This is a genomic window from Streptomyces sp. CB00316 (assembly GCF_001905595.1).
GTDB lineage: Bacteria > Actinomycetota > Actinomycetes > Streptomycetales > Streptomycetaceae > Streptomyces.
Genome location: NZ_LIXI01000006.1, coordinates 1 through 56,391 on the forward strand (window position 1 = coordinate 1; position 56,391 = coordinate 56,391).

General features: G+C 71.2%; 47 protein-coding genes and 1 pseudogene (1 of these 48 only partly in view). 18 read left to right on the forward strand and 30 right to left on the reverse strand.

Annotated features, from left to right (window positions below; all coding sequences use genetic code 11):
• Positions 1-629: 629 nt before the first annotated feature.
• Positions 630-1,637 carry a stage II sporulation protein M gene (locus tag AMK21_RS18260; protein ID WP_073879217.1) on the reverse strand — a complete coding sequence of 336 codons (1,008 nt, stop codon included), beginning with the start codon at positions 1,635-1,637 and terminating at the stop codon, positions 630-632.
• Between the two features lie 120 nt (positions 1,638-1,757).
• Here AMK21_RS18260 and AMK21_RS18265 point away from each other — a divergent pair, with 120 nt between their 5' ends.
• Positions 1,758-2,681 carry an RDD family protein gene (locus AMK21_RS18265; protein ID WP_073879865.1) on the forward strand — a complete coding sequence of 308 codons (924 nt, stop codon included), beginning with the start codon at positions 1,758-1,760 and terminating at the stop codon, positions 2,679-2,681.
• Here the strand turns inward: AMK21_RS18265 and AMK21_RS18270 are convergent.
• The 8 genes from AMK21_RS18270 to AMK21_RS18305 form a co-directional block, all read right to left on the reverse strand.
• Positions 2,678-3,307 (reverse strand): hypothetical protein, encoded by a 630-nt coding sequence (locus AMK21_RS18270; RefSeq protein ID WP_073879219.1) that lies wholly within the window; start codon positions 3,305-3,307, stop codon positions 2,678-2,680. The genes AMK21_RS18265 and AMK21_RS18270 overlap by 4 nt on opposite strands.
• A gap of 214 nt (positions 3,308-3,521) precedes the next feature.
• Positions 3,522-4,979, reverse strand: coding sequence for an adenosylhomocysteinase (gene ahcY, locus AMK21_RS18275; RefSeq protein WP_073879222.1), 1,458 nt, complete (start codon positions 4,977-4,979; stop codon positions 3,522-3,524).
• A 274-nt stretch (positions 4,980-5,253) separates the two neighbouring features.
• Positions 5,254-6,252, reverse strand: coding sequence for a cation diffusion facilitator family transporter (locus AMK21_RS18280; RefSeq protein ID WP_073879224.1), 999 nt, complete (start codon positions 6,250-6,252; stop codon positions 5,254-5,256).
• Between the two features lie 97 nt (positions 6,253-6,349).
• Positions 6,350-7,546, reverse strand: a complete 1,197-nt coding sequence (gene manA / locus AMK21_RS18285) for a mannose-6-phosphate isomerase, class I (RefSeq protein WP_073879226.1) — start codon at positions 7,544-7,546, stop codon at positions 6,350-6,352.
• Between the two features lie 141 nt (positions 7,547-7,687).
• Positions 7,688-8,821, reverse strand: coding sequence for an SIS domain-containing protein (locus tag AMK21_RS18290; protein WP_073879228.1), 1,134 nt, complete (start codon positions 8,819-8,821; stop codon positions 7,688-7,690).
• A 142-nt stretch (positions 8,822-8,963) separates the two neighbouring features.
• Entirely contained in the window at positions 8,964-9,146 is a 183-nt protein-coding gene (locus tag AMK21_RS18295; protein WP_015608932.1) for a Trm112 family protein, read from the reverse strand.
• 310 nt (positions 9,147-9,456) lie between these two features.
• Positions 9,457-10,824 (reverse strand): phosphomannomutase/phosphoglucomutase, encoded by a 1,368-nt coding sequence (locus AMK21_RS18300; RefSeq protein WP_073879231.1) that lies wholly within the window; start codon positions 10,822-10,824, stop codon positions 9,457-9,459.
• 67 nt (positions 10,825-10,891) lie between these two features.
• On the reverse strand, positions 10,892-11,269 hold the full coding sequence (locus AMK21_RS18305) for a DUF3499 domain-containing protein (RefSeq protein ID WP_032753657.1): 378 nt from the start codon (positions 11,267-11,269) through the stop codon (positions 10,892-10,894).
• A 451-nt stretch (positions 11,270-11,720) separates the two neighbouring features.
• Here AMK21_RS18305 and AMK21_RS18310 point away from each other — a divergent pair, with 451 nt between their 5' ends.
• The gene (locus AMK21_RS18310) at positions 11,721-12,080 is read left to right on the forward strand and encodes a metallopeptidase family protein (RefSeq protein WP_026242119.1); all 360 of its coding nucleotides are present in this window, start codon (positions 11,721-11,723) and stop codon (positions 12,078-12,080) included.
• A gap of 47 nt (positions 12,081-12,127) precedes the next feature.
• On the opposite strand, the gene AMK21_RS18315 is transcribed toward AMK21_RS18310, so the two are convergent.
• From AMK21_RS18315 to AMK21_RS18325, 3 genes are all read right to left on the reverse strand, one after another.
• A complete protein-coding gene (locus AMK21_RS18315) occupies positions 12,128-13,675 on the reverse strand; it encodes a DUF5719 family protein (RefSeq protein ID WP_073879233.1) in 1,548 nt (515 codons plus the stop codon).
• Entirely contained in the window at positions 13,672-17,577 is a 3,906-nt protein-coding gene (locus AMK21_RS18320; protein ID WP_073879241.1) for a glycosyltransferase family 2 protein, read from the reverse strand. The genes AMK21_RS18315 and AMK21_RS18320 overlap by 4 nt, the downstream gene beginning before the upstream one ends.
• Positions 17,578-17,934: 357 nt before the next feature.
• On the reverse strand, positions 17,935-18,198 hold the full coding sequence (locus AMK21_RS18325; RefSeq protein ID WP_014046372.1) for a WhiB family transcriptional regulator: 264 nt from the start codon (positions 18,196-18,198) through the stop codon (positions 17,935-17,937).
• 685 nt (positions 18,199-18,883) lie between these two features.
• On the opposite strand from AMK21_RS18325, the gene AMK21_RS18330 reads away from it, so the two are divergent.
• Genes AMK21_RS18330 through AMK21_RS18340 form a run of 3 tightly spaced genes read left to right on the forward strand, consistent with a single transcriptional unit; the run spans position 18,884 to position 21,685 of the window.
• Positions 18,884-19,384, forward strand: coding sequence for a cysteine dioxygenase (locus AMK21_RS18330; RefSeq protein WP_073879243.1), 501 nt, complete (start codon positions 18,884-18,886; stop codon positions 19,382-19,384).
• A 13-nt stretch (positions 19,385-19,397) separates the two neighbouring features.
• Positions 19,398-20,354: a 2-phospho-L-lactate transferase gene (gene cofD / locus AMK21_RS18335; protein WP_073879245.1), complete on the forward strand. Its 957-nt coding sequence runs from the start codon at positions 19,398-19,400 to the stop codon at positions 20,352-20,354.
• Entirely contained in the window at positions 20,351-21,685 is a 1,335-nt protein-coding gene (locus AMK21_RS18340; protein ID WP_107429944.1) for a coenzyme F420-0:L-glutamate ligase, read from the forward strand. The genes cofD and AMK21_RS18340 overlap by 4 nt, the downstream gene beginning before the upstream one ends.
• 128 nt (positions 21,686-21,813) lie before the next feature.
• Here AMK21_RS18340 and AMK21_RS18345 read toward each other — a convergent pair whose 3' ends face one another.
• From AMK21_RS18345 to AMK21_RS18355, 3 genes are all read right to left on the reverse strand, one after another.
• Entirely contained in the window at positions 21,814-22,803 is a 990-nt protein-coding gene (locus AMK21_RS18345) for a DNA-3-methyladenine glycosylase family protein (protein ID WP_073879249.1), read from the reverse strand.
• Positions 22,804-22,867: 64 nt separating this feature from the next.
• Positions 22,868-23,959 carry a nucleotidyltransferase family protein gene (locus tag AMK21_RS18350; protein ID WP_073879251.1) on the reverse strand — a complete coding sequence of 364 codons (1,092 nt, stop codon included), beginning with the start codon at positions 23,957-23,959 and terminating at the stop codon, positions 22,868-22,870.
• An 81-nt stretch (positions 23,960-24,040) separates the two neighbouring features.
• Entirely contained in the window at positions 24,041-25,591 is a 1,551-nt protein-coding gene (locus AMK21_RS18355; protein WP_199863229.1) for a peptidoglycan recognition protein, read from the reverse strand.
• 137 nt (positions 25,592-25,728) lie between these two features.
• Between AMK21_RS18355 and AMK21_RS18360 the strand changes: the two genes are divergently transcribed.
• From AMK21_RS18360 to AMK21_RS18375, 4 genes are all read left to right on the forward strand, one after another.
• Complete coding sequence (locus AMK21_RS18360; RefSeq protein ID WP_073879255.1) at positions 25,729-26,481, forward strand: TIGR03089 family protein; 753 nt, start codon at positions 25,729-25,731, stop codon at positions 26,479-26,481.
• A gap of 176 nt (positions 26,482-26,657) precedes the next feature.
• Positions 26,658-28,085, forward strand: a complete 1,428-nt coding sequence (locus AMK21_RS18365) for an LCP family protein (protein ID WP_073879257.1) — start codon at positions 26,658-26,660, stop codon at positions 28,083-28,085.
• Positions 28,086-28,309: 224 nt separating this feature from the next.
• Positions 28,310-30,070 (forward strand): LCP family protein, encoded by a 1,761-nt coding sequence (locus AMK21_RS18370; RefSeq protein ID WP_383853716.1) that lies wholly within the window; start codon positions 28,310-28,312, stop codon positions 30,068-30,070.
• A gap of 37 nt (positions 30,071-30,107) precedes the next feature.
• Complete coding sequence (locus tag AMK21_RS18375) at positions 30,108-31,844, forward strand: LCP family protein (RefSeq protein ID WP_199863230.1); 1,737 nt, start codon at positions 30,108-30,110, stop codon at positions 31,842-31,844.
• A 98-nt stretch (positions 31,845-31,942) separates the two neighbouring features.
• Here the strand turns inward: AMK21_RS18375 and AMK21_RS18380 are convergent, their stop codons facing one another.
• Positions 31,943-32,974 carry a glycosyltransferase family 2 protein gene (locus tag AMK21_RS18380; protein WP_073879261.1) on the reverse strand — a complete coding sequence of 344 codons (1,032 nt, stop codon included), beginning with the start codon at positions 32,972-32,974 and terminating at the stop codon, positions 31,943-31,945.
• 322 nt (positions 32,975-33,296) lie between these two features.
• Here AMK21_RS18380 and AMK21_RS18385 point away from each other — a divergent pair, with 322 nt between their 5' ends.
• Complete coding sequence (locus AMK21_RS18385; protein ID WP_073879263.1) at positions 33,297-34,682, forward strand: LCP family protein; 1,386 nt, start codon at positions 33,297-33,299, stop codon at positions 34,680-34,682.
• Between the two features lie 15 nt (positions 34,683-34,697).
• Here AMK21_RS18385 and AMK21_RS18390 read toward each other — a convergent pair whose 3' ends face one another.
• A complete protein-coding gene (locus AMK21_RS18390; RefSeq protein WP_073879265.1) occupies positions 34,698-35,255 on the reverse strand; it encodes an acyl-CoA thioesterase in 558 nt (185 codons plus the stop codon).
• A gap of 117 nt (positions 35,256-35,372) precedes the next feature.
• Between AMK21_RS18390 and AMK21_RS18395 the strand changes: the two genes are divergently transcribed.
• On the forward strand, positions 35,373-36,659 hold the full coding sequence (locus AMK21_RS18395) for an LCP family protein (protein WP_079181197.1): 1,287 nt from the start codon (positions 35,373-35,375) through the stop codon (positions 36,657-36,659).
• 47 nt (positions 36,660-36,706) lie between these two features.
• Here the strand turns inward: AMK21_RS18395 and AMK21_RS33755 are convergent.
• The 3 genes and pseudogenes from AMK21_RS33755 to AMK21_RS18405 form a co-directional block, all read right to left on the reverse strand.
• Positions 36,707-37,181: pseudogene (locus AMK21_RS33755) on the reverse strand (DUF5954 family protein).
• Between the two features lie 136 nt (positions 37,182-37,317).
• On the reverse strand, positions 37,318-37,524 hold the full coding sequence (locus AMK21_RS18400; protein ID WP_073879269.1) for a DUF397 domain-containing protein: 207 nt from the start codon (positions 37,522-37,524) through the stop codon (positions 37,318-37,320).
• Positions 37,521-38,375, reverse strand: coding sequence for a helix-turn-helix domain-containing protein (locus AMK21_RS18405; RefSeq protein WP_073879871.1), 855 nt, complete (start codon positions 38,373-38,375; stop codon positions 37,521-37,523). The genes AMK21_RS18400 and AMK21_RS18405 overlap by 4 nt, the downstream gene beginning before the upstream one ends.
• A gap of 380 nt (positions 38,376-38,755) precedes the next feature.
• Between AMK21_RS18405 and AMK21_RS18410 the strand changes: the two genes are divergently transcribed.
• Positions 38,756-39,679 (forward strand): hypothetical protein, encoded by a 924-nt coding sequence (locus tag AMK21_RS18410; RefSeq protein WP_073879271.1) that lies wholly within the window; start codon positions 38,756-38,758, stop codon positions 39,677-39,679.
• Between the two features lie 167 nt (positions 39,680-39,846).
• Here AMK21_RS18410 and AMK21_RS18415 read toward each other — a convergent pair whose 3' ends face one another.
• Complete coding sequence (locus AMK21_RS18415; protein WP_073879273.1) at positions 39,847-40,317, reverse strand: hypothetical protein; 471 nt, start codon at positions 40,315-40,317, stop codon at positions 39,847-39,849.
• Positions 40,318-40,476: 159 nt separating this feature from the next.
• On the opposite strand from AMK21_RS18415, the gene AMK21_RS18420 reads away from it, so the two are divergent.
• Complete coding sequence (locus AMK21_RS18420; RefSeq protein ID WP_073879275.1) at positions 40,477-41,049, forward strand: dihydrofolate reductase family protein; 573 nt, start codon at positions 40,477-40,479, stop codon at positions 41,047-41,049.
• Between the two features lie 67 nt (positions 41,050-41,116).
• Here the strand turns inward: AMK21_RS18420 and AMK21_RS18425 are convergent, their stop codons facing one another.
• Complete coding sequence (locus AMK21_RS18425) at positions 41,117-42,274, reverse strand: acyl-CoA dehydrogenase (RefSeq protein WP_073879277.1); 1,158 nt, start codon at positions 42,272-42,274, stop codon at positions 41,117-41,119.
• Between the two features lie 206 nt (positions 42,275-42,480).
• On the opposite strand from AMK21_RS18425, the gene AMK21_RS18430 reads away from it, so the two are divergent.
• The 3 genes from AMK21_RS18430 (at position 42,481) to AMK21_RS18440 (ending at position 45,568) form a co-directional block, all read left to right on the forward strand.
• Positions 42,481-43,824, forward strand: coding sequence for a UDP-glucose dehydrogenase family protein (locus tag AMK21_RS18430; RefSeq protein WP_073879278.1), 1,344 nt, complete (start codon positions 42,481-42,483; stop codon positions 43,822-43,824).
• Between the two features lie 115 nt (positions 43,825-43,939).
• Positions 43,940-44,302: a VOC family protein gene (locus tag AMK21_RS18435; RefSeq protein ID WP_073879280.1), complete on the forward strand. Its 363-nt coding sequence runs from the start codon at positions 43,940-43,942 to the stop codon at positions 44,300-44,302.
• 63 nt (positions 44,303-44,365) lie between these two features.
• Complete coding sequence (locus AMK21_RS18440; protein WP_073879282.1) at positions 44,366-45,568, forward strand: GDSL-type esterase/lipase family protein; 1,203 nt, start codon at positions 44,366-44,368, stop codon at positions 45,566-45,568.
• Here the strand turns inward: AMK21_RS18440 and AMK21_RS18445 are convergent.
• The 3 genes from AMK21_RS18445 to AMK21_RS18455 are packed head-to-tail and all read right to left on the reverse strand — an operon-like array spanning position 45,537 to position 48,436.
• Entirely contained in the window at positions 45,537-46,733 is a 1,197-nt protein-coding gene (locus tag AMK21_RS18445; protein ID WP_073879284.1) for a dipeptidase, read from the reverse strand. The genes AMK21_RS18440 and AMK21_RS18445 overlap by 32 nt on opposite strands.
• Positions 46,734-46,739: 6 nt before the next feature.
• Complete coding sequence (gene purE, locus AMK21_RS18450; RefSeq protein WP_073879286.1) at positions 46,740-47,288, reverse strand: 5-(carboxyamino)imidazole ribonucleotide mutase; 549 nt, start codon at positions 47,286-47,288, stop codon at positions 46,740-46,742.
• Positions 47,285-48,436, reverse strand: coding sequence for a 5-(carboxyamino)imidazole ribonucleotide synthase (locus tag AMK21_RS18455; protein ID WP_073879288.1), 1,152 nt, complete (start codon positions 48,434-48,436; stop codon positions 47,285-47,287). The genes purE and AMK21_RS18455 overlap by 4 nt, the downstream gene beginning before the upstream one ends.
• 162 nt (positions 48,437-48,598) lie before the next feature.
• On the opposite strand from AMK21_RS18455, the gene AMK21_RS18460 reads away from it, so the two are divergent.
• On the forward strand, positions 48,599-49,147 hold the full coding sequence (locus AMK21_RS18460; RefSeq protein WP_073879290.1) for a GtrA family protein: 549 nt from the start codon (positions 48,599-48,601) through the stop codon (positions 49,145-49,147).
• A 20-nt stretch (positions 49,148-49,167) separates the two neighbouring features.
• Here AMK21_RS18460 and AMK21_RS18465 read toward each other — a convergent pair whose 3' ends face one another.
• Both AMK21_RS18465 and AMK21_RS18470 read right to left on the reverse strand, forming a co-directional pair.
• A complete protein-coding gene (locus tag AMK21_RS18465) occupies positions 49,168-50,433 on the reverse strand; it encodes an ATP-binding protein (RefSeq protein WP_073879292.1) in 1,266 nt (421 codons plus the stop codon).
• A gap of 49 nt (positions 50,434-50,482) precedes the next feature.
• Positions 50,483-51,160: a response regulator transcription factor gene (locus AMK21_RS18470; RefSeq protein ID WP_073879294.1), complete on the reverse strand. Its 678-nt coding sequence runs from the start codon at positions 51,158-51,160 to the stop codon at positions 50,483-50,485.
• Positions 51,161-51,650: 490 nt separating this feature from the next.
• On the opposite strand from AMK21_RS18470, the gene AMK21_RS18475 reads away from it, so the two are divergent.
• A complete protein-coding gene (locus AMK21_RS18475) occupies positions 51,651-53,135 on the forward strand; it encodes an oligopeptide:H+ symporter (RefSeq protein WP_073879296.1) in 1,485 nt (494 codons plus the stop codon).
• A gap of 96 nt (positions 53,136-53,231) precedes the next feature.
• Here the strand turns inward: AMK21_RS18475 and AMK21_RS18480 are convergent, their stop codons facing one another.
• The 3 genes in view from AMK21_RS18480 to AMK21_RS18490 are tightly spaced (each overlapping or abutting the next) and all read right to left on the reverse strand, a layout consistent with a single transcriptional unit that may run on beyond the window.
• Entirely contained in the window at positions 53,232-54,650 is a 1,419-nt protein-coding gene (locus AMK21_RS18480) for a hypothetical protein (RefSeq protein WP_073879298.1), read from the reverse strand.
• Positions 54,647-55,738: a hypothetical protein gene (locus AMK21_RS18485; RefSeq protein ID WP_073879300.1), complete on the reverse strand. Its 1,092-nt coding sequence runs from the start codon at positions 55,736-55,738 to the stop codon at positions 54,647-54,649. Before AMK21_RS18485 ends, AMK21_RS18480 begins: the two co-directional genes overlap by 4 nt.
• A protein-coding gene (locus AMK21_RS18490; protein WP_073879302.1) for a hypothetical protein crosses the window boundary here: on the reverse strand, positions 55,735-56,391 show its 3' portion. It continues 297 nt past the right edge of the window; 657 of the gene's 954 nt are visible here — the last part of the coding sequence; its start codon lies off the right edge, out of view — the gene reads right to left on this strand; its stop codon occupies positions 55,735-55,737. The genes AMK21_RS18485 and AMK21_RS18490 overlap by 4 nt, the downstream gene beginning before the upstream one ends.

Genomic DNA, 56,391 nt, shown 5'->3' on the forward strand with positions numbered 1-56,391 from the left:
TCCTCGCTGTGTAATTGCCTGCCCGAATACCGCCGAAGCGGTCCGGAGCAGGACTTTTCAAAGGAACCACCAACCTGCCGAAGCAGGCCGGGGTATCAACATATCTGGCGTTGACTTTTGGCACGCTGTTGAGTTCTCAAGGAACGGACGCTTCCTTCGGTCCCGTTTCACCGGGGCCCTCCGGGCGCTTCCCTTCGTTCTTGCGTTTCCGACTCTATCAGACTCTTATGTGTCCGATTCCCGGTCGAAGCGGGGTGCTTTCGAGGTTCTTCGCTTTCGCGCTTTCCCTTTCCGGCGGTTCCGACTTTACCAGACTTTTTTTCGTTCCGTTTCCGGTCCGAATTCTATTTCTGGTTGGCCTGCGGAGTGGCCTTGCCTTTCGGCGGATCCGACTTTATCAGAAGCGCGTCGGCTGAATGAACAGCCCGTGATTCGAAATAAAGGGAATCGGTGACTCTGCGGGACACTGTGAACTTCCCGGCACGAGCGAGATAGACAATATGCGCTTCACTCGAACTTGTCCAGTCCGAGGCAACCGTTTAAATCTACCTCCCCACATCTCCCGTGTCAACGGTTTTGTGAGCGAAGAGGAGACTAGCAGCTCAGCGGGGGCGAACGCACACCGGTGGTCAGGCGGCCGAGGGAAGCTCGGCGCTGCGTTCGACCGCTGTGAGGTCGCCGGTGTCGCCGGCTCGCACCGCACGGCGGCCCAGGATGTAGACGTACCCGAGAAAGGCCAGCTCAGCGGCGATGCCGATGGTGATCCGGGCCCAAGTCGGAAGGCCTGAGGGGGTCACGAAGCCTTCGATCAGGCCGGAGACGAACAGCACCAGGGCCAGGCCGATGGCCATGCCCAGCGCGGCGCGTCCCTGCTGGGCGAGGGCGGTTCGGCGTGAGAGGGGGCCGGGGTCGATCACCGTCCAGCCGAGGCGGAGCCCCGTACCGGCGGCCACGAACACCGCGGTCAGTTCGAGGAGGCCGTGCGGGAGTACCAGGCCGAGGAAGACGTCCAGACGGCCCGCGGAGGACATCAGGCCGATGCCGACGCCGAGGTTGAGCATGTTGAGGAAGAGGATCCAGACCACCGGTATGCAGAGGAACGCGCCCAGGACCAGGCACATCGCAGCGGCCTGGGCGTTGTTCGTCCATACCTGCGCGGCGAACGAGGCCGCCGGGTGGCTGGAGTAGTAGGTCTCGTACTCCCCTCCGGGGCGGGTCATGGCCCGGAGGTCGTCCGGGGCCGCTATAGCGGCCTGGACCTCGGGGTGCGTACCGATCCACCAGCCCAGGAGGGCCGCCATCAGCGTGGACAGGACGGCGGTGGGGACCCACCAGTGGCGCGAGCGGTAGACCGCCGCCGGGAATCCCGTGGTGAGGAAGCGGGCCGCGTCGCGCCAGGAAGCCTTGCGCGTGCCCGTGACCGTCGCCCGGGCGCGGGACACGAGCTGGGTGAGGCGGGTGGTGAGCAGCGGGTCGGGGGTGGTCGACCGGATCAGGGAGAGATGGGTGGCCGTGCGCTGGTAGAGGACGACGAGCTCGTCCGCCTCCGCGCCCGTCAGACGGCGCCCTCGGCGCAGGAGGTGGTCGAGGCGGTCCCACTCCGTGCGGTGGGCGGTGACGAAGACGTCGAGGTCCATGGGCGGCTGTTGCTCCAGGCATGGGTGCGTACGGGGGCCGTACTACTGCGGCGCGCTGCGGGTCAGCTTGGCAGACTGGGGCCGGCCGGGGCAGCGAAGGTCGGGAAGAGTGGGGGCGCGATGAGCGAGTTGGTGACCGGGGACGCCGTTGTCCTGGAGCTGAGGCCGGCGAGGCTGCCGAGCCGGGCTCTGGCCGCTGCGATCGATCTGGCGGTGGTCTTCTGCGTCTTCATGCTGGTCTCGGTCGTGGTGGGGATCGCCTCCGTCACCTTGGACGAAGCCGCCGTCGCGGCCATCGGGGTCGCCTTGTTCCTGCTGGTGCTGATCGGGGGGCCGATCGCGGTGGAGACGCTGAGCCACGGCCGTTCTCTCGGGAAGCTGGCCTGCGGGCTGCGCGTGGTGCGGGACGACGGCGGGCCGATCCGGTTCCGGCACGCGCTCGTGCGGGGGGCGATGGGGGCCGTGGAGATCCTGATGACGTTCGGGGTCGTGGCCTCGATCGCGTCGCTGGTGTCGGCACGCGGGCGCCGGCTCGGTGATGTCTTCGCCGGGACACTGGTCATCCGGGAGCGTGTGACGGTCAAGCGGTCGGTCGCCGTGCCGCCGCCTCCGCCGTGGCTGGTCGGCCGGTTCTCGCAACTGGATCTGTCAGCCGTGCCGGACGAGCTCTGGCTCGCGATCAGGCAGTACCTCACGCGGATGCACCAGCTGGATCCCGGCGTCGGCCGGTCGATGGCTGGGCGGTTGGCCGACGAGTTGGTGGCGCGGACGGGGATCGCTACGCCGCAGGGGATCCCTGCTGCCGCGTTCCTGGCCGCGGTGGTGCATGAGCGGCAGGCGCGTGATGCCCGGCGGGTCTTCTCGGGGGCGCGGGGTGCGTCCTCCGCCGGACCGGTGCCTGCGGGCGGGGCGGCAGGGCCTGCCGGGCCTGTTGCGCCTGCCGGGTCCGTCGGGTCGGGCACCTCTGCCGGTGCTGCTGGTCCTGGCGCGGAGGAGCAGAAGGGGTCGGCAGGCTCCTCGGCGGGGTTCGCTCCGCCCGGTTAGCCGGCGGGCTGGGTAGGGCCCGGGGACGGGGGTGTCTCCAGGTGTTCCAGCTCGATGCCCGGTGCCGCGAGGACGACGTCCCCGGCCACGTGAAGGGTATGCCGATCACCGGTGTCCAGGGCGCTGACCTGGTATTCGTCCACGATCAGAGGGTCGTTGTCAGTGGCGTGCGCTTCACTGTTCACCAGAGCCCAGGACTGGTCGCTGGTACGCGGCGCGAGGACCGGGTCCGTGAAGGTGACCACGCGGACGCGGGTCTCGGGGGAATCGGAGGTGAGGCGCAGAAGTCGGGTCAGGGCGATGAGGAACGCGGGGGATGTTCCGGAGAAGGCGTGGGCACGGACGTTGCCTTCGGTGGCGTCGGTGCCGGTCGGGTCGGTACGGACCCAGGTGACGCCTTCCAGGGCGGCTCCCCGTACCTGCCAGCTCGCGGAGTGGAGTTCGAGACGGATCGGCCGGCCGAGTTGGTCAAGGGCCAGGTCGACGGAGCCCAGGTGGTCGCCCGAGGGGGACGTGGTCTGGGAGACGTAGCGCCAGCCGGAGGGGCCGGGGGCGCAGTGGAAGTGTTCTTCGCCGAGGGGGGTGTGATCGTGAAGATCGTGGAGCGAATACCTGCCGCGGGGCATGGGTTCCTTCGGGTTCCTCGGGCTGTGCGGGGGCGGTAACCAGGGGGCGTTGACGGGACAAGCCCCCGACACGGGGGTGCGGGGGCCTGTCTCGTCAGCTGCCGGCCACCGGCCGCTGCTGCCTGCTAGGTGGTGCGTGGTGCTGTTGAGGGCCGGTGCCGTGCGGCGGCCGGGAGGGGATGGTCGAGGCCTCCCGGCCGCCGACGGTGTCAGATCAGTAGCGGTAGTGGTCGGGCTTGTACGGGCCGTCGACCTCGACGCCGATGTACGCCGCCTGCTCGGGGCGGAGCGTCGTCAGCTTGACGCCGAGGGCGTCGAGGTGGAGTCGGGCGACCTTCTCGTCCAGGTGCTTGGGCAGCACGTAGACGTCGGTCGGGTACTCCTCGGGCTTCGTGAAGAGCTCGATCTGCGCCAGGGTCTGGTCGGCGAAGGAGTTCGACATCACGAAGGACGGGTGGCCGGTCGCGTTGCCGAGGTTCAGCAGGCGGCCCTCGGAGAGCACGATGAGGACCTTGCCGTCGGGGAACTTCCAGGTGTGCACCTGCGGCTTGACCTCGTCCTTGACGATGCCGTCGATGGCGGCCAGGCCGGCCATGTCGATCTCGTTGTCGAAGTGGCCGATGTTCCCGACGATCGCCTGGTGCTTCATCTTGGCCATGTCCGAGGCCATGATGATGTCCTTGTTGCCCGTCGTGGTGATGAAGATGTCGGCCTGCTCCACCACGTCGTCGAGGGTGGCGACCTGGTAGCCGTCCATCGCCGCCTGCAGCGCGCAGATCGGGTCGATCTCCGTGATGATCACGCGGGCGCCCTGGCCACGGAGGGACTCCGCGCAGCCCTTGCCCACGTCACCGTAGCCGCAGACGACGGCGGTCTTGCCGCCGATCAGGACGTCGGTGGCGCGGTTGATGCCGTCGATCAGGGAGTGGCGGCAGCCGTACTTGTTGTCGAACTTCGACTTGGTGACCGCGTCGTTCACATTGATCGCGGGGAACAGGAGGGTTCCGTCACGGTGCATCTCGTAGAGGCGGTGGACACCGGTGGTGGTCTCCTCCGTCACACCGCGGATCTCGGACGCCAGCTGGGTCCACTTCTGCGGGGCCTCACCGAGGGTGCGGTTCAGCAGGGTGAGGATGTGGGCGTACTCCTCGCTGTCCGCCGTCGACGGGGCCGGGGCCGCGCCGGCCTTCTCGAACTCGACGCCCTTGTGGACGAGGAGGGTGGCGTCGCCACCGTCGTCCAGGATCATGTTGGGGCCGCCGGTGGGGGTGTTCGGCCAGGTCAGCGCCTGCTCCGTGCACCACCAGTACTCCTCCAGCGTCTCGCCCTTCCAGGCGAAGACCGGGACGCCCGCGGGGGCCTCCGGGGTGCCGTTCGGGCCGACGGCGATGGCCGCGGCGGCGTGGTCCTGGGTGGAGAAGATGTTGCAGGAGGCCCAGCGGACGTCGGCGCCCAGGGCGACGAGGGTCTCGATGAGCACTGCGGTCTGCACGGTCATGTGCAGCGAGCCGGTGATCCGGGCGCCGGCCAGCGGCTGGGCGGCGGCGAACTCCTTGCGGATCGACATCAGGCCGGGCATCTCGTGCTCGGCGAGAGTGATCTCCTTGCGGCCGAAGGCGGCGAGAGAAAGGTCGGCGACCTTGAAGTCCTGGCGGTTGGTGACCGTCGTCATAACGGGGCTGCTCCTCGTGATGGGTCGAGGTGGGCTGTCTGGGCTGACTCTGCGGCGACGGACACACGAATGCCCGAGCGCGTTCGCAGTGCAGTCCGTCGGAGGCCCTCTGTCCCTCGCCCGGCTCGCGTCCGCGGACCGGTCGACCGCCATCAGCAGCGACGTCTGTTCCGTATCCGAATCTACACCGATCGGCCCAGTGACCCCCAGCCCGTCCGTGGAGCCGGGCGTGTGTGAGGGGTTACCGGGCCGATCGGGGCCGGTGTGCGGTGGGTCAGTGGCCGAGATCCTTCGGGGCGCCCGGGTCCTGCGGGGCCGGGGCGCCAGGTGTCTTGCCGGGGTTGGTGCCGGCCGCGGCGGCCTCCGCGTTGAAGATGTCCGGCTCCAGGTAGATGACCCGCGCGATCGGGACGGCATCGCGGATCCGGTTCTCGGCGGCGTTGATCGCGTTGGCGATCTCGACCGCGGTGTCGTCGTGCTGGACCGCGACCTTGGCGGCGACCAGCAGTTCCTCGGGGCCGAGGTGCAGGGTGCGCATGTGGATGATGCCGGTGACGGTGTCGCCGTCCACCAGGGCCGCCTTGATCTTCTCGACCTCTTCGAGGCCGGCGGACTCACCGAGCAGGAGGGACTTCGTCTCGACGGCCAGGATGATCGCGATGACGATCAGCAGGATGCCGATGCAGAGGGTGCCGATGCCGTCCCAGACGCCGTTGCCGGTGGCGAGTGCCAGGCCGACGCCTCCGAGAGCGAGGATCAGGCCGACGAGGGCGCCGAGGTCCTCCAGGAGGACCACCGGGAGTTCCGGGGCCTTGGAGTGGCGGACGAACTCGGTCCAGGAGCGGTCGCCGCGCGTCTGGTTGGACTCCTTGATCGCCATACGGAAGGAGAAGATCTCGGCGATGATCGCGAAGATCAGGACCCCGACCGGCCAGTACCAGGCCGTGATCTCGTGCGGGTCCTTGATCTTCTCGTAGCCCTCGTAGATCGCGAACATGCCACCGACCGAGAAGAGGACGATGGAGACGAGGAACGCGTAGATGTAGCGTTCGCGCCCGTAGCCGAACGGGTGCTGCGGAGTGGCCTCGCGTTTGGCCTTCTTGCCGCCGAGCAGCAGAAGGCCCTGGTTGCCCGAGTCGGCGAGCGAGTGGACGCTCTCCGCGAGCATCGACGAGGACCCACTGAAGAGGAACGCTACGAATTTGGCCACGGCGATCGAGAGGTTGGCGACCAGTGCCGCCACGATCGCCTTGGTTCCGCCGGACGCGCTCATGAGTGCGTGGTGTCCCTTCCTCGGTGTGCGGCAGGTGGTGCCGCGCTGCGGCGGCACATTGTTGCAGCCACAGGGGAGGGATGTTGTTCCGGGCCGCTCAGCCCGCCACCGTGGCACGGAAAAGTGTGCCCGGTCCCGTGGCTTCCACCGCTTCGGCGGCCGGAACGTAGACGGACTGCCCGGGGGTCAGGTCGATCTCGCCCACCCGGACGGTGCCCGCCGTGCAGAGCAGGATCTGGGGGGTGGGGGCGGTCAGTTCGGCGGGGGCGGCCCCGGACGCGAGGGTGTAGCGGGACAGGGCGAACTCGTCGACGGGGGTCTCGTACCGCTCCTCACCGGAGGGTGACGCCTCGGGGCGCAGCACGCCGGGTTCAGTGGCCTCGAAGCGGACGATGCGCAGGAGTTCGGGGACGTCGATGTGCTTGGGGGTGAGGCCGCAGCGCAGCACGTTGTCCGAGTTGGCCATGATCTCGACGCCGAGGCCGTCGAGATAGGCGTGCGGGACGCCGGCGCCGAGGAACAGGGCCTCGCCGGGCTGGAGTTGGACGTAGTTCAGCAGCATCGCCGCGAGGACGCCGGGGTCGCCGGGGTAGTTGTGGGCGATGCGGGCGTACGGGGCGTGGGCGCCGCCGAGGCGTTCGCAGGCGGCCGCCGCCTCGGCGACGGTGTCGGCCATCTCCGCCGGGTCGGCGCCGAGGATCGCCGTGAGCACCTCGCGGAGGGCGGCCTCCTCGGGGTGGGCGCGCAGGAGGTCCACGTACGGCTTCAGGGAGTCGACGCCGAGGACCTCCATCGCGTCCGCCGCCTCGGTGGGCCTGCGGAAGCCGCAGAGGCCGTCGAAGGCGGTGAGGGCGCAGATGAGTTCGGGCTTGTGGTTCGCGTCCTTGTACGTGCGGTGGGGGGCGTCGATCGGGACGCCCTGGGCTTCCTCGTCCGCGTATCCCTTGCGGGCCTGGTCCAGGTCGGGGTGGACCTGGAGGGAGAGGGGGGAGGCGGCCGCGAGCAGCTTGAGGAGGAAGGGGAGGCGGGGGCCGAACCTGGCGACGGTGGCCGCGCCCAGTTCCCCTTCGGGGTCGGCGGCGATGACGTCGGTGAGGGGGCGTTCCGCCGGGGTGGTGGCGTCGGCGCTCTCGGTGGCGCTCTTGGGGCGGGCTATCCGGGAAGGGGCCCCTGGGTGGGCGCCCATCCACATCTCTGCCTGCGGTTCGCCGGTGGGGGCGATGCCGAGCAGGGCGGGGATGGCCGTGGTGGAGCCCCAGGCGTAGGGGCGCACGGTGTTGGACAGCCGGTCCATGGAGTCGTCCTCGGGGTCGTGCGGGGCGGGGAGCAGGGGGAGGGCGGTACGCGGTGGTGGGGCGCGGAAGTGGTGTGGTGGTGCAGTGCTGGTGCGGTGGGGCTGTGCGGTGTGGTCTGGTGGGGCTGTGCTGCGCCCTTGTCAGGTGGGCGTTGAGGCCAGCGAGAGGTACACCGCTGCGAAGTCCGTGATCGCGAGCAGTTCGGCCAGGGTCTCCAGTTCGCTGCCCTCGTCCGGTTCCAGTTCGCTGAGCGGTGTGTCGTGGCCGAGCGCCAGTTCCCGGGCCGCCGGGTAGGCGCTGAGGCCGCCCGTGGGGCGGTCCCTCAGCAGGACGACCCTGGCTCTGAGGGTCTCCCCCTCGTCCACCCGGTCCCGGAAGAAGTCGTCCGGGTCCGCGCCGGCCGCGAAGTCCCCCGCGAGCAGGGTGCCGTGCGAGGGCAGCGCCTCGGGGAGTTCCGCGGCGAGGGCGGGGCGGCCCGCGAGCTCGGACAGCACGGCGGCGAAGCGGCGGCCGACCGGGCCCGCCGCCTCGCCCTCCGTCCACAGCAGCGGCAGGCTGTCCGCGAGCTCGGCGGCGAGCGTCTTGGCCGGGTTGCTGTACGTGGCGATGGCCGGGCCGCAGCGTTCCGCGGTGCGGTCCAGGCGGTCGGCGACCTTCTGCAGCTCCTCGGCGGGGGCGGTCACGAGGCCCACCCGGTCGAGGAGGGCCAGCAGCGGGGTGAGCAGCGCCCACAGGGTGCCGGGTCCGGCGGCCGAGACCTCCGCGTCGTACTCGCCGTGCGGGGCGGCCGCCATCGGTACGACCAGGCCGTGCACGCCGTCCACCGCTTCGCGCAGCGGGGAGCGGGTGGGGGCGACGGCGACCACGGTGCAGCCGCGGCGGTACGCCTGTTCGGCGAGGAGGGCGAGGCCCGGCTCCGAGCCGTCGGCGGTCGCGATGAGGAGGAGGTCCACGGAGCCGGCCCAGCCGGGCAGGGCCCAGCGCAGGGCGCCGGGGGCGGGGGCGACGCCTGTGGGGTGGATCCGGGCCACCGGGGCGGCCGCGCCCGCGAGTGCGCCGATCAGATCGGCGACGCCGGATGCGGCGGTGCCGGGGCCGGCGACGAGGACGGCACGGGGGCGGCCTTCGGGGTTCAGGCCGCCGATGCCGGCCTCGGCGGCGTGCCGGGCGGCGGTGCGGACCCGGGCGCCTGCCTCGGCTGCGCCGCGGAGCAGGTCGCGGCGGTCGGCCCTGGCCAGGGCTTCCGGGGCGTCGAGCAAGGACTCGTCGAGCATGGCGGTGGGCCTCCGATCACCGGGTGGGGTGCGGGATGCGGGTGCGGTGGCGGGGTGCGGGGGTGGGGGCCCTGTTCGAGGTGCGTCCCTGTCCGTCCGGGCCGGCGTGCCGCGCGGGTTCCCGTACGCGCTTCGCTCGCTGTCAGGCGGGGCGGCGGGCCTCGTCGACGAGCAGGACCGGGATACCGTCCCGGACCGGGTAGGCCAGGCCGCAGTCGGCGCCGGTGCAGACCAGCTCCGGGCTGTCGGCCGCGGTGCGGTCGTCGAGCGGGGAGTGGCAGGCCGGGCAGGCCAGGATCTCCAGGAGGCCGGCTTCGAGCGGCATGGGGTGGGTCCCTTCGAGCGGTGCGATTTCTGATTCACGTGGATCAGGCGTCGTCAGCCTACCGCCGGGGGGACGGGGGCGCGGCCCGGCCGGGGGTGGGGGCACCGGGGATGGGGCGGTGGGCTGGGGTGGGGGCCGGGAGGTGCGGCTGCGGGGTGGGGCGCCTGCGGCGGGCTGTTCCCCTAACCGCCCCTTCCCGAAAGCGGGGCTGCGCCCCGGGCCCATCTTTTCCTCAAGCGCCGGACAGGCTGAGATGATCGGCCGGGACGGGCTGAGATGGTCGCCCTGGCGGGCTGAAACGGCGAAGCCCTCAGGCGCGGATCAAGGCCAGCACCTCGTCCCGTACCGCCGTCATCGTCGGCTCGTCCCTCGCCTCCACGTTCAGGCGCAGCAGGGGTTCCGTGTTCGAGGCGCGGAGGTTGAACCACCAGTCCGTGGATGTGACCGTCAGGCCGTCCAGGTCGTCGAACGTGATGTCGTCGCGGGTGCTGTAGGCGGACCTGATGGCGGTCAGGCTGGCTGTCTGGTCGGCGACCGTGGAGTTGATCTCGCCGGAGCCTGCGTAGCGGTCGTAGGCGGCGACGAGTTCCGAGAGGGGGCCGGCCTGGCTACCCAGGGCGGCCAGGACGTGGAGGGCCGCCAGCATGCCCGTGTCGGCGTTCCAGAAGTCGCGGAAGTAGTAGTGGGCCGAGTGTTCGCCGCCGAAGATCGCGCCGTGCTCGGCCATCTCCGTCTTGATGAAGGAGTGCCCGACCCGGGTGCGGACCGGGGTGCCGCCGTTCTCGCGGACCACCTCGGGGACGGACCAGGAGGTGATCAGGTTGTGGATGACCGTGCCCTTGCCGCCGTTGCGGGCCAGTTCGCGGGCGGCGACCAGGGCCGTGATCGCGGAGGGAGAGACTCCGGCGCCCCGCTCGTCGACGACGAAGCAGCGGTCCGCGTCGCCGTCGAAGGCGAGGCCGAGGTCGGCGCCCTCGGCGAGGACGCGGGCCTGGAGGTCGACGATGTTCTTCGGGTCAAGGGGGTTGGCCTCGTGGTTGGGGAAGGTGCCGTCGAGGTCGAAGTAGAGGGGGATCAGGTCGAGGGGCAGGCCCTGGAAGACCGTGGGGACCGTGTGGCCTCCCATGCCGTTGCCCGCGTCGACCACGACCTTCAGGGGGCGGATGGACGTGAGGTCGACCAGCCCCAGGAGGTGGGCGGCGTAATCCGTGAGGGTGTCGCGTTCCGTGATCGTGCCGGGGGTGGGGGACGCGGGGGGCTGGGGGGCGCCTTCCGACCACTCCTCCACCAGCGTACGGATCTCCTTCAGGCCCGTGTCCTGGCCGACCGGCGCCGCTCCCGCCCGGCACATCTTGATGCCGTTGTACTGCGCGGGGTTGTGCGAGGCCGTGAACATCGCGCCCGGGAGGTCCAGCGCCCCCGACGCGTAGTACAGCTGGTCCGTCGAGCAGAGGCCGATGAGCGTGACGTCCGCGCCCCGGGCCGCCGCGCCCCTGGCGAAGGCGCCGGACAGGGCCGGGGACGTGGGGCGCATGTCGTGGCCGATCACGATCGCGTCGGCTGCCGTGACCTGGACGAACGCGGCTCCGAACAGCTCGGCCAGCGACTCGTCCCACTGGTCGGGCACCACGCCACGTACGTCGTACGCCTTCACGAGCTGCGACAGATCAGCAACCACGGCCGGTCCTCCTGGTGTTTACGGAGGGTCCAACCTACCCGGCCGGGCGATACCCCAGGAGGTGGCCTCAGGAGTCCGGGGAGCGCAGCACTCTCAGGTGGCCTCGGCGGGCGACTTCCACCGGGTCGGCGGCTCGGGGGCCCCGGCCTCCGCCGTCCGGCCCGCGGTCGTGCGGACGGGCCGCTTCCCGTACCGCGTTGGCCAGGGCTTCGAGGTCGTCACCGCTGGGATGCGCGGGGGCGGAGCCGTCGGAGAGGCGCACCACCTCCCAGCCGCGTGGCGCGGTCAGCCGCTCACTGTGCTCGGCACAGAGGTCGTAGCAGTGGGGCTCGGCGTAGGTGGCGAGCGGGCCGAGGACCGCAGTCGAGTCGGCATAGACGTACGTCAGTGTCGCGACGGCAGGGCGGCCGCACGCGGTGCGCGAACAGCGACGTACAGGGCTCACGATGTTGGACGGTACCGCACTCTTGAGCGGGCTGCGACGACTCTCCCCCGGCTCACCCCGCCGTGTCGTCCTGTGGTCCTCGACACACCCCGACTCCAGCAGCCCTCCTGACCTGCGTCGCGGCGGGGGTGTGGTGCGGGACGGGTGGTGCGGAAGGTGCGCGCCGGTTCGGATGGCAGCGTTCCGCTCACTGTCGATGATCGGATCAGGGGCCTGAAATGGGCTCAACCTTGGCCTGAATGTTCAACCGTGGACAGGAGGCCCACATCGGGGTGGACAGCCGCAATGTTCCGGTCGGCGGGCGGCCGGGGGAAACGGTCGCGGCGCCGCGTCCTCGGCACGATCGGGCCGTCCCGGGGAGCGTTACGCTGCGTCGGTGATGGACAGCTCCGTACCTTCCCCCCACCCGTTCGAGCCGCGGCCCCGGCGCCGCGACCGTCATGGCCGCGGTATGCGGGGTCCGGTCGCACCGCCCCAGGTGCCGCTGTCGGCCAGCCGGGGCGAGGTCTTCCGGGATCTGGTCCAGGACTCGGTGGAGCGTCTGGAGCGGCGCTGGCCCCAGCTGGCCGAGGTCGACTTCGTCGTCCTGGACGTGCCCAGCGATCTGGAGGACAGCGTTCCGCTCGGCAGCGCCGTATCGGCGGCCAAGGGACGGCCCGCGCAGATCGTCGTCTACCGGCGGCCCATCGAGATCCGCACCAAGAGCCGCGACGAACGCTCCCTCCTGGTCCACGAGGTCGTCGTCGAGCAGGTCGCCGAGCTGCTGGGACTGGCCCCGGAGTCGGTCGATCCGCGGTACGGGCAGGACTGAGCCCGGACCCGGGCACGGGCCCCTTTTTCCCGTGCCTGCCGTACCCCTCAGTCGTCCAGGACCGACAGGTCCTGCCGCGCCGACGGCACCACCACCGTGCCGCCGTCGTCCGGCAGCGTCTGCACCGTGAACATCTGGACGCCGTCCTCCGGGAGGACCAGTGCCCGTGACGCGTGGACCGGGCCGCCCGACACCGTCTCGACGGTCAGCGCGTACGCGCCCTTGAACCCGGCCGGGGGCTTCGGGGTGACGGACATCGTCGTACCGGCCTTGACCGTGTAGGTCTCGACGGCCGCTTCGCCGCCCTCGCTCCCCGCCGAGGTGGTCACCTTCACCGTGGCCGTCGCACCGGGTGCGGCCAGGGAGAGCGTGGAGCCCTCGGCCCGGTTGTCGGTGACGCTCGCGCGGGCGCCCACCGGGCCGGTGGCCGGGATGTAGGCGTACTCCTGCTTGGCGCCGGTGCCCCGGACCACCTGGAGGGCGGCGACGATCGGGGTCGCCCGGTTCTTCTCCACGGGGGTGAGGCGCAGGGAGCCCGGTTCGCCCCGGGTGATGTCCTTCAGGTCGACCGTCGCGGTCATCCCGGACTTGATGTGGAGGGTGTCGTTCCCCGCCGGGGCGAACGTCGTGTTCTTCCCCATCAGCTGGACCTTCACATCCGCGTCGTTCTCGCCGGGCGCGAACGCCACCAGCTGTACGGAGGTGGCGTCGGCCGGGATGCCGGGCATCACCAGCGTGCCGGAGGGGTCGGCTGCCGCCGTGAGCCAGTCGGTGCCCGAGCCGTCGTCGGCGGACAGGAGGACCGCTCCGACCCGGCCGGAGCGGGTGGTGACGTGGGCCGTCAGGTCGTTGACGGACTCGTCGGTGAGGGTGGAGAGCAGGAGCGCGACGCTGGAGCGGGCGGGCACGGTGATGCCGTCGCCGACCTCGGAGGTGACCGCGCCCTTGGCGCCGAAGAGCTGGATGTCGGCCACGGCCGCGCCGGCGTCGGGGTTCGTGAGGTGGAGATAGTCCTGGCGGGAGCGCGCGGTGCTCGCGCCGGGGAACCAGAAGTCGGTGTCCGGGGCGGTGCAGCTGACCCCGAGGAGGCCCCGCGCGCCGCCTGCGGTGACCTTGGTGGTCTGCTGGGCGGCCCAGCCGGGGGCGAGCGTGCCGGTGGCCGTGCCGACGAGGGCCGGGGCGTCGGAACCGTTCGCCTCGGCGAGGACCGGCCTTCCGGGCTCCTTCACGGCGAGGACCGGCCTGTCGGCCTTCGCCCGTGCCTTCTTCGCCGCCTCCTCGGCCTTCTCGGGGTCCGTCTCGGCCTCGTCGTCGAGGACCGGCAGGGCCGGCTTCAGCTCGGCGGTGTCCTTCGCGTCCTCGTCCTGGCCCTTGCCCGTCTCCTGTCCGGGCGGGGTGAACGAGGTGTACCTCGTCTCCGCGAGGTCGGAGGTGCTCGGCGCCGGGCAGACCAGGCTGGAGCGTTCGACCGGCAGCGAGGAGGCGGTCGCGGTCTCCTCGGCGGCCGGGCCCTCGGGCACGTTGAGCGAGGCGAAGCCGGTGATGGCGGCCAGGGCGACGGTGCCCGCGATGAGGGACAGGTGGGTGGACTTCACTCGGACTCGCCTCGCGATGCGTTACGGGTCTGCCAGGGGGCCTGGCCCGGGGTGTCGGGTTCCTCGCCGTTCTGGGCGGGGTGCTGGGCGGGATCGGCGTACGGGGGCTGCTCCCCGGTGTACTGCCCGTACTGGTCGTACGGGGCGTACTGGGCGTTCTGGTCGGAGCTGCCGTACTGGTCGGAGTTGCCGTACTGGCCGCCGCCGTCGCCCTGCTCGCCGTCGTACTGCTGCCGCGGCGGCTGTTGCTGCTGTCCGTACGGGTCCTGGTAGCCGGAGCCCGCGGAGTAGCCGGTGTCCTGCTGGGTGTACGGGTCCTGCTGGGTGTACGGGTCCTGCTGGTACGCGGCGTGGTCGCCCTGCTGGTAGGAGGTGGTGGCCTGCTGGTCGGCGCCCTGGTACTGGCCGCCGTCCCACCCCCCGTAACTCTGCTGCGGGAGCGCCGCGTAGCCGGCGGTGGTGTCCTGCTGGTCGTAGCCGCTGCTCTCGGCGTACAGGTCGGCGCTCTGCTGGTCGGGGATGTACTCCCCCGCACCGGCTGTCTCTGCCGGTGCCGACTGCGGGGGCGGCGGGGGCGGGTTCTCGCCCGTGCCGTCCGCCGGATAGCCGTCCCCGGCCGCCCCGGCCGCCTCGGCCGCCGCGCGGAGCCTGCGGGCCCGGCGGCCGTCGCCGTCCGCGTCGGCGGCGGCGACCGCGGGCGCCTCCTCGGGCAGGTCGTCGTCGATCTCCCGGCGGCGGCCCGGCAGGGCCATGACCACCAGGACCACGGCGAGCGCGCCCTGGGCCCAGAGCCAGACGGTGTGGGTGAAGGGGGCGTCGTAGGTGAGGTCGAGGCGGCCGCCGCCCGGGGGCAGTTCGAAGCCCTGGGCCCAGCCGTCGACGGTCACGCGGGTCAGCGCCCGGCCGTCGACCGTGGCCTGCCAGCCGGGCGCGGCCTCGTCGGCGATCCGCAGGATGCGGCCCTCGTCGCCCGCCGGGATCTCGGAGTGCGCCTCAACGGGGCCGGAGCCGACCGGGATGCGCTCGCCCTCACCGCCGGCCGGGACCACCATCACGCGGGCGACCTGGCGGTCCACCCGCCACAGGGCGCTGCCGTCGAGCTGGCTGAGGCGGCTGAGGCCGGGGGTCGTGTCGAGGACGCGGCTCATCTGGCGCGGTGCTCCGTCGCGTACGAGGACGTACCGGATGGCGAAGTTGCCGAGCTGGCCGCCCTGGTCGGCGCCGGAGCCCGCGACCAGGTTGGCGACGACCTTGTCCAGGTGGCTGTTGCTGCCCGCCGCCTCGGTCAGCTCGCCGTCGCCGAGGCGGGCGCCGGAGCCGCGGACCAGGCTGTACGAGACGGACTCGGGCGAGCTCCCGCCGAGGACGAGGGTGCGCGCCTGGTCGCGGGTCGAGCTCTCCTCGGCCACGAACGCGGGCACCTGGACGGGGTCGCGGCGCTCCAGGGGGCCGTCGGCGCCGCCGATCATCCAGCCGAAGGCGGCCAGGGCCGGGGCGAGCCCGGCGGCCAGGGCGATCAGGACCGCGACGGGCTGGCGCCAGCCGAAGCTCTGCTCGGCGACCCGGACCCGGGCGCCGTCCGCGCCGACGAGCGCGGCGGCGATCAGGGCGGCGCCGTAGACGAGCGTGGCGGGTCCGGCCCATGTCGAGCCGTTGGCGAGCGCCGCGAAGAACAGGCCGGTGAGCGCGGTGGCCCAGGCGGCCCGGACGGCGAACTGCCGCTCGCCGCGCAGCAGGGCGGCGAGCGCCGCCAGCACGATGCCGAGCAGCAGGACGCCGCCCGCCGCTTTGGGGCCGCCGGGGCTGATTCCGAGCAGGTCGAGCGCCGAAGCCGTCCCCGTACCGATGTCCAGGCCCGCTTCGCGCAGGAACGCGGACGGGTCGGTGAGGAGCGTGAGCGACCAGGGGGCCAGCGCCAGCATCGGGGTGCCCACGGCGGCCAGGAAGCGGAGCCCGTACGCCGTGATGTCGCGGCGGCGCAGCGCCAGCACGCCGAGGCCGAGGATCACGGCGAGCGGCCAGACGATCGGGGTGAACGCGGTCGTGATCGTGAGGAGCAGGGCGTACGCCCAGGTCGCGCGCCAGCTGCCGCGCGGCGCGTCCGGGTCGGTGCCGTCGCGGAACCCGTGGGCGGCGACGGCCGCGCGGGCGATCAGCGGGAGTAGCACGAGCAGGGCGGCGGTGCCGAGGCGGCCGGTGGCCAGGGCGCCGGTCGCGGCGGGCAGGAAGGCGTACGCGACGCTCGCCCAGGCCCGCAGCAGCCGCGAGGGGAGCAGCGGCCGGGAGGCGAAGTACGCGGTGAGCCCCGCCAGGGGGACCGAGCAGACCAGCAGGACGGCGACGGCGAAGCCGGTGGAGCCGAGGAAGAGGGCCGACAGGGCGGCGAGGAGCGCGAGGTAGGGCGGGGCGGTCTCGGTGGAGCCGGTGGAGATCGTGTGCCAGGCGTCCGCGTACCGGCTCCAGAGCTCGCCGGCCTCCGCGGGGGCGGGCAGCAGGGCGCCGCCGGCGAGGGAGCCGCCGGTGAGCAGGTTGCGGCAGGCGATGAGGGAGACCGCGAGCAGCAGGGCGAAGAGGACCGGGCCGGGCTTGCGGCCGATTCTCTTGAGCCGCGCGAACTGGTCGACCTCCAGGAAGTCGGCGTCGTCGCCGCCGGGGCCGGACTCGACGGCTCCGTGCCGCGAACCGCTCGACTCGGCCTCGCCCTTGGTGCCGAAGTTGCCGGCGACCTGTTCGACGGTGGCGCGGACGGTGGCGCCCGGCGGCGGGAAGAGGGCGCGCAGTTCGGTCGCGTCGACCACGCCCTTTCCGCGGTCGCGGCGGGCGGCGAGGATGCGGCCGGGCCGCAGGAGGGTGCCGAGGAGGCCGGTGACCTCGTCGAGTGCCTGGCCCGGGACCTTGCCGACGAGGTAGGCGAGGGTACGCAGGAGGGTGCCGACGACGAGCCGGAGCAGGACCCAGGGCAGGGCCTTGCCGCGCGCGTTGACGAGCATCGTGTAGGCGGCGCCCGCCTTGTCGACGCGGTGCGGGCCGGCGACCGAGCGGCCGGCGCAGTCGATGGGGCGGCGCTCGCGGGCGGATGCCTCGGCGTGGCGCAGGACGGCGTCCGGGGCGACGAGGACCCGGTGGCCGGCGAGGTGGGCGCGCCAGCACAGGTCCACGTCGTCGCGCATCAGCGGGAGGTTGCGGTCGAAGCCGCCGAGCTCCTCGTAGACGTCGCGGCGGATGAGCATGCCGGCGGAGGAGACGGAGAGGACGGTGCGGACCTGGTCGTGCTGGCCCTGGTCCTGTTCGCGGCGGTCCAGCCCGGTCCAGCGGCGGCCGCTGTTGGCGATGGAGACGCCGACCTCGAGGAGCTGCTTGCGGTCGTACCAGCCGCGGAGCTTCGGCCCGACGATGGTGGCGTGCTTGTCGGTGTCGACGACGCGCAGCATCTCGGCGAGCGCGTCCGGCTCGGGTGCGCAGTCGTCGTGGAGCAGCCAGAGCCACTGGACCGGCTCGCCGTGCGGCAGCTCCGGCAGGTCGTAGTTCTCGTCGACCCAGGCCCGGGTGACCGGGTCCCAGCCGCCGGGGCGCTTGAGGTAGGGCAGGTCGTCGGGGGTCGGCGCCCCGGCGGTGCGGACCGCCTCGTCGACGGCCGTGCCGAAGCTCGTACGGCGGGCGAGGTGCAGGACGCGGTCGCCGCCGAGCGCCTCCGCGACCAGCCGGGCGGAGTCGTCGGCGCTGCCGGTGTCGGCGGCGACGGCGTTCTGTACGGGGCGTTCCTGCCCCAGCAGCCCGGCCAGCACGTCGGGCAGCCAGCGCGCGCCGTCGTGGGAGACGAGCACGGCGGTGACGACGTGCCGGGGGAACTCTGGGGCGGCGGCGGCCGCGTTCGGCGCCGCCGAGTGGCTGTGCACGGACATCGAGGTACGGGCCCTCCGGCCGGGTCCGGGGGCGTCCCCGGGGGCTGCATCGGTGTACACGCGCGCCCCGGCGGGGCGTTGGCGCATCTCGGACGGGGCCCCACACTAACGGTACGGATCCGTGGGGGTGGCCCGGAGCGGGTGAACGCCCCCGGTGCTCGGGGTCTTGTACATGCCGACGGCCCGTCGCCCGCTCCCCGGGGAGGGAGTGGTGGGTGGCGGGCCGTCGGGGCGTGGTCCTCAGGGAGCCCTGCTCGGGAAAGGGCTGCCGGGGCCGGGCGGCGCGGCGTGAGCGATGAGGCGCCTGGATCGCGGTCCCGTGAGAGGTGCCTGGATCGCAGCCTCCTTGAGAGGTGCCTAGATCGCTGCCTTCTTGAGGCGCCGTCGTTCACGTTCGGAAAGCCCGCCCCAGATGCCGAAGCGTTCGTCGTTGGCCAGCGCGTACTCAAGGCACTCCGACCGCACCTCACAGGCGAGACAGACCTTCTTGGCCTCGCGGGTGGATCCGCCCTTTTCGGGAAAGAAGGACTCGGGATCGGTCTGGGCGCACAGTGCGCGCTCCTGCCAGCCGAGTTCCTCGTCCGCGTCCTCGACCAGCAGTTGCTGGAACAGCTCGGTCATGTGCGCCCCTCGTCTGTCTCTTGCGTCCCGTGATGCGGCCGTTACTGATTGCGGCCGAACGACACGAGTGAAATTACAAGTGTGTATCTCCAAGCCAGTCAAGCGAGGATCTGCTAATGGCCCAGGGATTCACTCTGCGGAACCAAGCGTATGCGGAAAGTGTTCAAATCACCAAAAAACTGACATATGCCACTGGTGTCACTCCATCACGTCTTCCCTCGGTCAAGACGATCAGGGGTGTCCTTACGTTGCGATTCGATCACTGTAGCGATCAAGATCACAGTCGGATCACAGCCCCTCGGCCACGTTTAGAGGCACGGGTGATGCGCCATGTCTCCGCCCGTGGCGGCGAACAAACCTTTCTCCTCGCGCGACAACCGGAAGAGGTGAAACATTGCCCCCATATCGGCCATCGGGTTGACAGAGAGCGATTCAGCCGGTCTCCTTGATCTCATGTCAGCGATCGCAGCGATGCACGTCACCCACGTCCGTGGGTTCCGTAGCGCTGTCCAGGCTCGCTGTTGCTGTTCCAGCTGTCACAGCTGTTGATGCCGTAGTGCTCCAGCTCTGATCCAGCCTTCCCCCGCCTTTCCGGCTTCCCCGTGACTCTCTATCTCGCGGCCGCCGACGCCCCACGCGACTCCCCCGCACGCGCACTCCCCATGCCGAGGAACCACCGCACCCCATGAACAGCGACAGCGACCTTCAGATCGCCGGCGACATCCTCGAGGTCCAGCACCTCCTCCAGCCCGCCCGCGAGCATCCCTCCACCGTCTCCGAGTTCGTCGGCCTCGCCCGCTCCATCGCGGCCGACCGCACGCGCTGGGCCGGACTCGTCCGGTACGACACCACCACCCGCTGGTACCACCGCCTCCAGACAGGCCCCGGCTACGAGGTGTGGCTGCTCAGCTGGGTGCCCGGACAGGGCAGCGGGCGCCACGACCACGGCCGCTCCGCCGGTGTACTGACGGTCCTCGAAGGCGAGTTGACCGAGCACACCGAGCGCGGCAGCCGGTCGATCGGCGCCGGGGCGCAGCGCGCCTTCGCCCCCGGATACGTCCACGAAGTGGTCAACGACTCGCTCGGACCGGCCGTCAGCCTGCACATCTACTACCCGGGTCTGACCGAGATGCCGATGCACGCCGCGCAATGCGCCCCGACGGCCGTGGATGTCGTACCCGCCTGACAAACTGCTGTGCATGCGCATTGTTGTTCTGGCCGGCGGTATCGGTGGTGCTCGTTTTCTGCGTGGCCTCAAGCAGGCCGCGCCCGACGCGGACATCACGGTCATCGGCAACACGGGTGATGACATCCATCTGTTCGGGCTGAAGGTCTGCCCCGACCTCGACACCGTGATGTACACCCTCGGCGGTGGCATCAACGAGGAGCAGGGCTGGGGGCGGACCGACGAGACCTTCCAGGTCAAGGAGGAGCTCGCGGCGTACGGGGTCGGGCCCGGGTGGTTCGGTCTCGGTGACCGCGACTTCGCCACCCACATCGTCCGTACGCAGATGCTCGGCGCGGGCTATCCGCTCAGCGCGGTCACCGAGGCGCTCTGCGCCCGCTGGCAGCCGGGGGTGCGGCTGCTGCCCATGTCGGACGACCGGGTCGAGACGCATGTCGCCGTCGAGACGGACGGCGAGAGCAAGGCCATCCACTTCCAGGAGTACTGGGTGAAGCTGCGCGCCTCCGTCGAGGCGCAGGCGATCGTGCCGGTCGGGGCGGAGCAGGCGAAGCCGGCGCCGGGCGTGCTGGAGGCCATCGGCGCCGCCGATGTCATCCTCTTCCCGCCGTCGAACCCCGTGGTCTCCATCGGCACCATCCTCGCCGTGCCCGGGATCCGGGAGGCGATCGCCGAGGCCGGGGTGCCGGTCGTCGGCCTCTCCCCCATCGTCGGCGACGCGCCTGTGCGGGGTATGGCGGACAAGGTGCTCGCGGCCGTGGGCGTCGAGTCGACGGCGGCCGCCGTGGCCCAGCACTACGGGTCGGGGCTGCTGGACGGGTGGCTGGTCGACACGGTGGACGCGGGTGCGGTCGGCGAGGTCGAGGCGGCGGGCATCCGGTGCCGGGCGGTGCCGCTGATGATGACGGACGTGGACGCGACGGCGGAGATGGCCCGGCAGGCGCTGGAGCTGGCCGGGGAGGTGAGGGTGTGAGTGTTTCGACCGAAGATGGTGGGGGCTCCACGCCTTCCTTTCGTGTGTGGGCCGTGAACGGGATTCCCGAGGTGCGTGCCGGTGACGATCTCGCCAAGCTGATCGCCGGGGCCGAGCCGGGGCTCGTCGACGGTGACGTCCTGCTCGTCACCTCGAAGATCGTCTCCAAGGCCGAGGGCCGGATCGTCCAGGCCGCCGACCGTGAGGCCGCCATCGACGCCGAGACCGTACGGGTCGTGGCGCGGCGCGGTCCCCTGCGGATCGTGGAGAACCGGCAGGGTCTCGTCATGGCCGCCGCCGGGGTCGACGCCTCCAACACTCCGGCCGGGACCGTGCTCCTGCTGCCCGAGGACCCCGACGCCTCCGCCCGGGCCATCCGCGACGGGCTGCGGGACACCCTTGGCGTCGAGACCGGTGTCGTCGTCACGGACACCTTCGGACGGCCCTGGCGCAACGGGCTGACCGATGTCGCGATCGGGGCTGCGGGGGTGCGGGTGCTGGACGATCTGCGTGGCGGGACGGACGCGTACGGCAATCCGCTCAGCGCCACGGTCGTGGCGACGGCGGACGAGCTGGCGGCTGCCGGGGACCTGGTCAAGGGCAAGGCTGCGGGGCTGCCGGTGGCGGTGGTGCGGGGGCTGCCGCATGTGGTGGCGCCCGACTCCGTGGACGGCTCCGGTGCGCGGGCGCTGGTGCGGGGTGCGGCCGACGACATGTTCCGGCTCGGGACGTCGGAGGCCGTACGGGAAGCGGTGACCCTGCGGCGTACGGTGCGCGAGTTCAGCGATGATCCGGTGGACCCTGGGGCCGTGCGGCGGGCGGTGGCGGCGGCGGTGACCGCCCCCGCGCCTCATCACACGACGCCGTGGCGGTTCGTGCTGCTGGAGTCCGCCGAGTCGCGGACGCGGCTGCTGGACGCGATGCGGGACGCGTGGATCGCGGATCTGCGGCGCGACGGCAAGAGCGAGGAGTCGATCGCGAAGCGGGTGCGGCGCGGGGATGTGCTGCGCAACGCGCCGTATCTGGCGGTGCCGTGTCTGGTGATGGACGGCTCCCATACGTACGGGGACGAGCGGCGGGACACGGCGGAGCGCGAGATGTTCGTGGTCGCGGCGGGGGCGGGAGTGCAGAACTTCCTGGTGGCGCTGGCCGGTGAGCGGTTGGGGTCGGCGTGGGTGTCCTCGACGATGTTCTGCCGGTCGGTGGTGCGGGAGGTGCTGTCGTTGCCGGCGTCGTGGGATCCGTTGGGGGCGGTGGCTGTGGGTCATGCGGTGGGAGTGGCCCGGGAGCGGGCCGTTCGGGATGCGGAGGACTTTCTCACCGTGCGGTGAGTGGGGTGGGGCGGTCGTTGGCGGGGGCGGTGGGCCGCTGCGCGGGGCTTGTCCCCTACCCGCCCCTTCCCGAGACCCGGGCTCTGCCCCTGGCCCCGCTCCTCAAGCGCCGGAGAGGCTGATCAGGCCTACAGCGCTGCGATGTTTCCCGGGGTCATCCTCGGGCCCCTGCGCTCCGGGATCCGGCCCGACAGCAGTATCAGGCGCGTCGCCCGGTGGCGTTGGCCCTCGTACGGGGTCAGCAGGGTCAGCATCTCCTCGTCGTCCGCGTGGCGGTTGTCCGCCAGGGCGTGGCCCACGATGCCGGGGAGGTGGTAGTCGCCCACCGTCACCGCGTCCGGGGCGCCGTTGGAGCGCTGGAGGGTTTCGGCGGAGGTCCAGGGGCCGATGCCGGGGATCAGTTCCAGGCGGGCCGTGGCCTCGGCCAGGGGCATCGTCGACGCCTCCTCCAGCCTGCGGGCCACCCGTACCGCTCGCATGATCGTGGAGGAGCGCTTGGTGTCGACGCCTGCCTTGTGCCACTCCCAGGACGGGATCATCGCCCAGGTGCGCGCGTCCGGCATGACGTGGAGACCCAGTTCGGCCGTGGGGCCGGGGGCGGGCGTGCCGTAGCGGCGGACCAGGAGGCGCCAGGCGCGGTACGCCTCGTCCGTGGTGACCTTCTGTTCCAGGATCGAGGGGATCAGCGACTCCATCACCAGGCCCGTGCGGAGCAGCCGCAGGCCGGGGCGGCGGTGCCGGGCCACCGCGAGCAGGCGGTGGTGCGGGGTGAAGGCGTCCGGGTCGTCATCGGCGCCCAGGAGCGTGGGGAGACAGGCCAGCAGCCACTCCGCGCCCGGGCCCCAGGCCTGCGCCCCGACCCGGTCCCCGCACGCCGCCACCCGCAGGGTGCCGGGGCCCTCCGGCGTCCGGGTGGCCCGCCAGAACGTGCCGTCCGCCGCCATCCGGAACGTGGGGTCGGCCGGTCCCCTGCGCAGCGGGCTCAGCACCAGACGCAGGTCCAGCGGGCCCGGCGGGGTCCATTCCCGGGTCAGGGACGCCTCATCACCCCGCGCCGTCGGCGCTGCCTGGTGCGGCAGTGCCGGGCGTGCGGTGCGCGGGGCGAATCGTCCTGCCACGGGTGGGGCCTCGGGGGTTCCTGGTGCTGAATGTGTTCTCTTGAGGGTACGGGGCCGAGCCGCCCTACTGGTCCGACGAGAAGCGGATCGCGGCGTCCGGGAGGACCGCCCCGCACCAGATCCTGACCCCGTCGCGCAGTTCGTTGTCCGCGCCCACCCGGGCGCCGTCCCCGATGACCGCGCCGTTGAGGACCGTACGGCTGCCGATCCTCGCGCCCGCCCCGATGAGCGAGTCCGTGACGACCGCGCCCGCTTCGACCACCGCTCCGGCCAGCACCGCCGAGCCGTCGATCCTCGCGCCCGCGCCGATCACGGCGTCGGCGCCGATCACCGTGCCGCCGGTGAGCTTGGCGTCCGGGGCGACGGTGGCCGTCTCCAGGACCAGGCGGTCGCCGCAGCGGCCCGGGACGGCCGGGGACGGGGCGCGGCCCAGGACCAGGTCGGCGGAGCCGCGTACGAAGGCCTGCGGGGTGCCGAGGTCCAGCCAGTAGGTGGAGTCGACCATGCCCTGGAGGTGGGCTCCGGAGGCGAGCAGACCGGGGAAGGTCTCGCGCTCCACGGAGACCGGGCGGCCCGCCGGAATGGTGTCGATGACCGAGCGCCGGAAGATGTACGCGCCGGCGTTGATCTGGTCGGTGACGATCTCCTCGGGCGTCTGCGGCTTCTCCAGGAAGGCCGTGACCCGGCCCGTCGCGTCCGTCGGTACGAGACCGAAGGCGCGCGGGTCCTCCACCCGGGTCAGGTGGAGCGAGACGTCCGCCCCGGCGTCGTTGTGCGAGGAGACCAGGGCCCGGATGTCGAGCCCGGTCAGGATGTCGCCGTTGAAGATCAGGACGGGCTCGTCCGGTCCGGAGGACAGCTTGGCCGCGACGTTGCGTATCGCGCCGCCGGTGCCGAGCGGTTCCTGCTCGGTGACGTACTCGATGTGCAGGCCGAGCGAGGAACCGTCGCCGAAGTACGGCTCGAAGACCTCGGCCAGGTAGGACGTGGCGAGCACGATGTGCTCCACCCCGGCCGCCCTGGCCCGCGCCAGCTGGTGGGTCAGGAAGGGGACCCCCGCCGCCGGGACCATCGGCTTCGGGGTGTGCACCGTGAGCGGGCGCAGCCGGGTGCCTTTGCCACCGACCAGGAGGATCGCTTCTTTTGCCTCTGTCACAGCGCCGTCTCTGCTTCCTGCTGGGGCCTGGCCTGGGTATATGGCTGGCCAGTCTAAGCAGACCGGTCCGACATGAACCGGTCAGCGGCCCTGCAGTTTGGCGGAGCTGGTCCTGGCCGTGCCGAGCTTCTCGTAAAGACGCGCTCCGGGGCATTCGGTTGCGAAACCGTCCCGATGGCCCGAGATGACGTTCATCTTGACCTTCACGCCCGCCTTGTACTTGTTGCTGCCCCCGGAGACGAGCGTCACCTTGCCCTTCGGGTTCCCGCCGAACAGCCCGAGCTTCCAGGCCGTGAGCTTGGAGACGGCGGTCACCGCGGCGGCGGGCGGGTTGGTGGAGGCGTAGGAGCCGAGTACGGCGATGCCCATGGTGTTGGTGTTGAAGCCCAGGGTGTGTGCTCCCAGGACCGCCTTCGTGACGCCTCCGGCCCGGCCCTCGTAGATGGTGCCGCACTTGTCGACGGCGAAGTTGTAGCCGAAGTCGCGCCAGCCACTGCTCTTGACGTGGTAGCGGTAGATGCTGCGCAGCACCGAGGGGGCCTGCTTGCAGGTGTAGTTGTTGCCGGACGCGCTGTGGTGCACGAAGGCCGCCTTGACCGACTTCGTGTACGCGAAGTTCCTCTCGCGGAGCCTCTCGTCGGCGCCCCAGCCCTTGCGCGTGACGATCTTCGGCCGGGGGCCGATGTACGGCTTCGCGCCGGGCGCCAGGTTCACCGACTCCAGCGTCTCCGCCTGGGTGAGGGCGGGGATGACGGTCGCGCCGAGCTCCGCGAGTTCCGCGTTGACCGCCGAGGCCGCGGCGACCTCGGCCGTCAGGACCTCCGGCAGGGCGGCGGCCGGCGGGGTGTCCGCGAAGACTGCGGGGGTGGCCGCCCGGTTGGCAGGGGCGCCGCGGGCGGGCTCCGGAGCGGCGGCCTCACCGGGGTCGTCACCGGGGTCGACGAGCTCCAGGCGCATGCCTTCCGGGAGCGGTACGGGGGTGGCGGACCGGCCCTGCGGGTCCGGGGCTTCCGGACGTACGCGTACCTCTACGCCGTCCGAGTCGCCGACCCAGAGCGGAGCCGTCGCGCCCCGCACCGTACGCCCCTCGCGCTCCGCGCTGCCGAGGTCGGCGGCGTGCTCGGCTCCGTGCCTCTCGACGTCCTGCCAGTCGGACCAGCGCGTGGTGCCGGTGGCCCGGGTGCGGACCCGGACCGTGCCGTGCAGTTCGGCCCCGGCGTCGTCCCAGACCACGCCCACCAGGGAGAAGGGCCGGACGTCGCGCTGGGGCACGCCCCGGACCGCCGGTGCTCCCGCGACCCGGTTCGAGGGGACGGCGAGGGGCGCCAGGGGCAGCGACTGCGTGGAGCCCGCCGGTTCGGCCGCGGACGCGGTTCCGGGGGACTCGGCTACGCGGGGTTCGGGGGTGTTCGTACGGGGGTCGGTTTCGGAGGTGTCAGGCGTGGGGGCTTCGCTCGTCGTCGCTTCGGCCTGTGCCGAAGGCGGTCCCGCACCCGGTGACGCCGGGGACGTGGAGGGAGGCGGGGCCGAAGCGGAGTGGGGAGCGGGGGCGGAGGCCGCGGGAGTGGCGAGCGGCAGAGTGAGGGCCACTGCACAGGTGACGCCGACTGAGGTGACAAGTAGTGCACGCATACGCATGATCCTGGCCATAACCAGACAAGTCCGGCCACCTGGGCGGAGAGTTGCGTCTGACGCCCTGCCTGCCGAACCGGTGTACGTGACACCCGTTCAGCCCGCCCCGCACAGCCTCCCCGCGTACTCTTGCGCGGATGAACTCCAGCGACCGTACCGCCGCCGACCTGCTGCGATCCGCCCTCGCCGCGGACCCGGCCCGCCCCCTGGTCACCTTCTACGACGACGCCACCGGAGAACGCGTCGAACTGTCGGTGGCCACCTTCGCCAATTGGGTGGCCAAGACCGCCAATCTGCTCCAGGGCGACCTCGCCGCCGAGCCCGGAGACCGGCTCACGCTGCTCCTCCCCGCGCACTGGCAGTCCGCGGTCTGGCTGCTCGCCTGCTCCTCGGCCGGGGTCGTCGCCGATGTCCAGGGCGAGCCGGCCGCCGCCGACCTCGTGGTGAGCGGGCCGGACACGCTGGAGCGGGCCCGGGCCTGCCGCGGTGAGCGGGTCGCGCTGGCCCTGCGCCCGCTGGGCGGCCGGTTCCCGCAGCCGCCAGAGGGCTTCGCCGACTACGCGGTGGAGGTGCCGAGCCAGGGCGACCGCTTCGTCCCCTTCGCCCCGGTGGACCCGCAGGCTCCGGCGCTGACCGTGGGCGGGGTCGAGCTGACCGGTGCGCAACTCGTCGCGAAGGCCCGCGAGGACGCCGAGGCCCTCGGGCTCGTACCGGGGTCCCGGCTGCTGACCGGGCACACGTTCGACACCTGGGAGGGGCTGAGCACCGGTCTCTTCGCGCCACTGGCCTCCGGGGGGTCCGTGGTCCTCTGCCGGCACCTCGGGCAGCTCGGCGCGGAGGGCCTGGCGAAGCGGGTCGAGAGCGAGCGGGTCACCAACACGGCGGTATGACAAGCGCGCTGAGGTGCACTCGTCCGGCCCACAGCGGGCCGAGCCCCCGGTAACGATCGTCGGCGGGGGTAGATGATCGGCGGTACAGACCACTCTCTGGGCAGTGCACAACCAAGCGCGAGGTTCAGCCGTCTACTCCTGCGACCGGCGGCCCATCGCGCCGCCGAACGTGAAGGATGGACGCAGACGTGACCGACAGTGCTGGCACGCCGGCCGACCCGGACCTCCCGGCCGGGGACACGCCGCAGGACGGGTCGCAGGAAGAGCCGGAGGCCACGGACTCGAAGGAAGAGCCCGAGCCCGGGCCCGCACCCGGGAACGACACGCCTCAGGGCGCGGCCACGGATACCGACGGCGACCAGCACGGCAGCGACGGCGACGCCGCCCACGCCCCGCAGGACTCCGGTGACGAGGTCCAGACCGCCGCCGGGGTACAGACCTGGGCCGACCACCCCAAGGACGGCGGCACCTCCCGCCGGAAGCGGCCCTGGCTGCGGTGGGCCGCCCTCGGCGCCTCGTTCCTCGTGCTGATCTCCGCGGGGGCGGGCTGGTGGCTGTACAAGAAGCTCGACGGCAACATCACCACCGACACCGGCGCCGCCGCCGAGCTGAAGGTCTACGAGAAGGAGCGGCCCGCCCCGGTCGTCATGGATGCCCAGAACATCCTGCTCATCGGGTCGGACAGCCGGTCCGGCGACAACAGCGAGTACGGCCGTGACGACGGCGGCAGCCAGCGCTCCGACACCACGATCCTGCTGCACCTCGCGGCGGACCGGAAGAGCGCGACCGCCGTGTCACTCCCCCGCGACCTGATGGTGGAGGTCCCCAAGTGCCGCACCGGGGACGCCAAGGAGACGCGGGAGCAGTTCACCCAGTTCAACTCGGCGTTCGAACTCGGCGGCACCGCCTGCACGATCCGTACGGTGGAACGGCTGACCGGCATCCGGATCGACCACCACATGGTCGTCGACTTCAACGGGTTCAAGGACATGGTCGACGCCGTGGACGGGGTCGAGATCTGCCTCAAGGAGCCGATCGACGACAAGGACGCGCGCCTGGAGCTCCCGGCCGGGCGGCAGACGCTGAACGGCGAGGAGGCGCTCGGCTACGTACGGGCACGCAAGACCCTCGGCGACGGCAGCGACACCGAACGGATGGAGCGCCAGCAGAAGTTCCTCGGCGCCCTGGTCAACAAGATGCAGAGCAACGGCGTCCTGCTCAACCCGACGCGGCTCTACCCGGTCCTGGACGCGGCGACCAAGTCGCTGACGACCGACCCGGGCCTGGACTCGCTGCGGGACCTGTACGACCTGGTGCGGAGCATGCGCGACGTGCCGACCGACCAGGTGCAGTTCCTGACCGTGCCCCGGCAGCCGTACCGCCAGAACACGAATCGGGACGAACTCGTCGAACCGGACGCGAGCGAACTCTTCAAGCAGCTGCGCGAGGACAAGCCCGTGGCGGTAGTTCCGGCGGACGAGCTCGAAGAGAAGGAGAAAGCTCAGGACGAGAAGCCGGACGACACCGGCTCCGACTCCGAAAGCCCGACCCCGACACCCACCTATTCGGGTTCGAGTGCCGCGGACGACCTGTGTGAGCAGTAAAGCAATTACCAAGACATAGAAGACGATCGACGCGCAATGGGAAGAATGCCCGGTTGTAAGAAGCGTGGTGTGGGTCACGCACGTCGCTCCTTTACGGGCGGGGCGGATAGTGTGACGCGATCCGGTGCTTCCGGCCATCAGGTCGTGCACTGCCGGAGCGAAGGAACGAGCGCCTCGCCGGGGGAGGGCGCCTCGCGTGGCACCGACGGAGGACTCAGGCAACCGTGGATGCGCAAAGCCGTGGGCGGGCGGACGATATCGACCCCGCAGACCAGTGGGTACTCAACCCGCACACCGGCAATTACGAACTGCGACTGGACCAATCCGCAGGGGAGTCGCCGGTCGCCGCGCGTACGGCCACTGCCGAGGATTCCGGCCGCCGCGGCGACGCGCGGACCGGTGCTCCGCGAGAGGACCGTGAGGGTTCCGGCCGGCGGGGGACCAACTCCCCCGAGGTGCCCGGCCAGCGCAGCCGCCGGTCATCCCGGAGCGGCGGGCGCGGCGCGGAGGCCACGGCCACAGCGGGGCGCCGTAAGCGCAAGGCTCCGAAGGCGCGCAAGAAAGCGCTGATGTGGACGGGCGGGGTGACGGCGTTCCTCGTCGTCTCGACCGCGGTGGGCGCGTACATCCTCTACGAGAAGCTCAACGGGAACATCGACGCCATCGACATCGGCGACCAGGGCAACAAGGACGTCTTCAGCGACGGCCCGATGAACATCCTGATCATCGGCACCGACAAGCGCACCGGCAAGGGCAACGAGGGGTACGGCGACAAGGGCAGCGAGGGCCACGCCGACACCACCATCCTGTTCCACGTCTCCGAGGACCGGACCAACGCGACGGCGATGAGCATCCCGCGCGACCTGATGACCGAGATCCCCGAGTGCGAGACGAAGGGATCGGACGGCACCTCCACGACCATCCCCGGCACCCCGAACGAACGCTTCAACACCAGCCTCGGCCAGAGCGGCCGTAATCCCGGCTGCACCATGAAGACGGTCGAGAACATCACCGGCGTCAAGCCCGACCACTTCATGATGGTCGACTTCAACGCGGTCAAGGAGCTCACCACCGCGGTGGGCGGCGTCGAGGTCTGCATGGCAAAGCCGGTCGACGACCCTAAGTCCCATCTGAAGCTGCCCGAGGGCAAGTCCGAGGTGCAGGGCGAGATGGCCCTGGCCCTTCTGCGCACCCGGCACAGCTTCGGCAACGAGAGCGACCTCGACCGGATCAAGGTGCAGCAGCAGTTCCTCGCCTCGATGATCCGCGAGATGAAGTCGAGCGACACCCTGACCAACCCGAAGAAGCTGTACACGCTGGCCGACGCGGCCACCAACGCGCTGACGGTCGACACGGGCATCGGCGACGCGAAGAAGCTGATGACGCTGGCCCAGGAGATCGGCAAGGTCGACACGAAGAACATCACCTTCCTGACGATGCCGGTCATCGACAACCCGGCCGAGCCGAAGCCCATCACCGTGGTCGTGGACCCGGTCAAGGGTGAGCAGCTCTTCGCGATGCTGCGCTCCGACACCTCGCTCACCGAGGTGAAGCAGAAGGAGAAGGCCGCCAAGGGCAAGCAGGCGGCCCTCCTCAGGGGCCCGAAGGCCGCGCCCGCCGACGTACGCGTGGACGTGCTCAATGGCGGGGAGATCTCCGGCGCCGCGGGCGCGACCGTCACCTGGCTGCAGAACCAGCAGGGCGTGCTGAAGTCCACGAACAAGGCCAACGCCCCCGAGCAGATCAAGAAGACGACCCTGGCCTACGCGCCCAACCAGGCCGACCAGGCCCGCGCGCTCGCCGAGATGATGGGCCTGCCCGCCGCGGCCATGAAGCAGGGCACCGCCGACGCCGAGGGGCTGGAGACGATGGTGCTGACGCTGGGGGCGGACTTCAAGGGCGCGGGCATACCCATCACGGGACCGGCGAAGATGCCGGACGACGTCGAGAAGTCGAGCGCGGACAAGGCGGTCTGCGCCAAGTGACACCGAGTCACCGCGTCACAGCGGAAATCTGAACAGCATGGGGGGTCCGGTGGGACGGAGCAGTACGCACGGGGAGGGGACACGGTCACGCGTCCGTCACGCGGATCGGCCCGGTGGGGACGGGGGCCTGTACGAGGACGGGGACGGGGACGGCGGGGGCCGTACGCGCCGCGAGAGCGATGACGCCGGGGCGGGCGAACCGGCGGCGAGGTCGGCAGGCGACGGCCCGGGACGTCGGGCCGGGCCGCGGGGCACAAACGGCCGGGGCCGGAGCAGCCGCCGCGCCCCGAAGAGCGGCAGACGGCGCGCCCTGCGCTGGGTCTCCTCCGTACTCGCCCTGCTGATACTCGCCGCCGGTGGGGCCGGCTACCTCTACTACGAGCACCTCAACGGCAACATCAGGAAAGGGGACCTGACCCTCGGCGACAAGCAGATGGCCGACCACAAGGCCAACGCCGCCGGGCAGACCCCGCTCAACATCCTGCTCATCGGCTCCGACGCCCGGGACTCCGCGGAGAACCAGAAGCTGGGCGGCGCGAAGGAGACCTTCGGCGCCCCTCCGCTCGCCGACGTGCAGATGCTGCTCCACCTCTCCGCGGACCGCTCCAACCTCTCCGTGGTCAGCATGCCGCGCGACACCATGCTGAAGATGCCCAAGTGCACGGCCCCTGACGGTGAGGTCTTCCCGGCCAGCACGGTGGACGTGCAGACCAACCAGAGCCTGCGCCGCGGTGGTCCGGGCTGCACGGTGGCCGCCTGGTACGAGCTGACCGGCATCCGGATCGACCACTTCATGATGATCGACTTCGCCGGTGTGGTCTCGATGGCCGACGCGATCGGCGGCGTCCCGGTCTGTGTGACCGCCAACATCCACTCGCGCGGCGCCAACGGCCGCGGTGGTTCCGGGCTGAGGCTGGAGGCGGGCACCCACTCCGTCCGGGGCGAGCAGGCACTCCAGTGGCTGCGCACCCGGTACGGCTTCGAGGACGGCAGCGACCTGGCGCGGGCCAAGGCCCAGCACCAGTACATGAACTCGATGGTGCGCCAGTTGCGCAAGGGCACCAAGCTCTCCGACCCGGCGAAGCTGATGAACCTGGCCGAGGCCGCGACCACCGCGCTGACGGTCGACAAGGGGCTCGACACGGTCAGGAAGCTCTACGACCTGGCCGAGGAGCTGAAGAAGGTCCCGACGAAGCGCATCACGATGTCGACCATGCCGAACGTGTACGGCACCGGCGTCAACGCGGGCCGCGTGTACCCGAAGGCGGGCGACGCCGAGCAGCTGTTCCGGATGGTCCGCGAGGACCTGCCGCTGGACGGCAAGGCGTCCAGGCGGAAGAAGGAGGAGCCGAAGGACCCGTCGGCACCGGTCGGCGAGATCGCCGTGGCCGTACGGAACGGGACCGCCACCGACGCCCTGGGGCCGGTCTCGGGGCGGGCGGGTGACGTGGAGAAGCTGCTCAAGGAGGCGGGCTTCGCGAGGGCCACCATCGACCCGGACAACGTGGCGGGGTCGGCGCGGACCTCGATCCTGTTCCCGAGCGCGGATCTGGAGGGTGACGCCCAGGCGGTCGCCAAGGCGCTCGGCGTCCCGCTATCGCAGGTGAAGAGGTCGACCGACGTCTCGGGCATCTCGCTCGCCGTGGGCGCCGACTGGCGCGAGGGCGGGGCCTACCCCGTCTCCAAGGGCACGGAGAAGACCCCGGAATCGGCGGGCGCGCAGAACGGCGAGGAGGAAGGCTGCATGAAGGTCGACCCGAAGTACACGTGGTGACCCGGGTGGCCCGGGTGGCCCGATAGCGGAACGTGCGTAGGCGAAGGGCCCCACCGGTCGGCACCGGTGGGGCCCTCTTCAACCGCGGGGTCCGGGCCTCAGACCGTCTCGCTGCTGCTGCCCGCGAGCGACGGGCGGCGGCTCGCGATGACCCGCTTCGCCAGGGAGCGCGGGCTGGTGAGGAAGCCGAAGCCCCAGCACATGTGCATGGTCGCCAGCGCCACCGGGATCTGCGCGCGGGCCTTCAGCGAGAGCCCCTTGCCGGCGGGCACGGACCCGGCGACGATCGCGGCCAGGTATCCGCCGGGGACGAGAAGCGCCCACGGGGTGACGGCCGCGCCGAGCACCAGACCCGCCGCGATGGCGACGACGGCGGTCGGCGGCGCGAGGTAGCGCAGGTTGATGGAGCCGGAGTGGTAGCGGGCGACGACGTGGCGCCAGCGGCCGTAGTCCTTGTACTGCTTGGCGAGCGCCTTCACCGTGGGGCGCGGGCGGTACTGGACCTTCAGCTCGGGCGAGAACCAGATCAGCCCGCCCGCCTCGCGGATCCGGAAGTTCAGCTCCCAGTCCTGGGCGCGGATGAACTCCACGTTGTAGCCCTCGGCCCGCTCCAGCGCCTCGCGCCGGAAGACGCCGAGGTACACCGTCTCGGCCGGGCCCGCCTGGCCGCCGGTGTGGAAGGCCGCGTTGCCGACGCCGATCTTCGAGGTCATCGCGGCGGCGACGGCGTCCTCCCAGGCGTTCTCGCCCTCGGCGTGCATGATGCCGCCGACGTTCTGCGCGCCGGTCTCCTCCAGGAGGCGGACGGCGGTCGCGATGTAGTTCGGCGAGAGCATGCCGTGGCCGTCGACGCGTACGACGACGGGGTGGCGGGAGGCCTTGATCGCCGCGTTGAGGGCGGCGGGGGTGCGGCCGGTGGGGTTGGGGACCGTGTGGACCCGGGGGTCCTCGGCGACCAGCTCGGCGGCGATCTCGTCCGTGCGGTCGGTGGAGGGGCCGAGCGCGATGACGACCTCCATCTCACCGGCGTACTCCTGCTCCAGGATGTGCCGGACCGAGTTCCTGAGATGGCGTTCCTCGTTGAGCACCGGCATGATCACGGAGACGGCGGGGTACTGCGCGGCAGACATGTGGTCCTCAGGGGGTCCTCGGGGGCGCCAGGGGTTCCGCGCCCAGGAGGCGGGCACCCCGGGAGGGGGCGTTATTCGGCCGCCACGTTACCGCGAATGGGGGACACCGGTGCGCGCGCCGCCGGGTGGCGGGCCGGGGCGGGAGATCGTATGGGCCTACCGTGCGATGGTCCCCTCGCACCGCGGAGGTGTCCCCCTCGTGCCCGCCCACCGTCCACCGCAGCGCCCGCCCCGCCCCCGCGCCACTCCCCCGCGCCACCGCCCACCGCAGGGTGGACGGCCGGTCCGCTCCCGGAAGCAGGACGAGCGCCCGCGCTGGGGCATGCGGGTCGCCACCGGGCTCTCGGTGCTGGTGCTGGGCGCGGGTGGGATCGGCCACGCCGTGGTGAGCAGCCTGGAGGGCGGGATCGGCCGGGTCGACCCGTTCAAGGACATGAAGAACCGCCCCCAGTCCGGGCGTGGGACCAATCTGCTGCTCGTGGGCACCGACGGCCGGGACACCATCACCAAGGCGGAGAAGCAGAAGTACAAGCTGGGCGGCGCGCCCTGCCACTGCACCGACACGATCATGCTGGTCCACCTCTCGGCCGACAAGCAGCGGGCGAGCGTCGTGAGCCTCCCCCGGGACAGTTACGCGGAGATCCCCGCCCACACCGACCGCACCACCGGCAAGAAGCACGACAGCCACCCGGTGAAGCTGAACGCCGCCTACGCGGAGGGCGGGCCGACGCTGACCGTGCGGACGGTCGAGCACATGACCGGCGTCAAGGTCGACCATTATCTGGAGGTCGACTTCACCAGCTTCATGAAGACGGTCGACGCGGTGGGCGGGGTGCAGATCTGCACGGCCCGGCCGATGAAGGACGCGTACACCGGACTGGACCTGCCCGCCGGTACGCATCAGCTCGACGGCGGCAGGGCGCTCCAGTACGTACGTTCCCGCCATGTCGACGTGGCATCCGACCTGGGCCGGATGCAGCGCCAGCAGAAGTTCATGGCGGCGTTGATCAAGCAGGCGACGAGCAACGGGGTGCTGCTGAACCCCGTGCGGTTCCAGCAGGCCTCCGCGTCGGTGCTGGGCTCGGTCCGGGCGGACGAGGGGTTCGGTACGGAGCAGATGCTGGCGCTCGGCAGGGCGATGAAGGACTTCAGCCCGGCGTCGTCGGAGTTCACCTCCGTCCCCATCGGGAATCCGAGCTTCCCGGTCAAGGGCGTCGGCTCCACGGTCCAGTGGGACGCGGCGAAGTCGAAGAAGCTGTTCCAGGCGCTGCGCGAGGACAAGCCGCTGGCCCCGGCGAAGCCGGAGCAGGCGTCGGACGCTTCGAAGAAGGCCCAGGCGACCCTGGTGGACGTGGCGCCGGAGGAGATCCGGGTACAGGTCTACAACGGCACCCCGAAGGACGGCCTCGGCAAGGACGTGGACGCCGGGCTGCGCGCGACCGGCTTCGACACCACCGACGCCCCGCTCAACGGCAAGCTGCGTGACCTGGCGCGGACGCTCGTGACGTACGACCCGCGCTGGGACCGGTCGGCGAAGTCGCTGGCCACCGCGTTGCCAGGGAGCGAGCTGAAGGCGGTGAAGGGGCAGGGCGCCACGATGGAGGTAACGGCCGGCGCGGACTTCACGGAGGTGCGGCCGGTGCGGGCGGAGAGCAAGCAGACGGGCGAGTTCGCCACGGTGACGGGCGACGAGGTGGTGTGCCCGTAGGACGCCTGCGGGACCTCAGTCGTCGATCCCGTCGGCCACGCGCTTCTCCCGCAGCTCCTTGATCGCCCGGCGGCGCGCGAGGCGGTGGGTGCGCCGGATCTGCGCCTCCTGGTAGCGCCGCTTGTCGCGCTCGGTCCCGGGGATCACCGGCGGTACGCGGCGCGGCTTGCCGTCGCCGTCGACGGCTGCGAAGACGAGGTAGGCGCTGCCGACCTGCTGGGCGGGCGTCGACTCGTTCCAGCGCTCGGCCATCACGCGGACACCGACCTCCATGGAGGAGCGGCCGGTCCAGTTCACCTGGGCACGTACGTGAACGAGGTCACCCACCCTGACCGGCTCCAGGAACACCATCTCGTCCATCGACGCCGTCACCGCGGGCCCACCGGAGTGCCGTCCGGCCACGGCGCCCGCCGCGTCGTCGACCAGTTTCATGATCACGCCACCGTGCACCGTACCCAGGAGGTTGGTGTCGCTGCCGGTCATGATGTGGCTGAGGGTCGTGCGGGACGCGGCGGTGGGCTTGCCCGGAATCTCTTCTTCCGAGCGCTCCGAGCGGGTGGCCTGATCTGTCATACAGTCCACCTTATGCGCGGGCCCTGATCCCGCAGAATGCATCAGCTTCGCAACAGCCCTGGTGCGATTTCCCTTACACCCTGTAATAGCTGTGGGTCGGGACGGCACACTGTTCGGATGAACGATTGGCCCGATCGACGGACCGGCGACCGCAGCGAGCGCTACGGGCGGGGCAGTGCCGGCCCCCAGCCCGAGAGCGCCCGGGCGATGCCCCACGTCCAGCGCCGCCCGGCCCCGCCACAGAGGCCGACGGTGCCCCCGCAGAGCCAGGGGTACGACGACCGCTACCCGGCCGGCTCCCCCGGCTACGGCAACAGCCCCGAGCCCGGTTACGACAGCGGCTACAACACCGGCCAGGTCTACGGCGGCGGTCGTGGGGGCGGTCACGGCGGTGGTGACGCGGGTTACGTCCAGGGCCGCCCGCCGGTCGACTGGCGCCGCCGGATCAAGCTCGGCGCGCTGACGCTGGTCGTCGTGGTCCTCGTGGTCTCCGTCTCCACGTACTTCTGGGCCGACTCGAAGCTGAAGCGCGAGGTCGACCTCGCCAAGGTCATCGAGCGGCCGGAAGCGGGCGACGGGACGAACTACCTGATCGTCGGCTCCGACAGCCGTGAGGGCATGTCGGCCGAGGACAAGAAGCGGCTGCGCACCGGTTCCGCCGAGGGCAAGCGCACCGACTCGATGATGATCCTGCACGACGGCTCCAACGGCCCGACGCTGATCTCCCTGCCGCGCGACTCCCAGGTGGAGATCCCCTCCTTCAAGGGGTCCGAGTCCGGCAAGATGTTCCAGGGCACCGGCCGCCAGGTGAAGCTGAACGCCGCGTACGCCGAGGACGGCCCCGAACTGCTCGTGCGCACGGTCGAGTTCAACACCGGGCTGCGCATCGACCACTACGTCGAGATCGGCTTCGGCGGCTTCGCGCAGATCGTGGACGCGATCGGCGGGGTCGAGATGGACATCCCGAAAGCGTTCAAGGACAAGAAGTCCGGCGCCGACTTCCAGGCCGGGAAGCAGACCCTGAACGGCGAGCAGTCCCTGGCCTTCGTCCGCACCCGGTACGCGTTCGCGGGGAGCGACCTGGACCGCACGAAGAACCAGCAGAAGTTCCTCGCGGCGCTGGCGAGCCAGACGGCGACCCCGTCCACGGTCCTCAACCCGTTCAAGCTGTACCCGACGATGGGCGCGGGCCTGGACACCCTGATCGTGGACAAGGACATGTCGCTCTGGGCACTCGCCAACATGTTCTTCGCGATGAAGGGCGTCACGGGCGGCGACGGTACGTCGATGAACATGCCGATCTCGGGCAGCTCCGGCGGCAACCTGGTCTGGGACAAGGCGAAGGTGAAGCAGCTCGTACAGCAGCTGAAGAACGACGAGAAGGTCACAGTCAAGGGCAACTGAGGCCCTCCGCAAGGCCGTTGCGGGGGCAAGGGAACATCACCTACGGGCTACGAGCTGTAGGTGGTGTTCCCTTCCTCGTCCATGAGGGGATGGATCTGAAAGGGGCCGTAGTCGCCCATGTCGGACGGCCGCGGCCTCTCCGGCCGGTCGGGCCCGATGCGCGTCACGCGCTCCACCCGCACGACCTCGTACCGGCACCCCCGCACCCAGGCGCCCGTCACCGATCCGGGCGAACTCATCGGCCCGCACGACCCGGTAGCGGACCCCGTCCGCCGTCACCTCGTTGACGGGTTCCTTCTCCAACCGGCCACGGCCTTCAGCAGCGACCACCGCTCGACCCGGTCCTCGGTGTGGTCCTTCGCCTTGAACCAGAGGTGCGGGTTCAGCTCGTCCCGGGCCATCTGCGGGAACCCGGTGTCGAGTTCGCCCAGCAACCGCCTGGGTGACCCCGAAGACCGGGTCGTCCCGGTGCGTGACGTTGATCATGAGATGGTCCGGCGACTTCCCCGGGTGATCGTGCACTCAGTGTGCCGAAGGGGGTGCCGGTGTCAGGGTTTCCGCCACAGAGGGCATGCGCCGTGCGGAGCTGACGCACACGAGCGCGCCCGGCCGTCCGTGGAGGGGCTGGGCGCGCTCGGAGCGTGCGGGGGCGGTGCGCTCAGCTGCCGGAGGCGTACGGGACGAAGTCCGCCCAGGCGGCGGAGGTGAAGCCGAGCTGCGGCCCGGCCAGGTCCTTGGAGTCACGGACGTGCACGGTGCTGAGGGTGGCCGCGACCTCGACGCACGAGGGGCCGTCGTTGCTGCTGTAGCTGCTCTTGAACCACTCCAGGGCGGAGGCGTTTCCACCCGAGGTCTTGCGCGTCATGTCTCTCCCAGCACTTTCTCGATGAAGGTCCGCGATTCTCGTGGAGTGAGGCCCTGGGCCCGGACGAGACCGAGCCGTTGCTCCAGAATCCGGATCTCCTTGGGGTCGAAGGTCAGGCGGCTGAACAACTGGCTCTCCCATTGTCCCACCGCAGTTCCGTCCTTGAACTTGAAAAGCTGGAGCTGGCCGCCCATTCCGGCATGGTCCTCCCGGTCGATCGGCATCACCTGGATCTCGACGTTCCGCAACTGGCTGATCTCCAGCAGGTGTTCGAGCTGGCGCCGCAGCACCGCACGCCCGCCGAGCGGCCGCCGGATCGTCACTTCCTCCTGGACGAAGGTGAGCATGGGCAACGGCTGCCGCCGGAAAATCTCCTGACGTGCCATCCGGGCCCCGACATACCGCTCGACCTCGTCGGGTCCGAACGCCGGCCGCCGCATCTCGTAGAGCGCACGGGCATATTCGGCGGTCTGGAGCAGCCCATGCACGTTGTGGTTCTCGTACGCGGCAAGCTCGACCGCTTGCCGTTCGAGCTTGGCGTGATCCTTCACCTTCTTCGGATAACGAGCCTCCGCCACGTCCTTCTTCATCGCGGAGATCCTGCCGCCCGCGCCCACGGCCCTGTCCGTCCCGTCCAGGAACTCCGGCTTGGGGATGCGTCGTCCACCCTCGACCTTGTAGACGAGATCCTCGCTGTAGCCGATCGCCGTGCCCAGTTCGGCGGCGCGCAGCCCGGCCGCCTCCCGCCAGAGTCTGATCTGCCGCCCCACGGCGGCCATCACCGCGCTCGAGTCGTCCGCCGGGTCGATGTCCAGGTCCAGATCGGGCTCGGATACGTCTTCGTCAGCCATGGTGCGCAGCGTAGGGACGGCGGGCCGCACCGAGTGGCGGATCCCTGGAAATCCACCCGAACTCGCTGCTCAGGCCGGGTCGCGACGCGTCACGACCCGGTGAGGGGCCACCGGGTCGTGTCCGACCGCGGCCTGGTGCGCCACGACATCAAGTACGTAAGAACCAAGAGAAATTACCCAACCCCACCCCACCCGATCCCGGTGGTCACCTGCGGGAGGGGCTGGTCACCCACACGGGTGAGATTCGCCAACTGGGCTGGATTTCGGATGGGTTGGCAGGCATATGCTCACGCTGACCGACACCCCAGACATGAGACGGCCCCCGCCGGGACGGCAATCCCGAACGAGGGCCTGACCACCAAGGAAGGCAACACTTCCCGATGGATACCCAGCACCATAACGCCCTCACCCACGCCCTGGCAGAGCTTCCCGGGCCCCTCCCGCCCTCCGGCGTGATCCACGTCGCGATCCCGCACTCCAGCCGGTTCACGATCGTCGGCAACCACCTCGCGCAGCACGCCGAGCTCTCCCTCGTCGCGATCGGGATCGGCGTCCACATCCAGTCGCTGCCCACCGGTTCCAAGGTCGGCATCAAGGCCCTCGCGGCCCGCTTCACCGAGGGCGAGACGACGATCGCCTCCGCCCTGCGCGAGCTGGAGGCCCACGGCTATCTGAACCGGAACCGCGTGAGGCTGGCGAACGGCCGGATGGTCACCCGCACGGTGTTCTGCAACCAGCCGGGGGCGGTGGAGCGAACCGGGGCGGAGGTGGTGGCGCCTGTGGTGTCAAAACAGGCGCCTGTGCCCCCACCCGCGCCCGAACCCACCCCCGTACCGGAGGAATCCCGTCCCCCGGTCCGCGTACCATCGCGCACCGCGCCCAAGCCGCCGCGCCGGCCGCTCCCCCAGCCCCGCGAACTCACCCCGGACCTGCGGCAGACCGCCTCCGCGCTCCTCGCCGACCTGCGGAGTCATGCGAAGGGGCTGGTGCTCTCCGAGGACGACGTCGAGGAGCTGGTCCCGGGTGTGGCCGCCTGGCTGGAGCGCGACGTGCGCCCCGACACCATCCGGCATGCGCTGACGACCGATCTCCCGCAGCCGACCAAGCACCCGGCGAAGATCGTCAAGCACCGCCTCACCGTGCACCTGCCGCCCCCGCTCCCCGACGCCCAGGAGCTGGCCCGGGTCCGCCGTACCGTCGTCATCCCCCTCCAGAACTGCGACCGCTGCGACCGCGCGTTCCGCTCCAGGGAGCCGGGCCACTGCCGGGGCTGCCGGAGCGAGCCGGCGGCGACGGCGGCCTGACAACCGTCGCATCGCGCGACCGCCGCGGCGCTCGTCGAGGACGCGGCTGCCGGACCGGACCTGGGCGGCATCGAGGAGGGCCGCAGTCGGGTCGGCGCAGAGCCGGGCATAGGTGCCGGGCGTACGCCCCGGCCCTGCCGGACCAGATGCGCCGCTCGGCCGCCACTTCATCCGACAGGCCCCTTCGGTTCAAGGCCGGCGAAGTCCTCGTGGAGGGCGTCCAGATGACGGCCCGTCGGCTGCCCGGACGAGTCCAGCTCCGCCAGCCGCCAGGCAGGCAACTGCTCCTCCACCTCGGCGGGCAGCGACCCGTCCGCCGGTTCGGCCAGGGCGTGCAGCACCCCGAGCGCGGTCTCCCGGGCCACCTCGCGGGCCAGCTCACCGAGGTCCTCGGGGGTGAGCCCGGCGGTGAGAGCACGGCCGACGGCCCCGGCGGCCACGCCGTCGCTGCGGTAGGCGGCCACCCAACGGGGCGCCTCCGTGCCCCAGGCGTCGACGTCCTGCCACACCGTCCGGAGGAATCGGTAGCGGGCGAGCTGCGGGAGCCCCTCCTCGGCCTCGGATTCGGCCCAGTCCGGCGCGTCGCCGTCCGCTCCCAGGGCGCGGAAGAGGGCGGTGAGCCTGTCGAGTTCGGTCATGAGGGGGGAGAGTACCGGCCGTGTTCCGGCGAGGCAGGACGGATGGGCCTGTCCGGACCGATGAGTTTCGGCGGGGTGCGCGGTCAGTACATCCGTAAGAGTTGATGCCAGGCTGGTACCCGGCACGAAATGCCCGCGAGAGATACCCAGGAGCTCCCGATGCGCACCCTGATCAGCACCGCCTTCGTCTCCCTCGACGGCGTCGTGGAAGGCCCGGGCGGCGAGCCCGGATACCGGAACTCGGGATGGACCTTCAAGGACGTGGAGTTCCTCCCGGAGGCGTACGAGATCAAGAGCCGGGAGCAGGAGGAGGCCGGCGCGCTGATGATAGGCCGGGCCAGCTACGAGGCGTTCAGCCAGGTGTGGCCGGCGATGGAGGAGTTCGCCCAGTACAAGGTGATGCCGAAGTACGTCGTCTCCACCACGCTCAAGGAGGACGACCTGGTCTCCGACTGGGGCGACACCACGATCCTGCGCTCGCTCGACGATGTCGCCGCCCTCAAGGAGACCGACGGCGGACCGATCATCATGCACGGCAGTGCCGCCCTGAACCACAGCCTGTCGGACGCGGGCCTGATCGACCGCTACCACCTGCTCGTCTTCCCCCTCCTGCTGGGGGCGGGCAAGCGGCTGTTCAGCGCGACGGACAAGGACGCCCAGAAGCTGAAGCTGGTCGAGCACGAGGCGTACGCGAACGGCATCCAGAAGAACGTGTTCGACGTCGTACGCTGACGTCCGGGCCGGAACACACGTGTGGCCCCCAGCATGAGGCCGGGGGCCACAGTGACAGCGAAAGCCGTTACGGCAGGTTCCTCGCCATCACGATCCGCTGAACCTGATTCGTGCCCTCATAAATCTGGGTGATCTTGGCGTCGCGCATCATGCGCTCCACCGGATAGTCGCGCGTGTAGCCGTAGCCGCCGAGGAGCTGGACCGCGTCCGTCGTGACCTCCATGGCCACGTCGGAGGCGAAGCACTTGGCCGCCGCGCCGAAGAAGGTGAGGTCGCCGTCGACGCGCTGGGACTTGGCGGCGGCGGAGTAGGTGAGCTGGCGGGCCGCCTCCAGCTTCATCGCCATGTCGGCCAGCATGAACTGGATGCCCTGGAAGTCCGCGATCGGCTTGCCGAACTGCTTGCGCTCCTGGACGTACCCCTTGGCGTAGTCCAGTGCGCCCTGGGCGATGCCGAGGGCCTGGGCCGCGATGGTGATGCGGGTGTGGTCCAGAGTCTTCATCGCGGTGGCGAAGCCCGTGCCCTCCTCGCCGATCATGCGGTCCGCGGGGATACGGACGTTGTCGAGGTAGACCTCGCGGGTCGGGGAGCCCTTGATGCCGAGCTTCTTCTCCGGGGCGCCGAAGGAGACACCCTCGTCGGACTTCTCCACGACGAACGCCGAGATGCCCTTGGAGCGCTTGGTGGGGTCGGTGACCGCCATGACCGTGTAGAACTCGGAGACGCCCGCGTTGGTGATCCAGCGCTTCACACCGTTGAGGACCCAGAAGTCACCGTCGCGCACGGCCTTGGTCTTCATGCCCGCAGCGTCCGAGCCCGCGTCCGGCTCGGAGAGCGCGTACGAGAACATCGCGTCGCCCTTGGCGAGCGGCCCCAGGTACTTGCGCTTCAGCTCCTCGGAGCCGGAGAGGATCACCGGGAGCGAGCCGAGCTTGTTGACGGCCGGGATCAGGGAGGAGGAGGCGCAGGCGCGGGCCACCTCCTCGATCACGATGACCGTGGCGAGCGCGTCGGCGCCGGCGCCGCCGTACTCCTCCGGGACGTGGACGGCGTGCAGGTCCGAGGCGACCAGGGCGTCCAGCGCCTCCTGCGGGAAGCGGCTCTCCTCGTCGACCGCGGCGGCGAAGGGGGCGATCTTCGTCTCGGCGAGCGCGCGGATGGTCTCGCGGAGCATGTCGTGCTCCTCAGCCGGACGGTACAGGTCGAAATCGGTCGAACCCGCCAAGACGCTCACTCCCCAGATGCTAACTACCGTTAAGTAACTCAATTTTAGTGCGGAAGCCCCGTGACGGCATACGTGAGTGCCACGTGAGCTTCGTGACAGGGGTCGGGCAGAAGGGGAGGTAAGTGGCGGATCGGTTGGGGAGAGGGGGGTTACCCGCCGCGACTATGCTCGGTTCGCACGTTCATCCGTACCTCCCAGGAGCATCCATGGCCCTCAGGATCACTGTGATCGGCACCGGCTATCTCGGCGCCACCCATGCCGCCGCCATGGCCGAGCTGGGATTCGAGGTCCTCGGGCTCGACGTCGTACCGGAGAAGATCGAGCTGCTGTCCACCGGGCGCGTGCCGATGTACGAGCCGGGGCTGGAGGAGATGCTTCAGCGACATGTCGCGGGCATCGAAGGGTCCACCGGGCGGCTGCGCTTCACCACCTCCTGGGAAGAGGTCGGGGAGTTCGGTGACGTGCATTTCGTCTGTGTGAACACCCCGCAGAAGCACGGCGAGTACGCCTGCGACATGAGCTACGTCGACAGCGCCTTCGAGTCGCTCGCCCCGCACCTCACCCGGCCCGCCCTGGTCGTCGGCAAGTCGACCGTTCCCGTCGGCTCCGCCGCCCGCCTCGCCGCCCGCCTCGCCGAGCTGGCCCCGGTGGGCGCGGACGCCGAGCTCGCCTGGAACCCGGAGTTCCTGCGCGAGGGCTTCGCCGTCAACGACACCCTGCACCCCGACCGGATCGTCGTCGGCGTGGAGAGCGAGCGGGCCGAGAAGCTGCTGCGCGAGGTGTACGCCGGGCCGGTCGCAGACGGGTCGCCGTTCGTCGTGACGGACTTCCCGACCGCCGAGCTGGTGAAGACCTCCGCCAACTCCTTCCTCGCCACCAAGATCTCCTTCATCAACGCCATGGCCGAGGTCTGCGAGGCCGCCGACGGGGACGTCGTGAAGCTCGCCGAGGCCATCGGGCACGACGAGCGCATCGGGAAGAAGTTCCTGCGGGCCGGGATCGGCTTCGGCGGCGGCTGCCTGCCCAAGGACATCCGGGCCTTCATGGCCCGCGCCGGTGAGCTGGGCGCCGACCAGGCCCTCACCTTCCTCCGCGAGGTTGACTCCATCAACATGCGCCGCCGCGGCCACATGGTGGAGCTGGCCCGGGAGGCCGTGGGCGGCGGCTCGTTCCTCGGCACCCGGGTGGGCGTCCTGGGCGCCGCTTTCAAGCCGGACTCCGACGACGTACGCGACTCCCCCGCGCTCAACGTCGCCGGGCAGATCCACCTCCAGGGCGGCCAGGTGACCGTCTTCGACCCGAAGGGGATGGAGAACGCCCGCCGCCTGTTCCCGACGCTCGGTTACGCCGACTCCGCGCTGGAGGCCGTGCGCGGCGCGGACGTGGTGCTGCACCTGACGGAGTGGCGCGAGTTCCGCGAGCTGGACCCGGCGGAGCTGGGCGAGGCGGTGTCCCGCCGGATCATCCTGGACGGGCGGAACGCCCTGGACAGTGCGGTGTGGCGCGAGGCCGGGTGGACGTACCGGGCGATGGGGCGTCCGAAAGCCTGACCTGACCTGAGTGCCCGCACTCCCGCGCCCGGATTGTGCCCGCACTCCCGCGCCGCGATGGGGTAGGCGTTGTCCCATGCCGCAACAGGGCGGTGATCACTGGGAGGTATGCGTCATGCCCATCGCCACACTCGGTGCCGTCGTGCTGGACTGCCCCGACCCCGTCGCGCTCGCCCGCTTCTACGCCGCCGTGATCGGCGGCACCATCAAGGACGACGGGGGCCGCTGGGTCGACCTCGTCGACGCCCCGGGCACGCCGCTCGCGTTCCAGGCCGCGCCCGGTTTCGTACCGCCGCAGTGGCCCGGGGCCGACGGCTCCCAGCAGTTCCACCTGGACCTGACGGTGGAGGACCTGGACGCGGCGGAGCGGGAAGTGCTGGCGCTGGGGGCCCGGCCGCTGGACACGGAGGACCGGAAGCGGTCCTTCCGCGTCTACGCCGACCCTGCCGGGCATCCGTTCTGCCTCTGCGCCTGCTAGATCCAGGGGGCAAGGGGCATACAAGGGGCGGGTGATCGCGCGTCCGGTGGACAGGCTGGAACCATGGACGACTCCCCCGGCTGGATCACCACCCCCCTCACCGACGCCCTCGTGCGCGGCGCGCTCGACCTGGAGCGCACCGCGCGCGGCGGCCTTCTCCCGCACCGGCTGCCCGCCCGCGCCCGGGCGCAGTTCGGCGGTGACGAACAGGTCGCCCAGGCGGAGGCCCAGCCCTCCGGCGTACGGCTGGTGTTCCGCACCCGGGCCACCGCCGTCGAGCTGGCCGTTCTGCGCACGGTCGTGGCCTACCGGGGTGTTCCGCCCCGCCCGGACGGCGCGTACGACCTCCACGTCGACGGGGAGCCGGCCGGGCGGGCCACGGCGAGCGGCGGCGATGTGCTGATGGTGGACCTGGGTGATGGCTCTCAGGAGACGTTCCCGGGGCGGATCGGCACCGTGCGGTTCGACGGGCTGCCCGGGCGGGAGAAGACCGTCGAGATCTGGCTGCCGTACACCGAGGTCACCGAGCTGATGGCCCTGCGCACCGACGCCCCCGTCACGGCGGTGGAGCCGGGCGGGCGGCGGGTGTGGCTGCACCACGGCAGTTCGATCAGCCAGGGGTCCGCCGCCGACAGCTCCGCCACCGCCTGGCCCGCCCTGGCCGCGGCGGCGGGGCGGGTGGAGCTGGTCAACCTGAGTCTGAGCGGCAGCGCGCTCCTCGACCCGTTCACCGCGCGCGCCCTGCGGGACACCCCGGCCGACCTGATCAGCGTCAAGATCGGCATCAACCTCGTCAACCTGGACCTGATGCGGCTGCGTGCCTTCGGGCCGGCCGTGCACGGGTTCCTCGACACCATCCGGGAAGGGCACCCGACCACGCCCCTGCTGGTGGTCTCACCCCTCCTCTGCCCCGCCCAGGAGACCACCCCCGGACCGGCCGCCCCTGACCTCAAGGACGGGAAGGTGGAGTTCACGGCGCTGGGGAACCCCTCGGAGGTGGCCCTCGGGAAGCTGACCCTGCGGGTCGTACGGGAGGAGCTCGCCCGGATCGTGGAGGAGCGGGCGAGCGAGGACCCGGAGCTGTCCTACCTGGACGGCCTCACCCTGTACGGCGAGGCCGACTCCGCCGAGCTGCCGCTGCCCGACCGGCTCCACCCGGGCCCCGCCGCCCACCGCCGCATGGGCGAACGCTTCGCGGCGCTCGCCTTCGGTCCGGGGGGACCGTTCGCAGCCCCTAGCGGATCCGCCGCCCGTCCAGCTCCGTGATCGTCGCGTGGGAAGGGCCGCGCGTGGCCTGCTCGTCGCGGGCCACGGCTTCCGCGTCGCGCAGCACCCGTACGGCGTTGCGCCAGGTCAGCTTGGCGAGGTCGCCCTCGGACCAGTTGCGCCGCAGCAGTTCGGCGATCAGGTTCGGGTAGCCGGAGACGTCCTCCAGGCCGTACGGCGTGAACGCCGTGCCGTCGTAGTCGCCGCCGATGCCGATGTGGTCGACGCCCGCGACCTCGCGCATGTGGTCGAGGTGGTCGGCGATGGTCGCGACGGTGGCCTGGGGGCGGGGGTGAGCCGCCTCGAAGTCCTCGTGGATGCGCATCGCCTGCGGGGTGGTGTCCAGGTGGTGCAGGCCGTGCTCGCGCATGTTGCGGTCGGCGGCCTGGGTCCAGGCGACGGCGGCGGGCAGCACGAACTTCGGGACGAAGGTCGCCATCGCGACCCCTCCGTTGGCCGGGAGCGCCGCGAGCACGTCGTCGGGGATGTTGCGCGGGTGGTCGCAGACGGCCCGGGCCGAGGAGTGCGAGAAGATCACCGGCGCGGTGCTGGTGGCGATCGCGTCACGCATGACGCCGTCCGCCACGTGCGAGAGGTCGACCAGCATGCCGATGCGGTTCATCTCGCGGACGACCTCGTGGCCGAAGGCGGAGAGGCCGCCGAGGCGGGGCAGGTCGGTCGCGCTGTCGGCCCAGTCGATGTTGTCGTTGTGGGTGAGCGTCATGTAGCGGACGCCCAGCTCGTGCAGGGCGCGCAAGGTGCCCAGCGAGTTGTTGACGGAGTGGCCGCCCTCGGCGCCCATCAGGGAGGCGATACGGCCCTCGGCGCGGGCCTTCTCCAGGTCGTCGGCGGTGAGCGCGCGCCGCAGGTGGGTCGGGTAGCGGGCGATCAGCTCGGCGACGATGTCGATCTGTTCCAGCGTGGCGCTGACCGCCGTGTCGCCGGTCAGGTCGGTGCGTACGTACACGGACCAGAACTGGCCGCCGACCCCGCCGGCCCGCAGCCGGGCCAGGTCGGTGTGGAGCAGGCCGCGCTGGTCGGCGGCGATGTCCCGGGCGTCCAGGTCGTAGCCGACCTGCTCGCGCAGGGCCCAGGGGAGGTCGTTGTGTCCGTCGACGACGGGGTGGGCGGCGAGAAGCTCGTGCGCGCGGGCGAGGTGGTCCACGGGGCCCTACTTCCCGAAGCCGAAGGAGTCGGAACCCTGGACCTTGGCCCGCAGGCGCTTGCCCTTCTCCGTGGCCTGGGCGTTCAGCTCCCGCAGGAACTCGCCCATCCGCTCCTGGAGGGCCGGGTCGTGCGCGGCCAGGATCCGGGCGGCCAGCAGGCCCGCGTTGCGCGCGCCGCCGACCGAGACGGTGGCGACGGGGACGCCGGCGGGCATCTGGACGATGGAGAGCAGGCTGTCCATGCCGTCCAGGTACTTCAGCGGCACCGGTACCCCGATGACCGGCAGCGGGGTGACCGAGGCCAGCATCCCGGGGAGGTGGGCGGCCCCGCCGGCGCCCGCGATGACCGCCCGCAGACCGCGGCCGGCCGCCTCCTCGCCGTACGCGATCATCTCGCGCGGCATGCGGTGGGCGGAGACGACGTCGACCTCGTACGGGATCTCGAACTCGTCGAGCGCCTTGGCCGCCGCCTCCATGACGGGCCAGTCGGAGTCCGAACCCATCACGATGCCGACGAGGGGGGCGGCGGGGGAGCCGGTGCCGGGGGAAGTCATTCGGTGATCGTTCCTCGCAGGTAGTCGGCCGCGTGCCGGGCGCGCTCCCGCACGTCCGCCAGGTCGTCGCCGTAGGTGTTGACGTGGCCGACCTTGCGGCCGGGCTTCACGTCCTTTCCGTACATGTGGATCTTGAGCTGCGGGTCGCGGGCCATGCAGTGCAGGTACGCCTGGTACATGTCCGGGTAGTCGCCGCCCAGGACGTTGCACATGACCGTCCAGGGGGCGCGCGGGCGCGGGTCGCCGAGGGGGAGGTCGAGGACCGCCCGTACGTGGTTGGCGAACTGGGAGGTGATCGCGCCGTCCTGGGTCCAGTGGCCCGAGTTGTGCGGGCGCATGGCCAGCTCGTTGACCAGAATGCCGGGGGTCCCGTCGTCGCTGCGCGTCTCGAACAGCTCGACGGCCAGGTGGCCGACGACGTCCAGCTCGGCGGCGATGCGGAGCGCGAGCTGCTGGGCCTCGCCTGCCAGCTGCTCGGACAGGTCGGGGGCGGGGGCGATCACCGTGTCGCAGACGCCGTCGACCTGGATGGACTCCACGACCGGGTAGGCGACGGCCTGGCCGTGCGGCGACCGGACGATGTTGGCCGCCAGCTCCCGCACGAAGTCGACCTTCTCCTCAGCGAGGACCGGGACCCCGGCGCGGAACGGGTCGGCCGCGTCCGCCTCGGAGCGGACCACCCACACGCCCTTGCCGTCGTACCCGCCGCGCACGGTCTTGAGGATGACGGGGAAGCCCCCGGCCTCCTCGGCGAACGCGGCGGCGTCGGCCGGGTCGCTCACGATGCGGTTGCGGGGGCAGGGGGCGCCGATCTCCGCGAGCTTGGCGCGCATCACCCCCTTGTCCTGGGCGTGCACCAGGGCATCGGGGCCGGGGCGCACGGGGATGCCGTCCGCCTCCAGGGCCCGCAGGTGCTCGGTGGGCACGTGCTCGTGGTCGAAGGTGATCACGTCGCAGCCGCGCGCGAAGGCGCGCAGCGTCTCCAGGTCGCGATAGTCGCCGATGACGACCTCGCTGACCACCTGGGCCGCCGAGTCCTGGGGCGTGTCACTGAGGAGCTTGAATTTCAGGCCGAGGGGGATGCCCGCCTCGTGGGTCATACGGGCGAGCTGACCGCCGCCGACCATGCCGACTACCGGGAACGTCACACCCCCAGGGTATCGGGCGCGCCGGGGCGCCCGGGACGCCGTCCGAGTGCCACCCCCGGCGGGCTCCCGGGCATCACCGGGGCGTCACACGGGAGGGCTGGTTAGCATGGCGGAGTTGACGCAACCGTCGACGCCATCGAACGGACGGACTGAGCGATCACCATGAGCGAACGGGGCGCACTGCGGACCCGGCTTGATCTGCTGACCCGGGAGATCGCCAAGTTCGGCGCGGTGGGCGCGGTGGGACTGCTGGTCAACATCGCCGTCTTCAACCTGCTCCGGCACACCACCGACCTCCAGGTCGTCCGGGCGAGCGTGCTGGCTACCCTCGTCGCGATCCTCTGCAACTACGTGGGCTTCCGCTACTGGACCTACCGGGACCGGGACAAGTCCCGCCGGACCCGTGAGCTGACCCTCTTCGTGCTGTTCAGCGCGGCGGGCGCGGTCATCGAGAACGGCGTGCTGTATCTCGCGACGTACGGCTTCGACTGGAACACCCCGGTCCAGAGCAACTTCTTCAAGATCCTCGGCATCGGGATCGCGACCCTGTTCCGCTTCTGGTCCTACCGGACGTGGGTCTTCAAGGCCCTCCCCGCCGCGCAGCCCCTGCCCGGGTCCCCGGCCGACGAGGAGGCCGTGCCCCGTGCGGAGCGGTTTCTGGAGCAGCGGCGGTCGGCGGAGACCGTAGAGCCCGATCCCGTACGGAACTGACGCCTCCGTCAGGTCTCCGCTCAGCGCACCGGGCGTTCCGGGTCCTTGCGGTCCAGCGGGATGCGGCTGAGGAAGAGCGCGAAGACCGCCGGGTGCTGCTGGAGCAGTTCCAGCCGGCCGCCGTCCGCCTCCGCGAGGTCCCGGGCGACGGCCAGGCCGATCCCGGTGGAGTTGCGGCCGCTGATCGTCCGCTCGAAGATCCGCGCCCCCAACTCGGCCGGGACGCCGGGGCCCTCGTCGGTGACCTCGATGACGACCTGGTTGCCGGTGACGCGGGTGCGCAGGGCGACCGTGCCGCCGCCGTGCATCAGGGAGTTCTCGATCAGCGCCGCCAGGACCTGGGCGACCGCGCCCGGCGTGCCGACCGCCCGCAGACCGTGCTTGCCCGAGCAGACCAGGGCGCGGCCGGTGGAGCGGTAGGCGGGGCGCCACTCCTCGATCTGCTGCTTGATGACCTCGTCCAGGTCGAAGACGACGGCGGAGCCGGTCCGCGGGTCCCGGGAGTTGGTCAGCAGCCGCTCCACGACGTCGGTGAGGCGCTCGACCTGGGTGAGGGCGATGTTCGCCTCCTCCTTCACCGTCTCCGGGTCGTCGGTCACCGAGATCTCCTCGATGCGCATGGAGAGCGCGGTGAGCGGCGTACGCAGCTGGTGCGAGGCGTCCGCGGCCAGCCGGCGCTCGGCGGTCAGCATGCGGGCGATCCGCTCGGCGGAGGCGTCCAGGACATCGGCGACCCGGTCCAGCTCGGGCACCCCGTACCGCTTGTGGCGCGGGCGGGGGTCGCCGGAGCCGAGGCGTTCGGCGGTCTCGGCGAGGTCGGTGAGCGGGGAGGCGAGCCGGTTGGCCTGGCGTACGGCGAGGAGCACGGCCGAGATGATCGCGAGCAGCGCCACCGCGCCGATGATCAGGAGCGTGCGCCCGACCTCACGGGTGACGGACGAGCGGGACTCCTCGACGGTGACCTTCTCGCCCTGCTCACCGGTCTCGGTGGCGCGCAGGACGCTGCCGGTGGGACGCTCACCGACGGCGATGGGGGCCCGGCCGGGGATCTCGATCAGCGCGAAGCGGTCGGGGTCGATCTGCTCGGACAGCACCCCGGAGTTGATCACCTCGTCGCCCAGCAGCCGGCTGTCGACCACGCTGATCAGCCGCAGCGCCTCGGATTCGACGCTCTCCTGGGCGCTGGCGCTGATGGTGCGCGTCTCCACGATGACGAGGGAGACGCCGAAGACGGCGATGACCACGAGCACCACGGCGAGCGTGGAGTTGATCAGCCGGCGGCGCATGGCCGCCGGTCCTGTGGCTGTGCTTCAAGAGGCATGGGTGCTTCGTACGTCAGCTCTTCTCGAACCGGAAGCCGACGCCCCGGATCGTGGCGATGTAGCGGGGATTTGCCGCGTCGTCGCCGAGCTTCTTGCGGAGCCAGGAGATGTGCATGTCGAGCGTCTTGGTGGAGGACCACCAGGTGGTGTCCCAGACCTCGCGCATGAGCTGGTCGCGGGTGACGACCCGGCCGGCGTCCCGGACGAGGACCCGCAGCAGGTCGAACTCCTTCGCGGTGAGCTGGAGTTCCTCCTCACCCATCCAGGCCCGGTGCGACTCGACGTCGATCCGGACGCCGTGGGTGGCGGGCTGCACGACGGGCTCGGAGGCGCCGCGGCGGAGCAGGGCGCGGACCCGGGCGAGGAGCTCGGCGAGGCGGAAGGGCTTGGTGACGTAGTCGTCGGCGCCGGCGTCCAGGCCGACCACCGTGTCGACCTCGTCGGCGCGGGCCGTCAGCACCAGGATCGGCACGGTGTGGCCGTCGGCACGGAGGCGGCGGGCGACTTCGAGGCCGTCCATCCCGGGCAGCCCCAGATCGAGGACCACGAGGTCGATGCCGCCCTGGAGTCCGGCGTCGAGCGCCGTCGGGCCGTCCTGGCGGACTTCGACCTCGTAACCCTCCCGACGCAGTGCGCGGGCCAGTGGCTCCGAGATGGATGCGTCGTCCTCGGCGAGCAGTACACGGGTCATGGACCGATGGTAGTCCGGCCGGGACGTGCGAGGTGAGGCCCGCGACGCCGCCTGTGGGTCACCGTCGAAATCCGGACATGGACCTTCGAATGTGGGAGCCTGATTCCACGATTGCCTGTGATCCATGTCTCAAGTCCTTCCATATGCCGCCGTGTCGTGTCGTATGGTGTCCCGACGCCTGTTGCACTGATGAAGGACCTTTGGGCCGCCATGAGCGCCAAGGGTCTCTTCTGTGTGTCGGGCCGGTTCGCGCCGACCCGTAGTGAGTGATTGACCTGTGAGCCGGGCCCGGAGCGTGTGAACGCGATCCGGGTGTGGATCCCGACGCGGTACTTCCCCGCCCCGCCGCCGAACGCTCCGACCGGAGCCCGGCCCCGGGGCGAGTCCCCCTCAGGCGTGGGGATGGGGTGCGGCCGCGCCGGTGCCGGCTACCCCCACCGGGCGCGCACCGCTCACGAGGCGAGCGCGTCCCGACCAGCAAGGATCGACCATGGCGTCCAGCCTGACGAAGGACTCGGCCAGTTCCGGCGAGAAGACCTTCTTCGGCCACCCCCGCGGCCTGGCCACACTCTTCATGACGGAGATGTGGGAGCGCTTCAGCTACTACGGCATGAGGGCACTGCTCCCGCTCTACCTGATCGCGCCCGGCGGTCTCGACATGAACCCCGCCACGGCGACCGCGATCTACTCGGTCTACCTGTCGCTGGTGTACCTGCTCGCCATGCCCGGCGGCTGGTTCGGCGACCGGGTCTGGGGCCCGCGCAAGACCGTCGCCATCGCGGGTGGCGTCATCATGCTCGGCCACCTGACCCTGGCCCTGCCCTCCGAGGGCACGTTCTTCGCCGGACTGGGCCTCGTGGCCATCGGCTCCGGCCTGCTGAAGTCCAACATCTCAACGATGGTCGGCCACCTCTACGACGGCCCGGAGGACCCGCGCCGCGACGGTGGCTTCACCATCTTCTACATGGGCATCAACATGGGTGCCTTCGCCGCGCCCCTGGTGATCGGCACCGTCGGTGAGAACGTCAACTGGCACCTCGGTTTCGCCCTCGCCGCGCTCGGCATGGGCCTCGGCGTGCTCCAGTTCCTGCTCGGCACCCGCCACCTGAACGAGCGCAGCCTGATCGTCCCGAAGCCGCTCTCCAAGGACGAGCGCGCCTCGACCCTGCGCAAGTCGATGATCTGGCTCGGCATCGCCGCCGTCTTCTACATCGGTACGGTCGTCACCGGCGTCTACACGCTGAACTGGCTGCTGGTCCCGATCACCATCGCGGGTCTCGTCATTCCGGTGATGGTCCTGACGCGCATCAAGCGCGACAAGGAGCTCAGCGAGGCCGAGCAGTCGAAGATGTCCGGCTACATCTGGTTCTTCGTGGCCGCCGCCATCTTCTGGATGATCTACGACCAGGGCGGCTCGACGCTGGCGATCTTCGCCGAGTCCTCGGCCGACAACAGCGTCTTCGGCTGGGACTTCCCGGTCTCCTGGTACCAGTCGGTCAACCCGGTCCTGATCATGGCTCTCGCGCCGGTCTTCGCCACCTTCTGGCTGGCGCTGAACCGCCGCGGCAAGGAGCCGAGCACGATTGTGAAGTTCAGCTCCGGTCTCGTTCTGGTCGGCGCCTCGTTCTTCGTCTTCCTTATGCCGCTGACCATCGCGGGTGACGGCCACAAGGCCGCCGCGATGTGGCTGGTCGCCATCTACTTCATCCAGACCGTCGCCGAGCTGACGCTCTCGCCGGTCGGCCTGTCGGTCACGACGAAGATGGCTCCGGCGAAGTACGCGAGCCAGATGATGGGTGTCTGGTTCCTCGCCGTCACCGCCGGTGACTGCACCACGGGCCTGCTCTCGCTGGCCGGTGTGGGGCTCAACGGCACTGGGGTGGTGGCCCTGGAGGCGACGCTCGCCGTGGTCGCCGGTATCGCGATCTTCATGTACCGCGGGAAGGTCAAGCAGCTCATGGGCGACGTCCGCTGACGTCGCACCACCTGTAGCGATACGCGGAGAAGGGCCGTCGCACCGGAATGCTCCGGTGCGACGGCCCTTCTCCTCGCGTGCCTGCGCGCCGGTGGCTCAGCGCGGGGAGCGCAGCCGCCGCCACGGGGTGAACGTGAACACCGCGCCGCCCAGCAGGATCGCCGTACCCGCGACCAGGCCGAGCGCGCGCAGGGCGCCGTCACCCTCGGCGCCGGTGGCCGCCAGGCCGCCGCCCGAGTCCGTACCGCCGCCGGACGCCGCCGCTCCGCCCGAGCCAGCCGTGCCGCCGCCGCCGGAGCCCGTGCCTCCGGACGCGCCGCCCGGCTGGGCGGAGGTGTCCAGCTCCAGGGAGACCGCCACATCGGCGGGCGGGGTGCAGGTCGTCGTCGTACCGGCGGCCATCACCGTCAGGACGCCCGGGCTGAGCGTGGACCTGCCGCTCGCGCCGGGCTTGTACGTGCCGGTGAGGTCCGGGATCTCGATCGGGGCGCCGGTCTTGATGACCTCCTTGTTCAGCGGCCCCTCGACCGCGACCGTGCCCTGGTCGGCCCCGCCGAGCTCGACCTCCATGGAGGGCTTGACCTGGTCGGCCGGGATGTCGATGGGGCTGTCCATCACGGACTTGCCGAACTTCACGGTGAGGTCGTAGGCGCCGCCGTTCTTCCTGGCGCTGATCCGGACCGGGGAGGTGGCGTTCTTGTCGCCGATGGGGGTCTTGCAGGCGTAGGCGACGGAGACCTCCTTGCCGGGGAAGTCGGTCTCGCCTCCGGTGCCGCCGGTGCTGCCGCCGGAGGTGGTGGTTCCGCCGCTGCCGGTGCTTCCGGTGCTTCCGCCGGACGTCGTGCCGCCTGCGGAGGTGGTGCCTCCGGTCGTGGTGCCTCCGGTCGTGGTGCCTCCGGTGGTCGTGGAGCCCCCGGGGTCCGTGCCACCCGTCGTCGTACCGCCGGAGTCCGTACCTCCGGATGTGGTGCCGCCCGTGCTGGAGCCCCCCTCCGTCACCTTGATCGTGGCACCCGGCTGAACCGTCTCCTTGGGGGCGCACTTGGTGTCCGTGGAGATCGGCTTCGAGACGTTGATCGTGTACGCGCCCGGGGTCAGCGTGATCTCCCCGGCCCTCTCCAGCTTCAGCTTGGCCTTCATGTCCGGCAGCAGCATGGGGCTGTTCTTGGGGATGGGCGGGTTCTGCCGGGGACCCTCCAGCTTCAGCCCGCCGCTCGCCGCACCGCCCAGCGTGATGGTGCCGGTCGGCTTCACCGTGTCCTTGCCCAGGTCCAGCACGTCGGGGTTCTTGGAGGCGGCGTCGACCGTCTTCCAGACGATCTCGATCTCGTCGCCGACCTTCGCCTCGGCCGGGGCGGTCAGCAGCACCTTCGTGGTGCCCTGGACCGGGGGCAGCCCCGAGATCGGCGGCGGAACGCACTCCGTCGCGTAACTGACCTCGGCGGCCCGGGCCGGGCTCGCGGCCAGCACGATGCCCGCGCCGCCGAGCATCAGCGCGATCCCGGCCGCGCTCATCCTCCGTTGCGTGTCCACGCTTGTCCCTTCGTCGTGGGTGGGGGTCGGTTCTCCGGCGGTGCGGAACACCGGATATCTGGCGGTGCGGAGTCCTGGGTGAACCACGGCAGCGCGGCCGGGGCGGGGGGCGCCTTGGCGGCGGGCGTACGCGTGCGGTGCGCGTGGCGGGCCACCAGGCCGGCGGGACGGGGGCGGACCTTGTCCACGACGGCCATGCCGATACGGAAGAAGGCGGCCGGGACGACCAGGCAGAGCAGCACCCAGAAGAGCGTGACGCCCCACGGGCGGCTCACCCCCCACGGCTGTTCGGCCAGCACCTTCGTCCCGTACCGCAGGGAGACCTGGTAGTCGCCGTGCGCGCCGGCGGAGAGTTCGACCGGCAGCCTGATCTGCGCCTTGCCGCCGGGCGCGACCGTGCCGCGCCACTGGCGTTCCTCCCACTGCGGGGCGTAGACGCCGTGCGCCGTGCCGATCTCGAAGACGGGGTCCTCCACGGGCGCGGGCCCCAGATTGCCGACGGTGAAGACCAACTGCCGGGCGGGCGGGGCGCCGAACCAGGTGAGCAGCGAACTCCCGCCCTCCAGCCGGGTGGTGGCCAGCACCGCGAGCCTTCCCTCGTCGGCCGCGGGCGGCAGCGGGGCTGTGGGATGGCTCGCCACCGTGAACACCGCGTCGAACAAAGCCTGTTCGCCGGTCACCGTGGCGACGTGCACCACGCAGGGGCAGGGCTCGGGCGGCTCGGCCACCGGCAGCTTCTTGCTGAAGGAGCCCTTCTTGTCGGTGGTGACGGCCCGACCGTCGGCGTTGGCGCAGGAATTGGTGCCGCCGATCACGCCCCGCTCCGGGGTGGACCGGCCGCAGATCAGGAGCATCAGCAACGCCTCGGAGCGCCAGCCACCGCCCTTGACGGTGATCTCACCGCCCTTGCCCGCCTCCTTCCTGGAGAGGGTGACGGAGGGACCGTCTCCATCGGCCGCCTGTGCCGTCGGGGCGGCGGTGACCGGGGCCGCCGCCAGGGCCAGGAGAACGGCGAGGAGGAGCAGGAGAGTTGCCGGCACGCGGCTACCGACTCCCGGGTGCTGCGTCACGATTCCGCTCCCGCCTTCACCAAGGGCCTGGATTCCTCTGCCGGTTGCCCACCGTGCGGCCCGGTGGCCGGGCGGGTCGTCGCCGCGCCGCGCCGGTCTCGCCGCCGGTACGCCCCGGTGCCGAGCACAGCCAGTACGCCGAGCGCCAACAGCCCGCCCCCGGCGACCGGCGCCACCGGGACGTACGCCGCCGAGGCAGCCGCCTCGTCCCGCGCCCCGCCCTCCGCGGCGACCCGCAGCCGTACGGTGACAAAGTCCAACGCCGGTGCTTCCGGCCAGGGTTCGGTGAGCTCCACCCGGCGGCCGGGGGCCAGCTCCACGTCCAGCGGCCGGGCCCGCCGGTCCAGCAGCGTGCCGAACACCCCGTCCGCGCGCACGGCCAGCCGCGGCCGCAGGGGTGTGTTGCCCCGGTTGACCAGGGCGTACCGGATGGTCCGGCCCGACACCTCGACGTCCTCCACGGTGAGCGCCGCCAGGGTGGGGCCGCCGACCCTGGCTCGCACCGGTACGCGCCTCTCCTCGCCCCCGTCGGCCGCCGCCACGATCTCCCCCGCGAGGTCGCCCGGCGTCGCGTTGCCCGGCAGGGCGAGCGCGAACGGCACGTCGGCACGGGTCCGGGCCGGCACGGTGACCGTGTCCGCCGCGAACCGGAG

What these genes read in the sequence shown, in the direction of transcription:
- AMK21_RS18260 (WP_073879217.1), bottom strand. Translation starts at nt 1,637, where the DNA reads ATGGACCTCGACGTCTTCGTCACCGCCCACCGCACGGAGTGGGACCGC.
- AMK21_RS18265 (WP_073879865.1), top strand. Translation starts at nt 1,758, where the DNA reads ATGAGCGAGTTGGTGACCGGGGACGCCGTTGTCCTGGAGCTGAGGCCG.
- AMK21_RS18270 (WP_073879219.1), bottom strand. Translation starts at nt 3,307, where the DNA reads ATGCCCCGCGGCAGGTATTCGCTCCACGATCTTCACGATCACACCCCC.
- ahcY (WP_073879222.1), bottom strand. Translation starts at nt 4,979, where the DNA reads ATGACGACGGTCACCAACCGCCAGGACTTCAAGGTCGCCGACCTTTCT.
- AMK21_RS18280 (WP_073879224.1), bottom strand. Translation starts at nt 6,252, where the DNA reads ATGAGCGCGTCCGGCGGAACCAAGGCGATCGTGGCGGCACTGGTCGCC.
- manA (WP_073879226.1), bottom strand. Translation starts at nt 7,546, where the DNA reads ATGGACCGGCTGTCCAACACCGTGCGCCCCTACGCCTGGGGCTCCACC.
- AMK21_RS18290 (WP_073879228.1), bottom strand. Translation starts at nt 8,821, where the DNA reads ATGCTCGACGAGTCCTTGCTCGACGCCCCGGAAGCCCTGGCCAGGGCC.
- AMK21_RS18295 (WP_015608932.1), bottom strand. Translation starts at nt 9,146, where the DNA reads ATGCCGCTCGAAGCCGGCCTCCTGGAGATCCTGGCCTGCCCGGCCTGC.
- AMK21_RS18310 (WP_026242119.1), top strand. Translation starts at nt 11,721, where the DNA reads ATGCGGGGTCCGGTCGCACCGCCCCAGGTGCCGCTGTCGGCCAGCCGG.
- AMK21_RS18320 (WP_073879241.1), bottom strand. Translation starts at nt 17,577, where the DNA reads ATGTCCGTGCACAGCCACTCGGCGGCGCCGAACGCGGCCGCCGCCGCC.
- AMK21_RS18325 (WP_014046372.1), bottom strand. Translation starts at nt 18,198, where the DNA reads ATGACCGAGCTGTTCCAGCAACTGCTGGTCGAGGACGCGGACGAGGAA.
- AMK21_RS18330 (WP_073879243.1), top strand. Translation starts at nt 18,884, where the DNA reads ATGAACAGCGACAGCGACCTTCAGATCGCCGGCGACATCCTCGAGGTC.
- cofD (WP_073879245.1), top strand. Translation starts at nt 19,398, where the DNA reads ATGCGCATTGTTGTTCTGGCCGGCGGTATCGGTGGTGCTCGTTTTCTG.
- AMK21_RS18355 (WP_199863229.1), bottom strand. Translation starts at nt 25,591, where the DNA reads ATGCGTGCACTACTTGTCACCTCAGTCGGCGTCACCTGTGCAGTGGCC.
- AMK21_RS18360 (WP_073879255.1), top strand. Translation starts at nt 25,729, where the DNA reads ATGAACTCCAGCGACCGTACCGCCGCCGACCTGCTGCGATCCGCCCTC.
- AMK21_RS18365 (WP_073879257.1), top strand. Translation starts at nt 26,658, where the DNA reads ATGGACGCAGACGTGACCGACAGTGCTGGCACGCCGGCCGACCCGGAC.
- AMK21_RS18375 (WP_199863230.1), top strand. Translation starts at nt 30,108, where the DNA reads ATGGGGGGTCCGGTGGGACGGAGCAGTACGCACGGGGAGGGGACACGG.
- AMK21_RS18380 (WP_073879261.1), bottom strand. Translation starts at nt 32,974, where the DNA reads ATGTCTGCCGCGCAGTACCCCGCCGTCTCCGTGATCATGCCGGTGCTC.
- AMK21_RS18385 (WP_073879263.1), top strand. Translation starts at nt 33,297, where the DNA reads ATGCGGGTCGCCACCGGGCTCTCGGTGCTGGTGCTGGGCGCGGGTGGG.
- AMK21_RS18390 (WP_073879265.1), bottom strand. Translation starts at nt 35,255, where the DNA reads ATGACAGATCAGGCCACCCGCTCGGAGCGCTCGGAAGAAGAGATTCCG.
- AMK21_RS18395 (WP_079181197.1), top strand. Translation starts at nt 35,373, where the DNA reads ATGAACGATTGGCCCGATCGACGGACCGGCGACCGCAGCGAGCGCTAC.
- AMK21_RS18400 (WP_073879269.1), bottom strand. Translation starts at nt 37,524, where the DNA reads ATGACGCGCAAGACCTCGGGTGGAAACGCCTCCGCCCTGGAGTGGTTC.
- AMK21_RS18405 (WP_073879871.1), bottom strand. Translation starts at nt 38,375, where the DNA reads ATGGCTGACGAAGACGTATCCGAGCCCGATCTGGACCTGGACATCGAC.
- AMK21_RS18410 (WP_073879271.1), top strand. Translation starts at nt 38,756, where the DNA reads ATGGATACCCAGCACCATAACGCCCTCACCCACGCCCTGGCAGAGCTT.
- AMK21_RS18415 (WP_073879273.1), bottom strand. Translation starts at nt 40,317, where the DNA reads ATGACCGAACTCGACAGGCTCACCGCCCTCTTCCGCGCCCTGGGAGCG.
- AMK21_RS18420 (WP_073879275.1), top strand. Translation starts at nt 40,477, where the DNA reads ATGCGCACCCTGATCAGCACCGCCTTCGTCTCCCTCGACGGCGTCGTG.
- AMK21_RS18430 (WP_073879278.1), top strand. Translation starts at nt 42,481, where the DNA reads ATGGCCCTCAGGATCACTGTGATCGGCACCGGCTATCTCGGCGCCACC.
- AMK21_RS18435 (WP_073879280.1), top strand. Translation starts at nt 43,940, where the DNA reads ATGCCCATCGCCACACTCGGTGCCGTCGTGCTGGACTGCCCCGACCCC.
- AMK21_RS18440 (WP_073879282.1), top strand. Translation starts at nt 44,366, where the DNA reads ATGGACGACTCCCCCGGCTGGATCACCACCCCCCTCACCGACGCCCTC.
- purE (WP_073879286.1), bottom strand. Translation starts at nt 47,288, where the DNA reads ATGACTTCCCCCGGCACCGGCTCCCCCGCCGCCCCCCTCGTCGGCATC.
- AMK21_RS18460 (WP_073879290.1), top strand. Translation starts at nt 48,599, where the DNA reads ATGAGCGAACGGGGCGCACTGCGGACCCGGCTTGATCTGCTGACCCGG.
- AMK21_RS18465 (WP_073879292.1), bottom strand. Translation starts at nt 50,433, where the DNA reads ATGCGCCGCCGGCTGATCAACTCCACGCTCGCCGTGGTGCTCGTGGTC.
- AMK21_RS18470 (WP_073879294.1), bottom strand. Translation starts at nt 51,160, where the DNA reads ATGACCCGTGTACTGCTCGCCGAGGACGACGCATCCATCTCGGAGCCA.
- AMK21_RS18475 (WP_073879296.1), top strand. Translation starts at nt 51,651, where the DNA reads ATGGCGTCCAGCCTGACGAAGGACTCGGCCAGTTCCGGCGAGAAGACC.
- AMK21_RS18480 (WP_073879298.1), bottom strand. Translation starts at nt 54,650, where the DNA reads ATGAGCGCGGCCGGGATCGCGCTGATGCTCGGCGGCGCGGGCATCGTG.